The organism is Dermatophilus congolensis, assembly GCF_900187045.1.
GTDB lineage: Bacteria > Actinomycetota > Actinomycetes > Actinomycetales > Dermatophilaceae > Dermatophilus > Dermatophilus congolensis.
Genome location: NZ_LT906453.1, coordinates 979,038 through 1,036,708, shown reverse-complemented (window position 1 = coordinate 1,036,708; position 57,671 = coordinate 979,038). Strand labels below are relative to the sequence as shown.

Here is a 57,671-nt window from a genome sequence, read left to right as displayed (position 1 = left end):
GTACGTCGACTCCTCACACCACGACGCCACAACACTGGAGGAACGGATGGCTAACGAACCCACCAACGCCCCCGGTCAGGAAGGGCCCAGTACCGGGCCAAACCAGGCTCCGGGAACCACGTGGCACGGCTCCGACACCTCGTCAGCGCCGTGGAAAATGGACGCATCCAAAAACTGGGACGCCCCCGGCGCTGACCCAAACCAAAGCGACGACACAGCAGAGAAAAAAGACGACGCCGCGACCAACCGAGCTAAAAAGCGCCGCGCAACCCTCTTCATCGGTATCGGCGCCGTGGTGCTCGTCGCCGCCCTGGCAGGACTAGCTCCCGCTTACCTCAGCGGACGCAACACCGCCGACGGCACTAAAAACCCTCCTGCTCAAAGCGATCAATTCCACTCCCAACCCGGACCGATCCAGCAAGCTTCCGGCTCTGCACCCGACTGGACCGCAACCGCCGAAGCAGTCGCCCCCAGTGTCGTTTCCATCACCGTCAACGCATATCAAGGAAACGCTCAAGGCTCGGGAGTGATCCTGGACAAAGAGGGCCACGTGGTCACCAACCACCACGTCGTGGCTGACGCCGTCAACGGACGCGGACAGATTTTCATCACCCTCAACGACAAACGCACTCACAAAGCAACCGTCGTCGGCTCGGACCCCAGCACCGACCTAGCCACCCTCAAAATGGTCGACGTCCCCTCCGACATACGCCCCATCACGCTCGGAGATTCTGACCAACTCAAAGTCGGTGTACCAGTCATGGCCGTCGGTAACCCACTAGGTCTGTCCGGCACCGTCACCGAAGGCATCATCAGCGCCCTGGATCGCCCGCTCATCACCAGCGGCAAACCTAACTACGCTGAGGCCACTATCTCTGAAGACGTCATCACCAACGCCATTCAGACATCTGCAGCCATCAACCCCGGTAACTCCGGAGGCGCACTGGTCAACGCATCCGGCCAGCTCATCGGCATTAACTCCTCCATCGCCCAAACCCAACAAGGCGGTGGAAACATCGGCATCGGCTTCGCTATCCCGGTCAACGCTATGAAAAACATCGCTTCCCAGCTCATCAAGAACGGCCACGTCCAACACGCCTTCATTGGAGTCAGCAGCCAGACCGGAAACGTCCCCGAAGGGGAAGCTCAACGCGCCGCAGCCCTGGTTGCGGAAGTTACACCCAATAGCCCTGCAGCCGAAGCCGGTATCCGCCGCGGCGATGCCATCGTCGCGATCAATAACGAGTCAATCGACGGTAAAGAGGCTCTCGTCGCACAAGTGCGCGACCACCGAGCAGGCGAACAAGTAACCCTGACCATCGTGCGCGGAAAACAACGCCAAGACGTTCAGGTCACTCTCGGTAGCCGCCCGCAAGACACAGAGGACAACGGGTAAGACACCTCACATTTAAAGGCCGGAAGCCCTAAAACAGGAGCTTCCGGCCTTTTCTATGCCTTAGCAGCCACCCACCCGCAGGTAGGGTTCGATCCGTCGCAAAGACACAACCAGAAACACCAAGGACACTCACCACACCACTAGCTCTTTCCACACAGAAAGTCCCCTTCCCGATGACCTCCCCATCCGCTTCACCCGCGAGCGCCATCCCTAACCGGTGGATCATCCTCGCCGGTGGCATTCTCGTTCAGCTTGCTCTCGGAGCTATCTACGCCTGGAGCACATTCGGTAAAGCTCTTCAAGCTGCGCCATCTGCTATGCACCTGTCTGCAGTGCAGGCGGCGCTTCCTTTCGAGTTGGCGCTCGGAATGATCTTCATCGGCACCTTCGTTGGCGGGCGTATCCAAGACGCCCGCGGCCCCCGCATCGTCGCTGTGGTGGGCGTTGTTCTCTACGCCATTGGGATCATCATCAGCTCATTCGCGACCACCCCCGGGGACCTATGGCTCCTTCTGATCGGATACGGTCTCATTTCTGGGCTTGGCCTGGGCATGGCCTACATCGTCCCGATTGCTCTACTGCAGAAATGGTTCCCTGATAAGGCCGGTCTTATTACCGGTTTAGCTGTCGCTGGGTTCGGTTTTGGTGCTGTTATCACCTCACCGGTGGCGCAAATGCTCATCGAGAGTGATCCGGTTCATCCCACAGCGCCTTTCCTACCTCTGGGGATTGCTTATCTGATTTTTGGTGTCTTGGGATCGCTAACTTTCGTTAACCCTCCCAGCGGATGGCGTCCTGCTGGAATGCCTGTTCCAAGCAACGAAACCACGAACTCCACTGCACGTGATTTCACCGTTAAAGAGGCGCTCTCTACACCCCAGTGGTATCTACTGACACTTATCTTGACTTTGTCGACCACTGCAGGAATCACATTGGTTTCAGGTGCAGCCGCAGCAGCAGCAAACATTGCCGGTTACAGTGCCGCCGCAGCAGCAGCCCTGGTTGGAATCATGGGGCTTTTCAATGGGGCTGGCCGCATTCTTTGGGCTGCACTGTCAGACCGTGTAGGCAAGATGAACGCTTTTGTCGGCATTCTCGCGCTGCAGGGAATTTGTTTGATTCTGATGCCTCACCTGGGCACCTCAGCAGCTGCTTTCGCGGTGTTGGCTGCCATTATCTACACCTGCTACGGCGGTGGTTTCGGAGCTATGCCCTCTACTGCAGGTAAGTTCTTCGGACTTACACACAGCGGCAGTATTTACGGGCTCATGCTTGTCGCGTGGTCTTTAGGGGGAGTCGGTGGCCCGTTGCTTTCTTCGGCGCTCATCGGTGGTGACGCGGAGAAAAACTACATGCTCGGCTACACCGTCATCGGCGTGATCGCTCTTGTCGGTGCGGTGATTCCTTTCCTCACCAAGCCACCGAAGGTGCACGCGGACAGCACCATTTAATTGTTCGTGACATGGCTGAGGGCCCATACCTTGTCGGTATGGGCCCTCAGCCATGTCACTTAGGCCTAGCGCGAGGCTAAGACCTCACGACACGATTAGGCCGGTGGGATCAGAAGCCCATGCCGCCCATGCCGCCCATGCCATCCATGTCAGGCGCGCCAGCGGCCGGGGCTGCCTTCTCCGGCTTGTCGGCCACGACTGCCTCTGTGGTGAGGAAGAGCGCAGCGATAGATGCTGCGTTCGACAGTGCGGAACGGGTGACCTTGGCTGGGTCGATGATTCCCTCAGCAAGCAGGTCAACGTACTCACCAGAAGCGGCGTTCAAGCCCTGGCCTGCAGGAAGGTTGCGCACCTTCTCCACAACAACGCCGCCTTCAAGGCCAGCGTTGACAGCGATCTGCTTCAAGGGAGCCTCGGCAGCAACACGGACGATGTTCGCACCCGTGGCTTCGTCGCCTTCCAAAGAAAGCTTGCCGAACGCGGCATCGGTGGCCTGCAGAAGCGCCACGCCACCACCAGCGACGATGCCTTCTTCCACAGCGGCCTTGGCGTTACGCACAGCGTCTTCGATGCGGTGCTTGCGTTCCTTGAGCTCAACCTCGGTAGCAGCACCAGCCTTGATGACAGCCACACCACCGGCGAGCTTGGCAAGACGCTCCTGCAGCTTCTCGCGGTCGTAGTCAGAGTCGGAGTTCTCGATCTCAGCGCGGATCTGCTTCACGCGGCCAGCGATCTGGTCTGCGTCGCCGCCACCTTCAACGATGGTGGTCTCATCTTTGGTGATGACAACCTTGCGCGCACGACCAAGCTGGTCAAGCTCGGTGTTTTCGAGCTTGAGGCCAACCTCTTCGGAGATGACCTGGCCGCCGGTGAGAATTGCGATGTCGGAGAGCATCGCCTTACGGCGGTCACCGAAACCGGGAGCCTTAACTGCCACGACGTTGATGATGCCGCGGATCTTGTTCAGCACCAGAGTGGCGAGTGCTTCCCCCTCGACGTCTTCAGCGACGATGAGCAGCGGCTTGCCTGCGCCCTTGGCCTTCTCCAGAACCGGGATGAGGTCCTTGATGGAGCCGATCTTGCTGTTGACGATGAGCACGTAGGCGTCCTCGAGGACAGCCTCCATGCGCTCGGTGTCTGTGACGAAGTAGGCGGAGATGTAGCCCTTGTCGAAGCGCATACCCTCGGTGAGCTCGAGCTCCAGGCCGAAGGTGTTGGACTCCTCGACAGTGATGACGCCTTCTTTGCCGACCTTGTCCATGGCTTCGGCGATCATCTCACCGATCTGGGCGTCAGCTGCGGAGATGGACGCGGTAGCAGCGATCTGCTCCTTGGTCTCGATCTCCTTGGCCATCGCGAGCAGTTCCTCGGAGACAGCGGCCGTGGCCTTCTCGATACCGCGCTTGAGGGCCATCGGGTTGGCGCCAGCGGCGACGTTGCGCAGGCCTTCCTTCACGAGAGCCTGAGCGAGGACAGTAGCGGTCGTGGTGCCGTCACCGGCAACGTCGTCGGTCTTCTTGGCGACCTCTTTGACTAGCTCCGCACCGATCTTCTCGTACGGGTCTTCGAGTTCGATCTCCTTAGCGATGGAGACACCATCGTTGGTGATCGTGGGGGCGCCCCACTTCTTCTCGAGGACAACGTTGCGGCCCTTAGGTCCGAGAGTGACCTTGACTGCGTCAGCGAGCTGGTTCATGCCCCGCTCGAGTCCGCGGCGCGCTTCTTCGTCGTAGGAAATGATCTTGGCCATGTTCGGTGGTTCCTCCCACACGAGCGGTTCTGGGTGGACCGGGCGGTGCCCGCGACGGACGACTCTTGCCTTCTCTGACGCCGTTTCGTAAGAGAAGGGCCTGAGCCTCACCGAGCCGGTCCTTCGTTCATTCCCCTCTGCACCGTCGGGCGACTCCGGGAGCCACCGCTGCGCGGAGCTCTTATCACTCGGACGATGAGAGTGCTAACTCCATGATTAGCACTCGACCCCTGCGAGTGCAAACGGTGAACGCCGATAAAAAGAACGCGCCGCCAGCCTTAACTAGCATCTCCACCACCGCTCACCGCTCACCCCAACGCCAAGCGCACACCCAGCCCAATCATGAGCACACCGATAGCAACGTCGATCATCTGCCACAAGCGCCGATTATGGGCATAGCGCCCCAGCAACTGAGCCCCGTAACCCAACACCGCAAACCAAAAAACGCTCGCCACAATCGCACCTATACCGAACAACCACTTGCCCTCGGCCCCATGGGCGTTAGCAATAGAGCCCAACATGAGAATGTCCAAGTACGCGTGCGGGTTGAGCCAGCAGATAGCCATCGTGGTCCACACCATTGCCATCGCTCCCCGAGCGCCCTCATTAGCAGCAACCAGGCCACTAGAAGCACGCGCTGCCAACAGAGAACGCACACCGAACGCCACTAAATATGCGGCACCCAGCCAGGTAACCACTGTCACCAACCCCGGGGTGCTGCTCACCAAAGCACCAACCCCAGCCACTCCCGCAGCAATAAGCAGCGAGTCAGACACCATGCAAATAACCGTCACAAGCGTGACGTGACGACGCGTCAGTCCAGTACGCAGCAAGAAAGCGTTCTGGGCTCCAATAGGCAGGATGAGAGCAAGGCCAGTGAAGAAACCGGTAAGAGCAAGCGGCATGAACCCAAGGTATGCAGCCGGTGAGATAAAGAAAAACAAGTTTCTCTTCAGAAACTTTAGAGTTACTTCATGAGGCTCGACCTGGACCGACTCAACACACTCATCGCCATCCTCGAAGAAGGCGCATTTGACGCCGCCGCACACACACTCGGCATCACCCCCTCAGCTGTCAGCCAGCGCATCCGAGCCCTGGAATCCGACGTCGGCCACATCCTCATCATCCGATCCACCCCATGCACCGCCACCCCAGCCGGACACGTACTCGTCCGCCTCGCCCGCCAAATGCGCCTGCTCGAAGCCGAAGCACTTGCCACACTCCACGAAGACACCGGCAGACCCACCGAACTACCACTAGCCGTCAACGCCGACTCCCTCGCCACCTGGCTCATCCCAGCCATGCACGACATCGCTCACCTGGACATACTTCTGCACCTAACCATCGCCAACGAAGAAGTGACCTCCGAACTCCTACGCACCGGCGATGCCCTCGGCGCAGTCACCAGCGACCCCACGCCCGTCCAAGGCTGCTCCACCACCCCCCTAGGAGCCATGCGCTACATCCCCGTAGCCACTCCATCCATCGTTGAACGCCACACCACACGCAACGGCTTCGACTGGAACTCAGCACCATCCATCCGCTACGACGCCGACGACCGCCTCCAAATACGCGTCATCGAAAGCCAAGGAATCACCCCCAGCACCACCCGCCACCACGCTCATGTCATCCCTTCAGCCGAAGGATTCGCTGCCGCCATACGAGCCGGACTCGGCTGGGGAGTCCTGCCCGCAGCCCTGCTTGACGATGACATCGAACGCGGCCACCTCATCCAGCTACCCGCCCACAACCAAGACGTCCCGCTCTACTGGCAACGGCGCCGCATCACCTCCGGCATCCTCGACAGCATCGGCGCCATCCTCGAACACACAGCCGCACAACATCTGATTCCACTAACCACAACCACCCCTCCCCCAGGCAGCCAAGGACACCTACCGCCTCTATCTCCCTCCGGCTCATAACCGCCTCAGCACATTCAGCTCACCAAACGCCGCACCGCACGAGAACGCGCTCGCCCCTGCCTCATCCGCTGCAACCGCTTGACCAAAACAGGATCAAACTCCATCGCCGCCGGCAAATCCACGACAGCATTCAGCCACTGGTAATACCGCGTCGGCGTCACACCAAAAACCGCGCGCATCTCCTGCTCTTTTCCCCCCAAACCCACCGCCCCTGACCAACGCCGCTCAAAAACCAACAACTCCCGCTGCGCCGACGACAACCCCTCCCCCACCGGCACAACAGAGTCACCATCACCGTCAAAACACCCCTCATCACGCGTTCCATCGCAACGTTCATCCATGCCCAGCACGATGCCCAAAGATCCCCTCCTTCGCGAAACCGTGGGCCTACCCGACCCCCGGCACGAGCGCTCACTCTGACAGCCCCCACCGACAAAGTCCCCCCACCAACCACCCCCCAAACCAAAGCCACAAACACCCCCCACACACACGTCGGTAGGGTGAAACCGTGTCCGCACCAAAACCTCTCACCGAGCTCGTCCACCCCACCTGGGCCAATGCCCTCGCGCCCGTCGCAGACGAAGTCACCCGAATGGGCACCTTTTTGCGCGAAGAACTCGCCGCCGGACACACCTACTTACCCGCCGGAAAACACATCCTCCGCGCCTTCGAACGACCACTACACGACATCCGCGTCCTCATCGTGGGACAAGACCCCTACCCCACCCCCGGACACGCAATCGGCCTATCCTTCTCCGTCGCCCCCGACGTACACCCCATCCCCAGAAGCCTCACCAACATCTACAAAGAACTCAGCGAAGACCTCAACATCCCCACCCCACGTAACGGCGACCTCACCCCCTGGGCAGACCGAGGCGTCATGCTCCTCAACCGCGTCCTGACCGTGCGTCCCGGCGCCCCCGCCAGCCACCGCGGCAAAGGCTGGGAAATCATCACCGAAACCGCGATACGTGCCCTCGCCGCCTCTCACGCACACGGACAACCACTGGTCGCCGTGCTGTGGGGACGCGACGCACGCAACCTCGCACCCCTCCTAGGCAACATCCCCCGCGTCGAAAGCGCCCACCCCTCCCCCCTATCGGCACGACACGGGTTCTTCGGTTCACGTCCCTTCTCCCGCACCAACGAGCTCCTCGCCCAGCAAGGCGCGCACCCCATCGACTGGTCCCTCACCTAAACAACCACCCCAACCTATTCGCCAGCTGCCACCGCCGCTGTCAAATCCTCAAGAAACGCATCCACATGCCCCACAGACGTGTCCCAACTCGTCATCAACCGCACCACCCCAGCCTCCCTGTCCCAATCACTGAACCCCCACCGACGACGTAGCCGCACATTCACCAACCGCGGCAAAACCGCAAACACAGCATTCGCCTCCACCGGATGCACAAGACGAACCCCAGGAATGCCTCCAAGCCCCTGCGCCAAACGCGACGCAGCATCATTGGCAGCAACGGCATTACGCACCCATAGATCCCCGCCATACAAAGCCAACAACTGAGCCGACATAAACCGCATCTTCGCCCCAAGCTGCCCCGTGAACTTACGCGTGAACTTCACGCTCTGCGAAATCACCGGATCAAGCACCACCAGCGCCTCGACCCCCACAAGACCACTGTTCGTACCACCAAGTGAAACAGCATCAACCCCCAGCTCCACCGTCAAATCAGCCAACCCAACACCCAACGCGACCGCCGCATTCGCCATCCGAGAACCATCCACATGCACCCGCATCCCAGCCCCATGCGCGTACTCCACCAACGCCCGCAACTCATCCACCGAATACACAGTCCCCAGCTCGGTCGCCTGCGAAATAGTCACCAACGTAGGCACCGCCGTATGCTCACCCCGCGCCACCGGGACAACCCGATCAATCGCATCCGGCGTCAACTTGCCATCCACACAATCGACCGGAATGAGCTTGATACCCGACATCCGCTCCGCAGCCCCACAGTCATCCGTATTCACATGCGCCGTCCGCGCACACACAACCGACTCCCACCGGCGCGTCATCTGTTCCAAAGCCACCACATTCGCACCAGTGCCGTTAAATACCGGAACCGTCAACGCACTCGGACCAAAATGACGCTTCATCACATCCTGCAAGGCGCGCGTATACGGATCATCCCCATACGCGCGCACATGACCGCCATTAACCAGGGCAATCGCCTCCAACACCTCAGGATGAATCCCGGCGTAGGTGTCACTGCCAAACAAATGACTGTCCGAATCATGCAGCTTCCTCATCGAATACGGGCCACTGCCGGACTCGCTCGGCACAAAAGGAAAATGCGATGTCATACCCCCACTGTGACACCCCAACCCCTGACCCGAGCACAGCACCAACCTCCAGAGGCTTACCGCACCCCACACAAACCACCCCCACCCCAGCACTACAGTGACGACCCAAGAGACCACTAAGGAGCCAAACATGTTTCGAATCCACGTCATCGGCGTCGGAGTAGGCGACCCCGCATACGTAACCATGCAAGCGGTGACAGCGATCCGAGACACCGATGTGTTCTTCGAAATCGACAAAGGAGAAACAAAAGCCGACCTCAACGCCGCACGACAAGCAATCCTCGACGCCTACACAGACCCCAACTCATACCGCATCCACTCCATCCCCGAAGCCCCCCGCCACCGCGGCGAAATGCCTCCCGAGGTATACGCAGCCGAAGTGAAACGGTGGCGCGACGCCCGCATGGACCGCATCGCCGAAGCCTTCAAAGAAACACTCACCGAAGAGCGCATCGGCGCATTCCTCGTATGGGGAGACCCAAGCCTGTACGACGGCACCCTGCGCATCCTCGACGACCTCATCGCACGCGGCCTCGACATCGAATACGACGTCATCCCAGGTATCAGCAGCCTGCACGCACTCACCGCCCGACACGGCACCCTGCTCAACCGTGTCGCAGGCTCAGTCACCATCACCACAGGCCGACGACTAGCCCAAGAATGGCCCCCCAACTGCGACGACGTCTTCGTCATGCTCGACGCAGGATTCGCTGGCGAAAAATACACCGGCCAAAACATCTACGTGTACTGGGGCGCCTACCTCGGCAGCGAAGACGAACTCCTCATCCACGGCCCCCTAGACGACGTCGCAGAAAAAATCGTGACAACCCGCACACGAGCCCGCCAAGAAAAAGGGTGGATTATGGACTCCTACCTCCTGCGCCGCGGAACCCTGCTCTAAAAACGCGTGAAAAATCTCGCCAAACGGCGTGATCATGCTCACCCCCACGCCGCCACAAACGTGAGACTTCTCGCACTATCACGCGTAATGCCTGACTAAGGTCCCTTGACCTGCCAGAACATCCTGTCCGCCCCCCCTCCCGCGGTCTAGGGTGTGCCATAAGGAACGGTCAGCCCGTCGCGGTGCACACCCACCAAAGCTCCGTGACGTCGAGCCGACCGCACCCGTGCACCCAGGGTGCGGCATCCTCTCGTGCTTGCCCACCGCACACCGACGTGGCAACCGCCATGAAAGGGGAAAGCGTCGTGACGCAGACCGGATCGACACCTGAAGAGACACCGATCGAGGTGCCTCCCCTAGCCGGCGACTTTCCAACCGTGACATTCGACGAGTGGAAAGTCCTCGTAGCCAAAGTCCTCAACCGCGGACGCCCCGAAGACAAACAACTCAGCCCAGACACTTCACTAGATCGACTCCGCCGAACCACAACAGACGGTCTCCACCTAGAACCGCTGTACTCCATACCAGAAGGACAAGAAACCGTCCCCGCCACCGGGGTACCCGGCTTCATGCCCTTCACCCGGGGACGGCAACCACAACGAGACACCACCAGCTGGGACATGCGTGCCTTCCACGATGACCCCGACGCCGACACCTCACGCAGAGAAGTACTCGCCGACCTCGAACGAGGCGCCACCTCAATATGGCTCGGCGTAGGTCAAGACGGCATCGCCCCCGAAGACATCGCCACTGTGCTCACAGACGTTGACTTCGCACTCGCCGGAATCCACCTGCAGTCCAACGACGACCCTGACACAGCAGCGAAAGCGCTCGTCCAAGCCTGGTCAGCAGAAACCGCCAACGACCAAGTATCAGGCGGACTGGGCATCGACCCATTCGGTCTGGTGGCCCGCCGCGGCGGCAACATCGACACCTCACCACTAGTGACATGGACCCGCACAACGCTGGACTCCTACCCGAACGTCATCCCAGTAACAATCGATGTTCGCCCCTACCACGACGCTGGCGCAGGCACAGCCGAAGAACTGGCTTTCGCAGTAGCAACCGGTGTGGAGTACCTACGAATTCTCGACGAAGCAGGCATACCTCCAGCAGACGTATTCGACCGCATCGAATTCCGCCTAGTCGCAACAGACGTGCAGTTCACATCACTTGCCAAACTGCGCGCACTACGCCGCATGTGGGCACGCATCGGCGAAGTCCTCGACGTACCTGAAAACAAGCGCGGTGCCCGCACCCATGCGGTCACCTCCGAGCGGATGATGGCCCGCCACGACCCGTACGTGAACATGCTCCGCGGCACAATCGCCGCGTTCTCGGCCGCCGCCGGTAACGCCGACGCTGTAACAGTCCTTCCCTTCGACCATGTTCTCGGACTACCAACGTCGTTCTCGCGCCGCATCAGCCGCAACACCCAAGTCATCCTCAACGAGGAATCTCACCTGGGGCGGGTAGCTGACCCAGGCGGCGGCTCCTTCTACGTGGAATCACTCACAGAACAGATCGCCACAAAAGCGTGGACACTGTTCACCCAAATTGAGTCCTCCGGAGGAATGCGTACTGCACTCGAAGGCGGACGCATCCACGAAATAGTGGCAGACAACCTCGCCACCCGAGATGCCCGTTTGGCAGACCGCAGCCAACCTTTGACCGGTGTCAGCGAGTTCCCCAACTTGGAAGAACCCATCGTGGAACGCACCCCGCGAGCACCATTAACTCGAATCGAAGGCGACGTCGCACCATTCATGCCACGCCGTGACGCGGTTGTTTTCGAACGGCTTCGGGCTCGCGCATTCGCCACCCCCAACCGGCCCACCGCGCTCCTGCTAGGACTTGGCACCCGACGCGACTTCGGCGGCAGGGAAGGGTTTACCCTGCCATTCCTCGCCGCTGGCGGTATCAAAGGTGACCTTGTAGAAGTTCTCTCCGCAGAAGAAATACCTGTCAAAGTCGCCGACCATCACAGCAAAGTCGCCGTCATCTGCTCTTCCCCCAAAGTGAACGGAACATGGGGCGCCGAAGCAGCCAAAGCACTGCGCGAGGCAGGAGTCGAACACATCTACCTAGCTGGCAAGGCCAAAGAGCTCGGTGAGGGCGCCGCAGCCATCGATGGTTCCTTTGCCATGGGAAGCAACGTCGTCGAGATCACCTCAGCCATCCTCGACCAACTCGGTGTCCCCGCCCTATCGGACAGCGACATTTCACCGGCAACTCCCTCCAGCAATGCGACGCAAGGAGCAGGTGCATGACCGCCATTCCACGCTTCGACTCGGTCCCCCTCGGCGATGCCGTACCAGCAGACGACGCCAAAAAGAAGTGGGACGAGGCATACGCTGCCTCCCCACGCGAGCGTTGGGAGACCCCCGAACACATTGTTGTCCCACCCGTGTATACGGAAGCTGACCTAGAGGGGGTCGATTTCCTTCACACCTACCCCGGGGCGGCACCATTCCTACGTGGCCCCTACGCCACGATGTACGCCTACCGTCCCTGGACTATTCGGCAATATGCCGGGTTCTCCACCGCAGCGGAGTCCAACGCGTTCTACCGCCGCAACTTGGCTGCTGGCCAAAAAGGGCTATCAATCGCCTTCGACCTAGCCACACACCGTGGCTATGACTCCGACCACCCCAGGGTCTCTGGCGATGTCGGTATGGCTGGTGTGGCCGTCGACTCCATCCTTGACATGCGTCAGCTGTTCGATGGCATTCCGCTGGACCAGATGAGTGTCTCGATGACGATGAACGGCGCTGTGCTGCCAGTCTTGGCGTTGTATGTCGTCGCTGCCGAAGAGCAGGGAGTCAAGCCAGAGCAATTGGCTGGCACGATCCAGAACGACATTCTTAAAGAATTCATGGTGCGGAACACTTACATCTATCCGCCAACGCCTTCAATGCGAATCATCTCCGACATTTTCGCATTCACCAGCCAAAACATGCCCCGCTTTAACTCGATTTCGATCTCCGGCTACCACATGCAAGAGGCCGGAGCCACAGCGGATATCGAGATGGCATACACCCTCGCTGACGGGATGGAGTACATCCGTGCCGGGCAAAACGCGGGATTGGATGTGGATGCGTTCGCGCCTCGTCTGTCGTTCTTCTGGGCGATCGGCATGAACTTCTTTATGGAAGTGGCGAAGATGCGTGCGGCCCGGCTGTTGTGGGCTAAAGCGATCAAAGATTTCGGTGCGAAAAACCCCAAATCGATGAGTCTGCGTACACACAGCCAAACCTCTGGTTGGTCGTTAACAGCGCAAGACGTCTACAACAATGTTGTTCGTACTTGTATCGAAGCCATGGCTGCCACGCAGGGGCACACACAGTCCTTGCACACCAACGCCCTCGACGAAGCTATCGCTCTGCCGACCGACTTCTCGGCTCGTATTGCCCGGAATACTCAGTTGCTCATTCAGCAGGAGTCCGAGACGACGGCTGTAGTGGACCCGTGGGCAGGGTCGGCATACGTGGATGCTCTCACGCGTGACTTGGCTGGCCGGGCCTGGGCGCACATTCAAGAGGTAGAGGCTGCAGGTGGTATGACCAAAGCCATCGAAGCCGGCATCCCGAAGATGCGTATCGAGGAGGCTGCGGCACGGACACAGGCTCGTATTGACTCTGGTGTACAGCCGGTTATCGGTGTGAATAAGTACCGTGTCACCGGGCGCGAGGAGATTGAGGTCCTCAAGGTCGATAACGCGCATGTGCGGCGCGAGCAGATCGAGAAGCTGCGTCGTCTTCGTGAGGAGCGGGATCACCACGAGGTTGAGCGCAAGTTGGAGGCGCTGACGAATGCTGCTGCCTCCGATGCTCAAGACGCGAACCTTTTGGCTCTGTCAATTGATGCGGCAAGAGCCAAAGCAACGGTTGGTGAAATTTCTGAAGCATTGGAGAAGGTCTACGGCCGGTACACGGCTCAGATCCGTACGATCAGTGGCGTGTACCGCGAAGAAGCTGCCCAGACCGATTCTGCGAGCCGTGCGCACGAACTCGTCGAAGAGTTTGAACAGATCGAGGGTCGTCGTCCCCGTATTCTCGTAGCGAAGATGGGGCAGGACGGCCATGACCGTGGCCAGAAAGTGATTTCTACGGCGTTTGCTGACCTTGGCTTCGACGTGGATGTGGGCCCGTTGTTCCAGACCCCTGATGAGGTTGCCCGTCAGGCGGTTGAGGCGGATGTGCATGTTGTGGGAGTGAGCTCATTGGCAGCTGGTCACCTCACTCTCGTGCCGGCGTTGCGTGAGGAGCTGGACAAGCTGGATCGGCCGGACATGATGATCGTTGTTGGTGGAGTGATCCCGGAACAGGATTTCGCAGAACTGCGTGAGCGCGGTGCTGAGGCGATTTTCCCACCGGGCACTGTTATCCCAGATGCTGCGGTCGAGTTGCTCGAGAAGTTAAAGGAACAGGCCAGCGAGGAGGGCTGAAGATAGTGCGACGAACACCCTCTGTCGAGGAGCTCGTCGAGGGGATTTGTGCGGGCCAGCGTACGACGTTGGCCCGCGCGATCACCTTGGTGGAGTCGAGTAAGCCTGCGCATCAGGCTCAGGCGCGTGAATTGTTGCGGGCGGTGCGTCCGTACACAGGTTCAGCGATCCGTCTCGGCATTTCGGGTGTTCCTGGGGTGGGCAAGTCGACGTTTATTAATACGTTCGGGTTGTTTTTGATTGAGCAGGGCTATCGGGTGGGTGTGGTTGCGGTTGATCCCTCGAGTCAGCGTACGGGTGGGTCGATTTTGGGTGACCGGACGCGGATGGCTGATCTTGCGGTGCGTGAGGAGGCGTTTATTAGGCCTTCGCCTTCGGGCGGTCATTTGGGTGGAGTGGCCCGGGCTACGCGTGAGTCGATGTTGTTGTTGGAGGCTGCTGGGTATGACGTGATCATTGTTGAGACGGTGGGTGTTGGTCAGTCTGAGGTTGCGGTGGCTGACATGGTGGATACGTTTTTGATGTTGTGTTTGGCGCGCACGGGTGATCAGTTGCAAGGGATTAAGCGCGGCATTTTGGAGTTGGCTGACGTCATCACGATGAATAAGTCCGATGGTGATGAGATGAAGGCCAAGCAGGCTGCTCGGGAGCTGTCTGGTGCGTTGCGGTTAATGCGTACTGATCGGTCGATTCCACCGCCGTTGGTGATGACGAGTTCGGGTTTGACTGGTGTGGGGTTGGAGGATGTGTGGGCTGCGGTGTTGAAGCACCGGGAGCGTTTGGAGAAGTTGGGCCGCTTGGAGGAGCGGCGGGTGCAGCAGCAGCGCGATTGGATGTGGACGATGGCGCAGGAGGAGGTGCGTCAGTTATTGCGTCGTGGTGAGGGTGTGGCGCAGGTGCGTGATGAAGTTGAGGAGGCGGTTTCGGCAGGGTCGTTGAGTGCGGTTGAGGGGGCGGCGCGGTTGTTGCAGGCGTTTGCGCAGGATCCGCAGTTGTCTCGGTGGAGTGCTGAGGGTTTGGGGATGGATGGTTCTGCTGCTGGGTGATGTTGACTGAGTTGGTGTGTTCAGTTTCTGCGGGGTGGTTGTCGCAGGTGCAGTTCCCACAGGTCGAGTTCGACGAGGTAGTCGGGGCCGAGTTCTTCTGCGATGGCTAGGACGAGGTCTTCTGCTGTTTCGGCGTAGTGGGTGGCTAGGTGGGGTGCTTGCCATCCTGTTTGGGGGTTCATATGTTGGTGGAATTGTGCTGTCCAGGCTTCGATGCGGGCGTTGATTTCGGAGCTGAAGCTGCCTACGCCGTATTCGGTGACGAAGTCGGCATCGTCGGCGACCCAGATGGGCCAGTTGAGTCCGTAGTCGTTCATGAGTAGGACGCGTACGGGTTGGCGGGTTTCGGGGGGTTGGACGACGGTGATACCTGCGCGGCCGAGGTGGCTGAGTTGTACGGTGACGGTGACTGCGCCGCTGACGTCTTTGACGCGGCGTCCGAGCCATTGTCCGAGTGCTTCGTAGTCGGTGATGCGGGCGCGGGGTAGCCAGCCGCTGTCTGGGTGCCATTGGGTGTTCCATAGTTCGGCCCAGTCGCGGAGGCGGTCGCTGATGTCGTCGGGGACGCCGAGGTCTTCGGGTTCGGCGGGTTCGCCGTCGAGCCATACCGGTGAGGTGTGTCCGGTGACGGTGGTGAGCCAGATGCCGGTCATTTCTTCGGCGCTGACGGGGGTGGTGTCTATTTCTTCTGGTTCTTCGGGTTCGTTGTGGCGGTGTGGTTCGGGTTCGTTGGGGTCGGTTTCTGGGGTGCGGGGGGTGAGGTATATCTCGATGGCGGGGATGGTGGATGGTGGGGTGGGGGTTTCTTCTGTGGGGGTGGGGTGGGATGGCTGGATGATGGGGGTGGTTTCGCGTAAGAGGTTGAGGGCGCGGAGGAATTCGACTTCGCTGCCTGCTCCGGTGTTGGTGTCTTTTTCGGTGGCGAAGCCTTCGGCCATGACGTCGTAGACGTCGTGGGGGTGGGCGCGGCGGTGTTCGCGCTGTCGTGACCGGTGGAGTGGCGTCTTGTCAGAGTCCATGAGCCCTGCCCTCTTTCGAGTTGACCTGGGTTCATCTTCCCGTATTCAGGTCCGTGGGGGCAGGTACCGACATCCGGTGCGGTGCGTTGGTTGTTTAGTGGGAGGAGAGCTGGGCGATTTTTGCGGCGAGTTCTTCGGAGGTGAGCAGGCCTTTAGCGTGCAGGTCGGCCAGGACTGCCATGAGGACTACTTCGTCGGTGTTGGCGTTTTGGGCGATGATTTCGTCGGCGGTTTGGGGTGTGGGGGTGGTGTTTTCGGTGGGTTTAGCTGTGTCGGGGTGTGCTTTTTGGGCTTCGGTGCGTGGTTCGGGGTGGAAGACACTTTTGCCGCCGGGGCCGGCTGGGCGGCTGACGCCGAGGATGGCGTTAGGGCAGCGGATGAGGATGCCGTCGACGATGCGGTCGGCGTCGCGGCGGCTCATTTTGCGTACGGCGATGCGTCCGGCGTCGGTGAGGATTCCTAGGCCGTCGTGGATGCGGGGGGCGTAGTCGACGGCTTTGATGTCTGGGAGGTTGACTGCGCGCATGCGGAAGGCGGAGATGTCGTCGCGTAGCGCCATGACGCGTTGGTTGGTGAGGACGAGTACGGCGTTGCCGGAGGCGAATTGGCAGCCGACCATGTCGACTACTGTTTCGCCGTCTTCGAGGCTTTCGTGCAGGTCTCGGATGGCCGTACGGGTGCCGAAGGTGACTTCCATACGTGCCAACGCTTCGGCGATGTCACCGCGCAGCTCGTTCATGCTTTCTCATACGGACGAATGCTTGGCGATCTGAGTGTCTTTGGTGAATCAGGTGGAGTTGGTTGCTGATGGTTGGGGCTGGGGGTGGTTAGGAGCCGATGGGCCAGGTGAGTCGGGTGGTGATGCCGCCTTCGACGGCTGGTTGGGGGTGGGGGTCGTGGTCTTCCCAGGAGTCTTTGGGGCGGTAGCCGAGTTCCAGGAGGGTGTTGGTGATGTCCCAGCGGCGGTTGTTGTTATTGGAGATGGCGTAGTAGAGGCCGAAGGTGGTGGTGGTTTCGATGGCGCAGCGGAAGATTTGTTCGGTGTCGTCTGGGGAGAGCCACATGGCGTGGAGGAGGTCTTCGTCGGTGGTGGTGGGGTCTGGTACGGACCAGCCGATGCGTAGTGCGATGAAGTCCAGGCCGTATTCGTCGTGGTAGAAGCGTCCGAGGGTTTCGCCGAAGATTTTTGAGACGCCGTAGAGGGAGTCGGCGCGTGGGAGGGTGTGTGGGCCGGTGGGCCATTGGGAGTGGCGGTCGTACATGCCCAGGGCGTGGTTGGAGGAGGCGTAGACGATGCGGCGTACTGCGCTGTTTCGTGCGGCTTCGAGGATGTTGCGGGTACCGATGATGTTTGCGTTGAGGACTTCGTCCCAGGTGGATTCTGGGGATGATGCGCCGGCGAGGTGGATGACTGTGTCGATGCCGGTCATGAGGTTGAGGGTTTGGTTGTAGTCGGTGAGGTCGGCTTTGGCGAGGGTGTGTTGTTGTTCGTCGTTTTTGGGGGTGCGGCCGTGTTGGGTGATTTTGTAGTCGGTGCGCAGGCGTTGGGTGAGGAGTAGGCCGATTCCGCCGGTGGCGCCGGTGATGAGTAGGTGTCGGGGGCTGGTGGGGTTCATGGGTGTCAGTGTTTCGTGGATGGGTCGGGGTGGCCAGGGCATTTGGGGTGGTGTCGGGTCGCACAATGGGTGTGTGTCTGATGTGATGGGTTCTTTTTCTGGGGGTGTGGGTTCTGGTGTGCCTGCGGATTGGGTGGCTTTGGTTGTGGGGCCTTCGGCTGCGCAGGCGTGGGGGGCTCCGTCGGTGCCGCGGGTGGCGGTGGTGGGTGCGGGTGTGTGTGAGGTGGTGGATGTGGATCGTGTTGGGGCGGTGGTGGCTGGTGTGGAGCGGGGGCGTCCGCGGTGGGTGTGGTGGGAGGCTGCTGGGGTGGCTGAGGTGTTGGCTCGTTCGGGGGTGTGTCCGGGGCGGGTGTGGGATGTTGCGCAGGCGCATCGGTTGATTCATGGAGGGTGGGAGGCTGGGCCTGGGGTGGCGTGGGCGGTGGCGCATGGGTTGTCGTTGGAGGGGGTTGAGGCGCCTGCGGGGGATGATTTGTTGGGTTTGGTGGGTGGGGGTGCTGATGCGGTGGATGTGGTTTCTGGTGCGGGGTATTTGCTTCCGGCTGCGGCTGGGGGGACGTGGGCGGTTGATGATGCTCGGTTGGTGAAGTTGGCCGGCGCGGTATTGGAGTGTGCGCGGTCGCAGGCACAGTTGGCTGGAGGGTTGGGGCCTCGGTTGGTGAGCACTGTGTATTCGGAGTCTGCTGCGGCGGTGGTGTGTGTCGAGTTGGAGCGGGTTGGGTTGCCGGTGGATCGGGGTGCGTTGTTGTCGGTGATTGAGCCGTTGTCGGGTGATACGGCGGCTTTGGATGCGTCGGTGTTGGATCTTGTGCCTGATGCGGGGCGTGTGGATTTGCGTAATCCGTTGCAGGTGCGGGGTTTGTTGGCGGGGGTGGGGATTGATGTTCCGGATACGCGTAAGTGGACGTTGGAGGCGTTTCGGCAGGTGCATCCGGTGGTTCCTGCGTTGTTGAGGTGGCGGGCTGATGAGCGGATTCGTACGACGTATGGGATGCGTTGGTTGGCTGAGCATGTAGGTGAGGATGATCGGCTTCGGGGGCGGTGGCATCCGTGTGATGGGGGTGCGGGCAGGATGACTGCTGAGGCTGGGTTGCACAGTATTCCGGCGGTTTTGCGTCCGGGGGTGGCTGCGCGTGAGGGGTGGGTGTTGGTGCGGGCTGATTTGGGTCAGGTGGAGCCGCGGGTTTTGGCTGCGGTTTCTGGGGATAGGGCGATGGCGGCGGCGACTGCTGCTGATGATTTGTATGCGGGGGTGGCTCGGCAGTTGGGGGTGGATCGTTCGCATGCGAAGGTGGCGATGTTGGCGGCGATGTATGGGCAGCGTACGGGTACTGCGGCGCAAGCGTTGCGTGGGTTGGAGCGGGCGTTTCCGAGGGCTATGAGTGTGTTGGATTGGGCGCAGCGGGTGGGGGTGGCTGGTGGTGAGTTTCGTACGTTTGGTGGGCGTTTGATTCCGACGGGGCGGTTGTCGCCGGGGGGCGATCAGGCGCGGGTGTCAGGTCGGGGTCGGTTTGCTCGGAATGCGATTATTCAGGGGGCTGCGGCTGAGTTGTTTAAAGCGTGGGTGGCGACGGTGCGTGCTGTGTTGCCGTCGTTGGGTGGGGAGATTGTGATGTGTTTGCACGATGAGTTGTTGGTGCATGTGCCGCAGGAATGTGCTGGTGATGCGGTGGCTTTGGTGAATCAGGCGTTGGTGGATGCTGCGCGGCGGTGGACTGGTGGTGCGCCGGTGCGTTTTGTTGCTGATACCCAGGTGGTTCGGCGGTGGAGTGAGGCTAAGGGGTGAGGGTATGGGTGAGGGCGGGTGTGGTTTCACCCGCCCTCGTGCGTTGTGGTGTGTGGTTTTAGCTGATGAGTTCTTTTTTGGCTTTGCGGGCTTTTTTGGCGGCTTGTTTTTGTGCTTTCTTTGCGCTCTTTTTGACGCCGCGTCCTGCGGAGAAGAGTGAGTCTAGGAGCAGGGAGCCTGCGATTCCGGTGAGGAAGACGTCTTTGGCGATGGCGGTTCCTTCTTGGGTGGGGCGGATGCCATCGACGGTCAGGCCGGGGGTGTTGCGGTACATGTTGAGTAGTCCGCCGCTGAAGGCGCCGAGGGCTAGTCCTGCTGCCCAGTTGGGGACGACGGGAAGGATGAGGGCGGCGCCCAGGGCGGTTTCTCCGTAGGAGAGTGCTTTGCCGAAGGTGTCGGCGGGGACGTCTTTAAGCTGGGGGACGCCGTTGGCTCCCATGTCGCGGAGGTTTTCATAGGCGTCGGTGGGTAGGTTCCGTTTGCCGAGTCCGGAGTTGAGGATGAATAGGCCGGCAGCCAGCCTGGCTGGAGCGAGAACAAGGCTCATGGTTCCTCCTGGTGGTGTGCAGCGGCGCTGGTGGGGGGTTGTAGGTGCCGCGGATGTGCGCACTTTGTGTGCGTGGTGTTTCAGCCGCCCCGGTGGGGACAGTTGATCTATTCCCACCATGTCATGAGTCGGTCGTGCTGGCGCGGTAAGACACTGTTATCTGTGCACAGTGTTCGTTGTGGGAGGGTGTTTGCGCAGCGTGTCGCAGCTTTGGATGCATGTGTACATATGGGACAGGGGCAGCAGCGCTGTTCCATATCTGGAGCTTTTTGGCCTCTCGGCTACGTGCCTTATGACTTCGCTGCGGTTCGCCTTTAATGAGGGCTTTTCATGCCTGTGGTGAAAAGCGTGAACACGTCCTCACCGCGTGACTGGCCTCTGGTTCCTCATCTCGTGCTCTCAGAGTGGGAGCACGAGACGAACGATTTGCTCCCAGCAAATAACTGCAGGCCAGAGCTTAACGCTCTGGCCTGCAGTTATTTGGAGCTGGCGAGGGGACTTGAACCCCTAACCCCCTGTTTACAAGACAGGTGCGCTACCGATTGCGCCACGCCAGCAGTCTCCCTATCGGGATTACATGCGCCATCATAGCGGTCTTGTTCCTGAGCGACGAATCGAACGCTGCATGCCTGGTTCTCAGCCGCTACAACATGGAACCAGGCATGCGAGTTTCTCTCGACACGACAAGTAGCGGGTGCTGTGCACAGCACCCGCTACTTGTACTACACCAAACGGTTTGCCATTCCCCCGAGCGATCCCCCCTACACAGGTGAGGCCGTGTCGTCGGATCGGATAACCGAGTTAGCCTCGGTTAAAAGGACCCATTCACTCAGACGCGGGCCTGAATGTAGTGAGACAGGACGTTGATGGTGCCCTTCGTGAAGTACGAAAGGCCGGTGCGCTTGGCACCAATGAGGTTCTCGACGGCGCGAACCGTGTTCGGCCCGATGACACCGTCAGCAGCGACTCCTGCCTTACGCTGCAGCGCCTTGATACCGGACTTGGTGAGGAAGTGGTGACGATCCATACCGAGCCACGTGTAGAAGTCACGGGTGTCAGCACGGTTCAGCCATGCAGACTGCACGCCAGCCGTGGAACCGGTGGGCTTGACGCCCTTCTTGGAAGGAGCGTTCGTCACACCCTTGCCAGCACTGGCGCCACCGGAAGAAGCCAACCCGTTAGCGCGGGTCAGGCCTGCTTTACGGGAGCAGACCGGCCAAGCACCGGGGCCTTGCATGCGGAGCAGGTTCTGTGCGACAGCGATCTGCTGCGCTTTGGTGGCTTTGTGGGGCATGGAGGCGTACTTGGTGCCACCAGCGGCTTTCCAGCTGCTCTTGGAGAACTGCAGACCACCGTAGTAGCCGTTACCGGAAGCAATGCTCCAGTTACCGCCAGACTCACAGGCCGCAACGCGGTCCCACACGTCGCCAGCGGCGTGAGCCGAAGACGAGGACGTGGTGACACCGGCAGCAGTAGCCGCACCGGCAACCGCGACGACACCCGCGAGCCGAGCAGCCATCTTGGGCTTGCGCGGAGCAGCATGTTTAGGAACGTAAGACAAAGTTTTTTCCTCTCCTGACGAGCGCCTACGGGGTTAGCTGTCGGGTTCGGGCGCCAGGTGCCCGGGCGAAATGCTCGCCTTTACCCCCAGGCCACTGGAGCGTGACCGCCGCTCCGATCATGGTGATCGGAGCATATGGTTCCCCCGCCTTCGTCTGGTCCGGGTAGGTCCCGGATCACGTGCCCGCCGACGAAGTTCAGCGCTCAGGCACGTGCGCTCAATGGTCATGCGATTGGTGATGTTGCCGCCAACGACTTTGTTGGAGCAGCAACGGCTGCGACTCTAGGTCACGACTCGATAACGAGCAAGGAAATGGGTCGCCCACGGCGCGGCGCAGCCCAGCCGCCATACCGCAGTAACCACGGGCGCGTAAATAACACAGGAAGCCGAAAGCGAAGGTCGCAGGCTCAAGTCGAACGAAACCTGGGATTACGTTCGACTTCACCACCACCGGAAAAATGTGTCCGAAATCACATTATCTAACGGTGACCAGTTCACTCGGATACCGCTGGCCTGTAACCGCAGGGTGAGGTAAAGCACCACGATGACCAGCACTGACGTGAAAATCGTTACACCCTTACGCCCCGGTGTCGCCGCACGCACAATCAGACGCGTGCCACGGCGCAGACCCGCACCACCTGCACCCCACCACGCAACCATGACACCAATTGCCGCGCCGGCAGCCAAAGCAACCTCTCCGAAAGGATCCACAGAGGACTTACCAAACAGATACATCAACCCAGACGTACCAAACATTCCCGCCACAGCAATGACCGTCACCGGCACAACTGCAAGCAACGTCACAACAGTCGCAGGCACAATCCGCAATGGCGCAAGCATCACAGCACCGAAAACATCCATGCTGCTAGGCCCCTTCTCCAGCCGCCGATCCCGCACCCCCCGCACCGACTCATACGTCGTCCGCGCAACAACGCCCCACAGCGTGCACAACACCAGAGTCCAGACCGGGAAAGACGCAGCCAACGCCATCACAAGCAATCCCAGCCCAGCCAGCGCCGGAGTCAAAGACTTACGCACCTGCGGTTGCGAAGCCCGCTGCACGGCGGTACCGCCACGCACCTGAGCAAACTTTCCCTGCGGCCTGATCGCATCACTCCAGCCAGCGAACTTCTCCTTAGCCCGCTCAACATAACCGCCGACACCAGAATCCTGGCTGCCCTTGGCTGGAGCAGACGAAGCAACCTGCCCAATGCCTCTGGTCTCAGACATCGAATGCGGCTGATCGGGCACCATCAAACGAGAAAACGGGCGCCCATCGGTTCCAGCAGAAGACAACGCACGCTTGCCCCAAGAGTTCTGGAACATGCCGATCTCTTCATCAGTCTCAGCCTTACCCGCAGGAGGAGCACCAAATCCTGTGTATCCACCGTTAGTGCTCAAACGCGCTGTACTGCCTTGCTCCTGAGAAGGAGTCACCGCCGGCATCGTTCGAGTCTCGATCCGCGGGTGAGCAGCCGTAGCCGCCATCCCCGGATCAGTCGACAACTGCTCCGTGCACCCATCACCCACAGGCGCTGAAGCCGCTGGGAATCGCGCCGTAGCCGCCCCCATCGACAACTGCTCCGTAGCACCCGAAACAGCTGACAAATGCCCTGTGGACCCAGCATTCATCTGCTGCGTTGCACCAGGATCAACGGCTAACTGCTGCGTCACCGCCAAGGCGTCGCCAGCCACCGGGCCCGTTCCATCTGAACGCGCCTCTTCCAGCAACCACAACAACGTATGCGGTTCAGGACGCCGCTCCCGGTCCGGAACCAACGCAGAACGCAACATATCCGCCACCGAACTAGGCACGCCCTCCAAATCAGGACGGCCCGTATGCACCCGCGACAACACCGCATCCAACGGACCACGACCAAACGGCGGCCGACCAGTCAACGCATACGTCAACGTCGCAGCCCACGCCCACCAGTCCGAATCCGCCGCAACGACCTCACCACTAAGCACCTCCGGAGGCAAATACCCCGGCGTGCCCATCACCACACCCGCCTGCGTCAACCGACAATCATCAGCAGCCTGCGCAATACCAAAGTCGATAACAACAGGGTTATCCCCCTCCATCAGCACATTCGTCGGCTTCAAATCACGATGCACCACCCCCGCAGCGTGAATCGCATCCAACGCCTCACCCAAACCACGACCAAGAACACGCACCTCAGCCAACGACAACGGCCCAGACTCACGCACCCGCTGATCCAACGACAACCCCGGCACATACCGCGTCACCAAATACGGAGTCTCACCATCCAAATCCGCATCCACCAGCGGAGCCACCCGCGGATCATCAATTCGCTGCAACGAAGAAAACTCACGCCGCAACCTCGCCCGCGCCGAACCATCAGCAGCGATATGCGGCTGCAAAACCTTCACCGCAACCCCACGGCCCCCCGCATCCGTGCCGAGATACACGATGCCCATCCCACCGGAACCCAACTCGTGATGCAGCGTGTACGAGCCCAGCAGACGCGGGAAATCCGCTTCACCCATCTTCGCCATACCGGCCCGATCGCTCATCCGTACTCCTCATATCTCATGAACAGAAAAAAGCCACTGCTCCACCACCCACTAACCCCGATCACAACGTGACCCACCCTGGGAACGCACAAGCCACACGAATCGTTCTTCGTCTTCCCCTCGCCGATCGGCCTCCATCGATCCTAGGATGGTCCAGATCGCTACGTGCACCAGAAGACCCCACACACCCACACAGTCCCGCACGAAGCGACAACGCGATTGACACAGGAGTCACGATGCCCGAAACCACACCCACCTTCGACTTCGTCATCGCGGCCAACAGGCTCCCCGTAGACAGCCACACCGAACCAGACGGAACCCACTCCTGGAAACGCAGCCCCGGTGGCCTAGTTACCGCCATGGACTCCGTCATGCGTAACCGCTCCGGAGCCTGGGTCGGCTGGGCCGGAGACCCAGGAGAAGCACCCGCACCCTTCGATGACGAAGGAATGCACCTACACCCCATCGCCCTATCCGCAGAAGAAGTCAAGGCCTACTACGAAGGCTTCTCCAACGACACGCTCTGGCCTATCTATCACGACGTCATCGTCCCCGCCCAATTCCACCGATCCTGGTGGCACGCCTACCAACGCGTCAACCGCAGATTCGCCGACGAAATCGCCATCGTCGCTGCCCCCAAAGCCACCATCTGGGTCCACGACTACCAACTCCAACTCGTCCCAGCCCTCCTGCGCGCACAACGCCCCGACCTACGCATCGGCTGGTTCAACCACATCCCTTTCCCTCCACTCGAACTCTTCAGCCAACTGCCCTGGCGACGCAACATCCTCGAAGGACTCGCCTCCGCTGACTTCCTCGGCTTCCAACGCCCCGCCGACGCCAGCAACTTCCTCCACGCCGCCAAATGGGCCGGGAACATGACCGTCAAAGGCGACACCGTCACCATCGGCAGCGACTCCCCCCACGCAGGACACACAGCCCGCGCCGCCGCCCTACCCATCTCCATCGACTTCGAAAACTACGACGACCTCGCCCGCCGCCCCTCCGTAGTCAAACGCGCAAAAGAAATCCGCGAAGAACTCGGCAACCCCGACACAATCCTCCTAGGCGTGGACCGCCTCGACTACACCAAAGGCATCCGCCACCGTCTCAAGGCCTACCAAGAACTCCTCACCGACGGACGACTCGAAGTCCCCGGAACCACCCTCATCCAAGTCGCCGTCCCCTCCCGCGAGCGCGTCCAGGCCTACCAACACCTCCGCGACCAAGTCGAACTCAACGTCGGCCAAGTCAACGGCGAATTCTCCGACGTCACCCACACCGCCCTGCAATACCTCCACCAATCCATGGACCGCGAAGAACTCGCCGCCATGTACCGCGCCGCCGACATCATGCTCGTCACCCCCCTACGCGATGGCATGAACCTCGTCGCCAAGGAATACGTCGCCTGCCGCCCCGACCACGGTGGCGCCCTCGTACTCTCCGAATTCACCGGCGCAGCCATAGAGCTCAACGCCGCCTACATTCACAACCCCCACGACATCCAAGGCCTCAAAGACACCATCATCCGAGCCATCCACGCCCCCCGCGAAGACAACCGCAAACGCATGCGCACCCTACGCCGAAAAGTCCGCGACAACTCCGTCCAAAAATGGGCCGAAGCCTTCCTCACCGCCCTAGACATTGCCCCTGCCAAACCCAGCCCCCGCCGCAACCGCAAAACCACCACGCCATGACCACCCTCACCCCCCACACCACCGCACTCCTCGCCCGCGCAGCCGGAGCCGCTCACCTCATCGTCGCCAGCGACTTCGACGGCACACTAGCTCCCTTCCACGACGACCCCATGGCCGTGCGCCCCCTAGCGGGAACTATCGAAGCCCTGCAGCACCTCGCTCGCCTACCCCACACAACCAGCGCACTGGTATCCGGACGCGACCTTGCCACCCTGGCCCACCTCACCGACAACCCCCACAACATCACCCTCATCGCCAGCCACGGCGCCCAAAGCAACAACCCCCGCATCGCAGATGCGGCCCCCCTAACCGACACCCAACAAGCCACCCTGGCCCACCTCAACCACCTCGCTCACACACTCAAACAGCGCTACCCCGGCATCACCATCGAAAACAAATCTGCCGCCGTAGTCATCCACGTACGACAACTGCCCCCACAACAACGACAAGAAGCCATCGACGCCGCCATCACCACCATCCGCACCCACACCAACCTCGAACCCCTCCTAGGCAAAAACGTCGTCGAAACCGCCGTCCTACACGCCACCAAAGGCAGCGCCCTAACCACCCTGGCCACCCTGACCCACCCCCAACCCACTCTCGTCTATTTCGGGGACGATCTCACCGACGAAACCGTCTTCGAAACCTTTCACGACCCTCAAACGTCATTCATGTTCAAAGTCGGTGACGGCCCCACAGCCGCCACCACACGCCTACCTGACCCCCACTACGTCCATGCAGCACTTACCTGCCTAACCCACCTACGCACCCAACACACCCAACACACCTAACCTCACAAGAAACACCAGCAACACAGCACTCCCCCAAGCCCGCAGCGCACAAACCACCAAAACGCCACAACATCAGGCAACAATGGAAGCAGACGGCCCCACGATCAAGACCGTCACAAAGAACGCAATGTCGCGTTCAAGAAAGGTGATCACGAGCTGATGGCAAGCGTGACGTTCGATGCCGCGACCCGCGTGTACCCGGGCAGCGAACATCCCTCCGTAGACGCCGTGACCTTCAACATCGCCGACGGAGAATTCCTCTCCCTCCTCGGCCCTCACGGCGCCGGAAAATCCACCGCACTGCGCATGCTCGCCGGACTCGAAGAAGTCACCGCCGGCCGCATCCTCCTAGACGGCCACGACATCGACACCATCCCGCCCCACGACCGCGACGTCGCCATGGCATTCCAGAACTACGCCCTCTACCCCCACATGAGCGTCGCCGACAACATGGGATTCGCCCTACGCGTGGCCGGCATACCCGCCAAAGAAATCGACCGCAGAGTCCGCCACGCAGCCGAAATCCTCAACCTCACCGACCAGCTCAACGCACTGCCCGACCAACTCAGCGGCCACGGCGCACGCCAACTCGTCGCCCTAGGCCGCGCCGTCGTCCGCGAACCACGCGTCTTCATGATGGACGACCCCCTCGCCAACCTCGACGCCGACCTACGCCTAGACACCGGCCACCACATCGCCGAACTCCAACAACGCCTCGGCATCACCACACTCTTTGCCACCTCATCCCCCACCGAAGCCGAAGCCTTCGGTAACCGCATCGCCGTCCTCAACCACGGACGCCTCGAACAAATCGGCCCACCCGAAGACATCATCAACACACCTGCCTCCATCTTCGTAGCACTCTACGCAGCCCCCGAACCCATGAATCTGTTCCTAGCTCCCATCAACGGCAACCACGCCACCCTGGGCAGCTCCACCATCCCCATCCCCGACCACATCCGCCACCATCTCACCGACACCATCGTGCTCGGCGCCCGCCCCGGCCACACCACCATCAGCCCCGACAACACCGGCTGCCCTACTCACATCGACACCATCACCCCCACCCCACCTCACGGCGCCGTCACCCCCCACACAGCCACCGCCACCATGCGCGAACACCTCGACACCACCATCCCCGCCCTCAACCGCATCGACCACGACCTCGCCGACACCGACACAAGCCTGCCCATGCCCCCACTACGCGCGCTCATACCCACCGAGCACAACCTCTCCCAAGGCGACCTAGTCCACCTCACACCCGACCCCAACCACATCCACTTCTTCAACCCGCACACAGGCCAACGCCTCGGGCCGTGACTCCACGCCCCGAAAATGCCAGCATGGCCCTGTGGCCCTGAGCATCACAACAACTGAACCCACCCCAGAGCTTCTCGACCTCCCCTGGGACACCGCCCTAGAGGACTGGCCAATCAGCCGCTTCGCCGCCCTCCCCCGCGGAATATCCCGCCACGTCGTACGATTCGTCAACGTTGGCCCACGCATAATCGCCCTCAAAGAAATCAAAGCCGTACTCGCCCGCGGCGAGTACGCCATGCTCCGCAACCTCCAACGCCTTGACCAACCCTGCGTGACTCCCCTGGGCGTCGTCGATGGACGCACAACCGCTACCGGTCAACCTCTCGACGCTGTCCTCATCACCGAACACCTCCAGTTCTCCCTGCCGTACCGCGCTCTCTTTAGCCGAAAACTGCAACCCGACACAGCAGAACGCCTCATCGGCGCCCTGACCGTCCTACTCGTGCGACTCCACCTCGCCGGATTCTGGTGGGGAGACGTCTCCCTGTCTAACACCCTGTTCCGCCGCGACGCCGACGACTTCAGCGCCTACCTCGTCGACGCAGAAACCGGACAACTCTTTCCCCAGCTCACTGAAGGCCAACGCCGCCATGACCTGGACATCGCCCACGTCAACATCGCCGGCGAACTCATGGATCTCATCGCGGGGGGCCTGCTCAGCCCAGAACTAGACCCCATCGCCACATCAGAACAAGTTGTCTCCAGATACCACAGCCTCTGGAACGAACTAACCGCATCCGAAGCCCTCACCACCGGTGAAACATGGCGAATGGAAGAGCGCATCCGCCGCCTCAACCTTCTGGGCTACAACGTCGACGAGCTCTCAGTCACCAGGGAAGGCAACGGAGAAACAATTCAAATCACCCCGAAAGTAGTCGACGCCGGATACAGCCACCGGCGCCTCATGAGACTGACCGGGCTCGACGTCCAAGAAAACCAAGCACGACGACTCCTGTCCGATATGGACACATACCGTGCTTCTCTATCCCCCAATATTCTCGAATCAGTCGCAGCCCATGAATGGCTCGTTAACGTCTACGAACCGGTCACAGCCAACATCCCCTCAAACATGGCTGCCAAGCTCGAACCTGCGCAGGTATTCCACGAAGTGCTCGAACACCGCTGGTACCTTTCCGAACGCGCTGGGTACGACGTATCCGTGCAGTGGGCATTCGCTGACTACTTGAGCCAGGTTCTGCCCACCAAACCCGATGAGAAGGCAATCGTTGGGGTCAACACCACCGCGATCCCCATCATCGTGACTAACAATGCAGCAGACGGCGCCACCGGCACACACACCGAATGACGCCGTCAGACTAAAGCCTCAACGCCGCGCCGCGTCCCGCGCTGCTGCTACCTGGTAAAGAGTAATTCCCGCAGCAACAGAGGCGTTCAGTGACTCCATCTCGCCGCTCATCGGAATATCAACAACTTGATCGCACGTCTCACGCACCAAGCGCGACATACCCTTACCCTCTGAACCAACAACCACCACCAAAGGCGTATCAGCTAGCTGCAGGTCAGGAAGGCTCACATCGCCATCCATATCCAACCCGATAACAAAATACCCCGCTTTGCGGAACTGTTCGAGAGTGCGCGTCAGGTTCGTCACCGAAGCAACTGGCACGCGCGCAGCAGCACCCGCAGAGGTCTTCCACGCTGCCGCAGTCATCGTTACAGAACGCCGTTCAGGTAACACGATGCCGTGTGCACCGAACGCTGCTGCGGATCGGATGATGGCACCCAAATTACGGGTATCGGTAATTCCATCGAGCGCCACTACCAGCGGCACTCCCGCAGGACGATCAAAAGGATCTTCCGGATGAATCAACGACTCGATGTCGGCGTACTTATAGGCCTTCATCTTGGCCGCGATACCCTGATGAACTGTGGAATCAGTGATGCGTTCCATCTCGCCGCGAGGCGCGTCAAGAACGGGGATGCCTTTTTCTGTGGCTAGAGCGACAGCTTCGCGTAGCCGTGGCTCATCTACCTTGCCAGAGATATACAAGGTAGTGATAGGCATGTCCTCGCGAAGCGCCTCAAGAACAGCGTTGCGGCCCATGATGACGTCATCACTGTCACGGTGAGGACGTTTGCCTGGCGCAGCAGTGCGAGTTTTAGCACGAGTCAGTGCAGCTTGTTTGGCTTTGTAGGCCTTGTGATATGGACGGTCCTCGGCTTTGGGTGTTGGGCCTTTGCCTTCAAGCCCTTTACGCCGTTGTCCACCGGAACCGACCACCATGCCTTTTTTACTGCCGGGTTTGCGGACTGCTCCTCGTTTGCGGGAGTTACCAGTTCCTGCCATTACGCACCTGCCTTTGCCAGGGTCCAACGAGCACCGGACGGGGTGTCCTCGACGACCACACCAAGGCTGGTGAGGGTGTCGCGGATGGCGTCGGCGGTGGCGAAGTCCTTGTTTTTCCGCGCGGTCGCGCGGGCTTGAAGTTGAGCACGGATGAGCCCGTCGAGGACATCTATCGCGTGTTGCTCAGTGGAGCCGCTCTTATCCCATTGTGAGTCCAGCGGGTTGATGCCGAGGATTGTGGTCATCGTGCCGACAGCGATGGCTGCTTGGTGAGCAGCGGCGGTGTCGCCTTTATCCAGAGCGGCGTTGCCTGCGCGGAGGGTGTCGTGGACGACTGCGAGTGCGCCGGGCACGTTGAGGTCATCGTTCATAGCTGCGGCGAACGCGTCAGGTACAGCAAGGTGATCTGGTGTGTGGATGTGGACGCCGGTGCGAAGAACTAGTGCGGTTGTTTCGAGCTCAGGAATAGTTTCGATGCAGCGGTTCAGGAATCCGGTGATGCGCTCGGCTGCGGAGGCAGCTTCCTCCAAAGATGTGGGGTAGTACTCAATAGTGGATCGGTATTGGGAAGCGCCGAGGTAGTAGCGGACGGCCAGTGGCGCGGCTTTGGTGGTGATCTGGGCGATGGTCATGCCATTCCCTAGTGATTTGCTCATTTTTTCACCGCCGGCAGTGAGCCAGCCGTTGTGCATCCAGTACTGAGCGAATCCGTAACCTGCTGCGCGGGATTGAGCTTGTTCGTTTTCGTGATGGGGGAAGCGCAGGTCCACCCCTCCACCATGGATGTCAAAGGCGTCACCGAGGTATTTGCGTGCCATAGCGGAGCATTCGAGGTGCCATCCGGGGCGTCCGCGCCCATAAGGGGTGGGCCAGGATGCGGTTTCGGGCTCGCCCTGTTTGAAACCTTTCCAGAGCGCAAAGTCTCGGGGGTCGCGTTTTCCTCGTGGATCGGCGTCTTCAGCCGCAGACATGTCTTCGACCTTTTGGCGGGTGAGCGCACCGTACTCGGGGTAGCTACGAACATCGAAGTAAACATCGCCGGAGCCATCTTCGGCCGGGTAGGCATGGCCGAGTTCGATGAGGCGTTCCATCAGTTCGACCATCTCAGGGATGTGGCCGGTGGCACGTGGTTCGTACGTGGCGTCGATGACTCCCAGAGTGCGCAGCGCGTCAGAGGTTTCGCGTTCGTGTGCGTAGCTCCACGCCCACCAGGGGCGTTCGTTCTCGGCGGATTTGCGAAGGATTTTGTCGTCGATGTCGGTGACGTTGCGCACGAGAGTGACGTCGTAGCCATGCCCCCAGGCAAGCCAACGGCGCAGGATATCGAACGCTACAGCGAAGCGTAGGTGTCCGATGTGGGGGGTTCCCTGGGTGGTGAGGCCACAAATGTAGATGCCGACTTTGCCTGGTGTGAGCGGGACGAAGTCTCGCTGGGTGCGGGTGGCGGTGTCGTAGAGGCGCAATGTCACGTACCCAGCGTAACGAATGGTGTCCGTGCGGTTTCCCGCGACGGACACCATTCGTGGACTGGTCAGTGACCGCGGGCGCGCCACTCCGGCAGATGAGGTGCTTCGTCTCCGATAGTGGTGGTTTCTCCGTGCCCGGTGAGAACGAGAGTTTCACTAGGCAAAGTCAGCAGTGACCCCGTGATGGATTCAAGGATGGTGTCAAAGTCGCTGAAGGATCGGCCCGTGGCACCAGGGCCACCGTTAAAGAGGGTGTCGCCAGAGAAGACTGCTGCCAGCTGCGGAATATGCAAGCAAACGCTTCCGGGTGAGTGGCCCGGAGTGTGCAGGACACGCAATTCGAGGACTCCCCCAGCGGCTAGGGGAAGGTCGATGGTCTGCCCTGCGGTGAGTGATTTGTCTGCGGGGCGAGGTTGGATTTCTTCGTAGAGAAAGTTGTCCTCGGGGTGCAGATAGATGGGTGCGAGGGTCGCATCGGCGAGCGCGGTAACAGCGCTGTGATGGTCATCGTGGCCATGGGTCAACAGGATTGCTTCGACCCTGCGGCCGTCGATGGCTTCGAGGATGGGGTCTGCGTCGTGGGCGGCGTCGATGACGATGACAGTTTTCTCATCGCCGATGATGTAGACGTTGTTGTCGACTTCCCAGGTGCCCCCATCGAGATTGAAGGTGCCATGGGTGACGACGGAGCTGATGGTGACGCCGGGGATTGTTCCTGGGGTGTCAATAGTGTTCACAGGATCACCACCGATCGGAGAACATCGCCTGCGGCCATTTTGTCGAAGGCTTCATTAATGGAGTCAAGAGAGATTTTTTCGCTGACGAAGGTGTCAAGGTCGATGCGTTTCTGTAGATGAAGGTCAATGAGCATAGGGAAGTCTCGGCTGGGTAGGCAGTCTCCGTACCAGGCGGGTGAAATGGATCCGCCTGCACCGTAGAGCTGGTCAAGAGGGATGGTGGTTTTCTGGCCGGGTTGAGGTACGCCGACCATGATGAGTCGGCCAGCGAGGTCACGAGAGGCGAGTGCTTGTTCCCACGTGTCAGCGCGGCCGGTGGCTTCGATGACGACGTCGGCACCGAAACCGTCAGTGGCATCTTTGATGGCTTGGATGGGGTCGATTTTTTTGCTGTTGATGGTGTGCGTGGCGCCAAATTCCTTGGCTTTATCGAGTTTACGGTCGTCGATGTCGACAGCGATGACCGTGGTAGCGCCAGCGATGAGGGCTCCCATGATGGCGGCATCGCCTACGCCACCGCATCCGTACACAGCGACGCTTTCACCGCGTTTAATTTTGGCGGTGTTCATAGCGGCTCCGGCGCCGGCCATGATGCCGCATCCAACCAGTCCTGCGGCTGCGGGGGTCACTGCGGGGTTCACTTTGGTGCACTGTCCAGCAGCGACGAGTGTTTTTTCCGCGAATGCGCCGATTCCTAGGGCTGGCTCAAGTTCAGTGCCGTCTTCGAGCGTCATTTTTTGGGTGGCATTGGCAGTGTTGAAGCAGTACCAAGGTTCGCCGCGTTTGCAGGCCCGGCACTGGTCACCGCAGATAGCTCGCCAGTTAAGGATCACGAAATCACCGACCTGGAGGTCGTTGACGTCTTCACCGATTGCTTCAACAATGCCTGCTGCTTCATGCCCCAGGAGGTAGGGGAAGTTATCTCCTACTCCTCCGGCAACGTAGTTGTGGTCGGTGTGGCAGACGCCGCATGCCTGAATTTTCACGACGGCTTCACCGGGGCCTGGGTCAGGGACCACGATGGTGGTGAGTTCAACGGGTGCGTCTTTGGAGCGGGCGATAACGCCGTTGACGATGCTGGGCACGAATCCTCCTAGATCGCTTCCGCGCGCCGCGATTGGCGTGTGGGTGTTCGCGTTTGGTCTGTACATCCAGCCTAGCTATGTCTACCTGGGAGTCAGTTGTACTGGCCCTCGCCACAAGCACTGAGAGCCAGATCGGTATCCATGACAGGCTTTTTGTGAGTCAGATCACGCTCATTTGCAGCAGTGAGCGACTGCACTTTTCCAGTGTGCGGAATTGTTAGTTCTTCGGTACAACAACCGCTGTAGCTATGGCGGCTACTCCTTCACCGCGTCCGGTCAACCCCAATCCGTCTGTGGTGGTTCCTGCAACCGAGACGGGGGCACCGCAGGCGGCGGAAAGAACCTGTTCGGCTTCAGCACGTCGCTTACCCACCTTGGGGCGGTTACCAACAACTTGCACAGAAACATTCCCAATCACATATCCGGCTTCGCGAACAAGTCGGGCTGCTTCTGTAAGAAGAACTACCCCAGAGGCACCTGACCACTGTGGCCGACCAGTTCCAAAGTGGGCCCCAAGATCACCGATTCCCGCAGCGGAAAACAACGCATCGCAACACGCATGTGCAGCAACATCGGCATCAGAGTGGCCGTCGAGGGCTAGTTCTCCTGGCCATGCCAATCCGGCAACCCATAAAGTGCGCCCCGAGTCTTCAGATGCATTGGCGTGCACATCCACTCCGTGACCAATGCGAGGCATCACTAGCGCAGGTGCTTGCTGGGGCTGCACAGTGGGCTTCGTTTCGCTCGATAGAGCAGCAGCTAAAGCAGCAATACGTTCAAGGTCGTCAGGGGTGGTGATCTTGTCTGCTTGCGGGTGGCCCGGAATGACCCGAACAGACTCGCCAAGATGTTCCACCAAGGATGCATCATCGGTGGCCTCTTGATCTGTCACTTCACGGTGAGCCCGAACAAGCACATCCGTTCGGAATCCTTGCGGAGTTTGCACTGCTCGCAAACTGGCACGCGCCGGAGTCGAATCAACAATGTCATCACCATCGACGTATTTAATCGTGTCAGTGACCGCAAGGCCTGGGATCACAGCCGCGTCACCGCCATCAACAGCCGCAATAACATTTTCAAATAAAGTAACCGGCGCCAAAGCACGAGCTGCATCATGCACAAGAACAACATCGGCGCCGAGCTTTTCCACCTCAGCAAGTCCACGCGCCACAGAGTCACTGCGCTGGGCTCCGCCTGGAACCACCACAACATCTGGCGCCTGTGCAGTAGACACACCTGAGGCGGTTACCCCCTCATGGGCAACCGCCTCAGCAACATCCATATGTGTGGCCGGTGCAACCACAACAATCGTGCTCACTGCACTCACCTGGGCTACACGCTCCATTGCCCATGAGAGCAACGGGCGGCCAGCCATTTCGACCAGTGCTTTCGGGCGGTCAGCACCCAGCCGGGAACCAGCACCAGCAGCAACCACGATCACAGCAACACGCATGCCCATGATCTTGCCAAACATCATGGGCACACGGCCGCGCGGGGCGAGCGAAACCGACTTCAGCCGGTCATGAGTTTCAGGAGGTAAGAACCTCGTCAAGCATGCTTTCGGCGTGCTCTTCGTCCGTCTTCTCAGCCAAAGCCAGCTCAGAGACAAGAATCTGGCGAGCCTTAGCAAGCATGCGCTTCTCCCCAGCAGACAATCCCTTGCCGTGCTCACGGCGCCACAGGTCACGAACAACCTCGGCGACACGATTCACATCGCCGGAAGCAAGTTTCTCTAGGTTGGCCTTGTACCGCCGAGACCAGTTCGCAGGCTCTTCACCCTGCGTTGAACGCAGCACCTCAAAAACGTGCTCTAGACCTTCTTGGCCCACAACGTCACGCACTCCCACCAAATCACAATTCTCGGCAGGAACCTCAATGGTCAAGTCACCCTGGGCAACTTTAAGTACCAGATAAAGCCGTTCCTCACCTTTGATGGTGCGGGTTTTGATCTCTTCGATGAGCGCCGCACCGTGGTGCGGGTAAACAACTGTCTCGCCAACCTTGAAAGTCATATGCCCGTATTCCCCTTTCGCGACCTTAAGTCTATCACGCCACCACACACCTACAGTCGCTCATAAGAGCATTCATGCAGCTCAGAGCACATGAAGCAACTTTGAATAAGCCTATAAACAAGGAATTGACTCAGGTTTTACACCACAACGATCACAAAATTTCTCGCCTGTCCGATGCCAGCCAGTTACCCTGTGAAACGTGATGCGAACAACTCGAATCCCTGGTACGCCCGGCCAGAACGACACCCCCAACTCCGATGCCACCGTCTCCCGGCGTCACCCGGGTCGAGTGCGCTCCCTCGCGGCAGCAGGACTCACCGGAATCGCCGCCCTAGCCCTGGCTGGCTGCCAATGGACCTCACCCATCCAGACAGACAAGGCATACGCACCTGCCGACGGCGCCATGTTCGAAATGGGCGGCCTGCACCTACAAAACGTCGTCGTTATCTCCGAAGGAAACGGCAAACCCGGCACAGTCTCTGCCCTCGCCGTCAACAACACACAGCAGCCAGTCAAAGTCGGCTTCGCGAACCCGCAAGGGCAGCCCGGCCAGCAGTTCGATGTACCCGCGGGAGGCTCCCTGCAATTCGGAGGCCAAAAAGAGGGCGCAGCTAGCGTCACCCTCCCCCAAGTTCCCACCACAGCTGGCGGCATGATGCCCCTGTCCGTCATCACCAGCGCTGGCCAAGACGTCGTCAACGCCCCCGTTCTTCCCCCCACCGGCTACTACGCCTCCCTAAAACCCACCGCGCCAGCAACCTCCACCAGCACCCCATCAGGGACAGCAACCCCCAGCGAATCATCCACTGACTCCGCACGCCCACGCGGAACCAGCACCCCCACCGCAGAGTCAACCTCCACCCCCACAGCCACCACCGAGGATGACGAACACACCGACCACGAACACAACTAATAACCCCACGCACCTCAAGCGGGTGGTGGTGAACGCCTAACAGCGCCTCACCACCACCCGCTTACGCATGGCCCGCACACCTCACACCACCTCAAACTTGTATCCCAACCCCCGCACCGTCACGATATGCACCGGATTGCCCGGATCCTGCTCAACCTTGGTCCGCAGACGCTTAATGTGCACATCGAGCGTCTTGGTATCCCCCACATAGTCACTGCCCCACACCCGGTCAATGAGCTGCATGCGAGTCAACACACGCCCCGCATTCCGCAACAACATCTCCAGCAGCTCAAACTCCTTCAGCGGCAAAGAAATCTGCTCCCCCCGCACCTTCACCACATGCCGCTCCACATCCATCTGCACCGGACCAGCCCCCAACGCCACAGGCACCACCTCCTCCGGCTCAGCACGACGACGCAACACCGCCTTCACCCGAGCCAACAACTCACGACTCGAATACGGCTTCGTCACATAATCATCCGCACCAATCTCCAACCCCACCACCTTGTCAATCTCACTATCCTTCGCCGTCAACATAATGATCGGCACCGAAGAATCTGCCCGGATCCGCTTACACACTTCCACCCCCTCCAACCCCGGAAGCATCAAATCCAACAACACCAAATCCGGCCGAACAACAGCGAAATCCCGCACCGCAGACACACCATCAGCCGACACCGACACCTCATACCCCTCCTTACGCAAGAGATATGACAACGGGTCAGAAAACGACTCCTCGTCCTCAACCACCAAAATGTGCGTCATACGCCAACCCTCCAATCACAACAACCGCACAACGCAGCACCTCGCCACGCCTACACCGCAACACAACAACACATCACACCCCCACACCCCCTGAAACCGCATCAACACCAGGCATCTGCGGCAACCGAACCGTAAAAGTAGACCCCTCCCCCAACTTGCTCCACACCTTCACCTCACCCCCATGATTCGTACATATGTGCTTCACAATCGCCAACCCCAACCCCGTCCCACCCGTAGCACGCGAACGTGCCTCATCCACCCGATAGAAACGCTCAAAAACCCGCTCTAACGCCTCCGGCGCAATCCCCGTCCCCTGATCAGCCACAGCAACCTCAACCACCCCACCAACAGAACGCACAGTCACCGCCACCCGCGTACGCTCAGCCGAATAATTAATCGCATTCGACAACAAATTACTCACCGCAATCACCAACATCCGGTGATCACCCACTACCTGCGCCCGCTCATCACCCTCAAACACCATCTCCACATCACGAGACTCCGCAAGAGTCTGAACACTCTCCAACGCATCACGCACCACAGCCGTCACCGTCACCGGCACCGGATCCGAAATCGCCTCATCCACCTGCAACCGCGACAAATCAACAATGTCCTGCACCAACCGCGTCAACCGTGAAGACTCCATCTGAATCCGACGCGCAAACCTCGCCACCGTCTGCGGATCCTCACACGCATCTAACACCGCCTCAGCCAACAACGCGATCCCACCCACCGGCGTCTTCAACTCATGCGACACATTCGCCACAAAATCCCGACGCACATCCTCCACCCGCTGCGCACGCGTCCTATCCTCCACAAACAACGCCACAAAACCCGACCCCAAATCCACAGCACGCACCGCCACCGACACCCGCGCATCAACAAAACGATCCCGCGTCAACGTGAACTCATGCTCACTGCTCTGCCCCATCCGACGCGCATGACGCACCACCGCCCGCAACTCGTCATGCACCAAATCCTGACCACGCAACAACCCCATCACCGACGTCGACGGACTCGAACGCACCACCCGATCCCGCGAATCGATGACCATCACGCACTCCTTGAACGCAGCGATCAACCGATCAAACATTTCAGAGGTATCTACCGACCCCGAAGAACGCACATCACGAACACTCACACCCCCACCATTCACCCCACCAACACCGCGCTCAGCACCAACCCCCACGACACGCCCAACCCACCGCCTCACCTCCGCAACAATTGAACCCACCCCGCCACCCTACGCACCCTCACTCCACCAAACCCCCGCAACCCATCACCAACCACACCATCGACACCAAGGATTCGCCACCACGCCACCACCCGTTCACACAAACCACACCCACCACCCCAACAGACACCAACTCGCCCACGACCAGACACCCCCAACCAACCTGAACCTGATTGACTGACCCCCTACCCACGCGCCCAAACCCGCTGGCACACCCCGGTCACTCCACGCCACGGCGGCGCACACACACAGCAGGAGGAACTATGCGCGACGCCTTCCACGAAGTACTCGACCAACTCACCGACGACCTCGTAGAAATGACCCGCTTGGCCGCCTCATCCATGTCACGGGCCACCAACGCGCTCCTGGACGCTGACCTCGAACTGACCCAAACCGTCATCTCCGCAGACGAGCAACTCGACGCACTCGAGAAAAAAATTAACCTCGTCGCCGTCGACACCCTCGCCCGCCAACAACCCGTCGCCACAGACCTACGCATCATCGTCACCGCTCTACGCATGGCAGCCAGCATCGAACGCATGGGCGACCTAGCCGTCCACGTCGCCAAAGTAGCCCGACTTCGCTACCCCGAAGCCGCAGTACCCCCCGAAGCCCGCGCAAGCATCCTCGAAATGGCTCAAGTAGCTAACAAACTCATCACCCAAGTCGGCGGAATTATCACCACCAAAGATATGGACGCCGTCAACACCCTCGACCTAACAGACGACCGACTAGACGCCCTCCATCGCGAAATCTACAACCTCATCACCAGCGAAAACGCCCCGCACGACCGTAAAACATCCATCGACCTGGCCCTGCTAGCCCGCTACTACGAACGCTTCGGTGACCACGCCGTCTCAGTCGGCGAACAAATGCAATACCTCGTCACCGGCATCATCGAACAACGTGCCTAACAGCGCTTACACAGCAACAAGGGGTGCCCCGCCAATAACAGCGAGGCACCCCTTGCATTCACACAGCAACAACAACGCCAAATGAATTACTTGCCCTGATTAGCAACCGCTTCAGCAGCAGCCTTCGCAGCCTCCGGGTCAAGATACGTGCCACCCTTAACAACCGGAGCGAAATTCTCATCAAGTTCATAAAGCAGCGGAATACCCGTCGGGATGTTCAACGCCGCAATATCCTCATCGCTAATACCATCAAGATGCTTCACCAATGCACGCAAACTGTTTCCATGCGCGGCAATCGCAACTGTTTTACCCGCCACCAAATCGGGCTTAATGTCGCTCTCCCAATAAGGCAACATACGCGCCACGACATCCTTCAAACATTCAGTCAATGGTGCACCACCATCAATATCCGCATAACGCAGATCATTTAACTGGCTGAACTCGTTACCTGGGTCAATCTCCGGCGGCGGAACATCATACGAACGACGCCACTGCATAAACTGCTCATCGCCAAACTGGTCACGAATCTCTTTTTTGTTCAGACCCTGCAGCTTGCCGTAATGACGCTCATTAAGCCGCCAACTACGCTTCACCGGAACCCAGTGACGATCAGCCACATCCAAAGCCAAGTTGGCCGTCTTAATAGCCCGACGCAGCAACGACGTGTGCAACACATCCGGAAGCACACCGTTGGACTTCAACAGCTCACCAGCACGAGCTGCCTCGGCGCGACCCTTCTCGGACAAGTCAACATCGACCCAACCGGTGAACAGGTTTTTCGCATTCCATTCGCTCTCACCATGGCGGAGCAGGACGAGCTTGTAAGTCATACCCCCACTCTATGACTTCACCCCCAAACCTCAGCACAACAACCCAGCAATCGCATCACCAAACCACAAGCTCACTCCCCCCGCCGATGCGCCACCGCATCGGCATACACCTCCAACACCCGCTCCGCCGTCGCCGCCCAGCCAAAAGACTGCGCATGCTCATACCCAACCCGCCCCAACTGCGCACGTCGATCCGCATCATCGAGAAGACGTTCGAACACCAACGACCACTCCCCCACATCATGAGTCGGCACCAAAACACCCCCCTTCACAGCCGTCGGCAACCCACCCACAGCCGCAGCCACCACCGGCACACCACACGCCTGCGCCTCAATCGCCACCAACCCAAACGACTCGTTGTGAGAAGGAACACCCACAATGTCCGCACTGCGATACCACTGCGCCAACACCTCCCGCTCCACCGGCGGCGAGGTCAGCAACATATGCTCCACACCCAACTCAGCCGCCCGATCCAACACAAGCCTCGGACGCTCCAACCCCGTACCCGACGGTCCCCCAATCACCACCAATCTCAACCGCTGCCCCAAATCCGGGCGCCGAGAGGCCACATCAGCCACCACATCCACCAGCAAATCAGGTGCCTTCAACGGCTGAATCCTCCCCACAAAACACACCACAAGCGCATCCTCAGGCAGCCCGGTCACCGCACGCGCAACCCGAGGATCACCTGGCGTAAAAGTCTCTAAATCAACCCCCGGAGGCACCACCTCCACCACATCAGCCGACGCCCCATAAAACGAGACCAGCTCATCTCGCTCTCGCACTGTATTAGCCACCAACCGATCAGCAATCGAGACCACCTGCTCTTCACCAATCTCACGAACCAACGGCTCGGCCGCATCCCCAGGCGCCAACAACGCATTCTTTACCTTCGCCATCGTGTGCATCGTGTGCACCAACGGCACGTTCCACCGCTGCGCCGCCAGCCACCCCACCTGACCCGACAACCAGTAATGCGAATGCACCACGTCGTAATGCCCCTCAGGGCGCCCAGCAACCTCACGCATCACCCCCGCAGCGAACGCACACAACTGCGACGGCAGCAAATTCTTATCCAACCCCTCATACGGCCCCGCAAGCACGTGCCGCACCACCACCCCCGGACACAACTGCACCTCATCAGGCAACGACGCCGACGTCTTGCGCGTAAAAATAACAACCTCCACCCCCATCGCAGCCAAATGCCGCGCAACCTCCACCACATACACATTCATCCCACCGGCGTCCCCTGTACCGGGCTGATCCAACGGCGACGTATGAAACGACAACATCGCCACCCGACGGACAGGTGCCTGCACATCGACCGAACCGGCCACGACGGCCTCCCCTTCTCACATGTGACGTTTCGCTGGTCATACTGCCGCCACCACCCCCAATAACCCCAACCGCGCACTACACAAGCACCTAGCCCAGCGCGCACCGACCCAACACCTCCAGATATGGTTCGGCAGTGGGCGCGACAAAACCGATGGGTGAAATCACTCGTGGAACCACCAACCCCAACCGCCTGCGCCGCTGCGACAGGTGGCTCGCTTCCATGCACACACATCTGCTCACCCGCCGTAACAACCCCACCTGGATCGTCGACCTCGGCTACGGCGCCTCCCCCATCACCACCCTCGACATGGCCAACCACTTAGCCGCCCACCCCGACATCGCCCGCCACACCCACACCGCAAACCTACGCATCCGCGGACTCGAAATCGATCCACAACGCGTACACCACGCCCACACAGTCATGCAGCAGCGCAGAAAAACTGGACACCCTGAACCCATCGCCGTCGACTTTGCGCTCGGCGGATTCGAAACGCCGCTACCCGACAATGCCCAAGCTACCGTCATCCGCGCATTCAACGTTCTACGTCAATACGACGAAAAAGACGTACCCCAGGCATGGGAAACACTGTGCTCACGACTAACCCCCGAGGGCATCGTCATCGACGGAACCTGCAACGAGCTAGGCCGCCGCACCACCTGGATCACCCTGAATCGCTCCGGCCCCATTCACCTGACCATCTCCATCAAACACGGCGCCTGGCAACGCCCCTCTGACATCGCCGAACGCCTACCCAAAGCACTCATCCACCACAACATCCCCGGAACACGCATCAACGCATTCCTCACCGACTGGGATGACGTATGGGCCCGCAACAGCCACCACGCGACCTTCGGTCAACGACAATGGTTCATTGCAGCCTGCGCAAACCTACGCGACCGCGGTTGGCCACTACTGGATGGGCCACGACGCTGGCGCCTAGGAGAAGTAACTATCCACTGGGACGCTGTAGCACCCTAAAGGACCAGAGCGTTAAAAAAACTCACCAGCTTCCGTGCGGACCAAAACCACCGGAAGAGTCTTTACGACGTTTAATCATGGGCGTGTATTGACGCAAAGCAGGGCGGGCATCAGCGAAATACACCCCAACCGCAACAATCGCGATCAAAGAAAAAGCCCCCAGCCCAGCCACATTCGTCACACCAACAAAAGTGATAAGCGCAGCCACGGCATTAATCCCGACCCACGCAGGCTTCGTAAGCTTTTCAGCCGCCTGATACGAACCAGCCGGATGCAAAACAGAATCCACCAACGCCCACAATGACGCACCAAAAGCAATCACCCCCAACGCCAAAAGCGCGAAGCTCTGCAACGTCATCAAGGTCGCCAACATGCACACCAGCGTACGTGCCCCAGGTTGCCAACCGCAGCGTGTGGATCCGTGTTCACGTACGCATCCACCCAGAACACACCAACCAACACCTACACGTCACACATCAACAATCACCGTAAACGGCCCATCATTAACCAACTCCACCTCCATATCAGCGCCAAAGCGCCCCGTTGCAACCTCCACACCCTGCGCCCGCAAAGCCTCAACCAACGCATCAAACAACGGCTCAGCCACATCACCGCGCGCCGACTCACTCCACGATGGACGCCGCCCCTTACGCGTACTCCCATACAAAGTGAACTGACTGACCAACAAAACCGGCGCGCCATCATCACTAACCGACGTCTCATCACGAGACAACCGCAACTGAGCAATCTTGCGCGCCATCACATCGACCTCAGCCGCAGTGTCATTCACATGCGCAGCAACAAGGACAACCAACCCCGGCCTCGTGATCTGCCCAACCACCTCACCAGCAACCCGCACCGCACCACGCGTAGCCCGCTGCACAACTGCTCTCACAACAACCCCTCACCGCAAACCAAAAACATCACGGCTGCACAATCACGGTCTGCGCAACCGTCACATCACCAGCCAACAACACTGCATCAACAGGAGTGTTCCTACGCACCACCCCAAGACCTACCGGGCCATCCACGTGATGCATCGCCACAGACGACAACCGCCCCACCACACGCCCATCCAACGTCAGCTCAGCACCAAGATCAGGCAACGTATGCCCCGAACCATCCAGATGAGCAAAAAACAACCGGCGCGGCGGACGACCCAAATTATGAACCCGCGCCACCGTCTCCTGACCGCGATAACACCCCTTACGCAGATGCACCGCCACCCGAAGCCAATCCAACTCATGAGGGATAGTCCGACTGTCAGTTTCATAACCACACCGAGGACGCCACGCCTGAATCCGCTGCGCCTCAACCGCAGCCATACCCGCTAACGGCCGATCACCAACAAATCCTTCAATCCCCTCCCGAGGCACAATCACCTCACGCCACGCACGCTCCCGCCCCGGATGCTCAAACCCTGGAACAACCTGCCCCACCTGCTCAGACACAACCTGTCCAGCAGCATCCCCAGAGGCCAACCGCCGCTGCAACGCCGCACGCCCACGAACCGGCCGCGACACCGGCGCATCCGGCCCATAACACGCAGTATCACCAACCGGCCCCGGCCACGCATCCACCCAGGCAAGCAACTCGCCCTCAACCGACTCACGCGCAACCGGCTCACCCACCACCGCGAACCGATCAGAGACATCAGCAACCTCAACACGCAGCATGAACCTCATCGAATCCAGCCACGCCACAACCGCACCAGAGGTACCCGGCTCAACCGTCATCCACAACGTCTGACCGTCATCGACAACATGCAAGTCATGCTCAATCCGCCCCTGCGGATCCAACACAAGCGTGCTCATCGACTGCCGCGGCGCCAACCCCAGCAACAACTGCGTAGTGAGCGAGTTCAACCAACTCAACCGATCCGGCCCCGAAACCGTCACCACACCACGATTCGACAAATCCGCCACCGCCACGCCCTGCTCCAACAAACGCGACTCACGCAACGGATCCCCGTAATGCACAGCAATCCCGGCATCCACCCCCACCCCAGCCACTGCCTTCGGGCGCCCCAACAGTGGCGAGGCGGGAGGAACCTCGCCCCTCACGCAACCCGCTCAAGCTGCGCAGACATGTGCGACGTCATCGGATGACCATCAGCAGCCATCTCCAACACCCACATCAACTTCGAATCCACCAACCCATACATGCGCTTAGCCGAGTTGTACTCCCGCGCAGCAGGAGAACGCATCACACCATCGGTAGCCATCTCGATGACAGGACGCTCCTTCTCCTTCTTCCCGACAAACATCTCCACAATGCCCGTCGGATGCGCCAACAACAGCTCAATCTCACCATCACCCACCACACGCCAATACCCCGTCTCCGTGGCCAGAGGACGAACTTGCTTGCCCTCCTCGTCCAACTCCCACGAACGAGAATTCATCGTCAGGAACGGACGCCCATCATGAGTAATCTCCACCTCCTGCACCATGTTGCACGACTCCATACCGGGATAACCCACCACTCCCAAACCACGCCAAGAGCCAACCAACCACGCCAACGGGGCAACCTCAGGGTTCAAAGTCACATCTAGCTCAAAAACCATGCCGCCATCCTCCCCGATACACGGCACCTTGCGCACCTCCAACCACCCAACAGCCCACTCCTCACCCACTCAACAACGGCACCAACGACCCCAACACCACCCACGCCTGCCCATACGCAACCACACCCGTCACCAACAAACTCGCCGCACCCGCAGCCCACCGCGCCCGAAAACCCGCAATCGTCGGAAGACCACACAACGCCAACCGCAACGTAAAAGACCCCAAACCAGCCAAACCACCAGCCAAACCCGCCACCCACACATCACTACCAACCCCCTGCGGCCCCACCCACAGCCACACCAAAGCACCAACAACCGCACCCAACAACGACGCAACCACCGCCGGCACCCACGCACGACCACGACTCACCAAAACACCAGGCAATCCATCAGCCGCCACACCCACCAACGTCGCCGCAACCACGCCCAAGGACGCCGCATGCCCCACCGGCCCCTCCAAAATCAAAAAACACGACCCCGAAGCAACCACCGTGATGCCAAAAACCGCCGACGACACTGACTCCACCAACCGCGGCCGCCGATCCCGCCGCCCCAACTGATGCACAAACTCCAACACCAGCACCACAGCAATCGCTGCCACCAACATGCTCACATGCGTCCGGTGCGTCACCCACCCACCAGCCACCAAAATCACCGCAGCAGCAACCAAAATCCCCGTCGTCCCACGCGGACTCGGCAACTGCAACAACCGAACCCACCCATTAGCCATCATCAACATCGGCACCCCCACACCCAACGTCATCAACGCCGGCACACCAGTGGCAATCCCCACACCTGCCGCCACCGTCACCGCAAGACACGCCATAGATGCAGGCCACACAGCCCATGTCACGAGATCGGGACTCTCACTCACACAACCACCCTAGCCAGTCCACCCCACACCTGTTCCCCTGAATCACCCTCCCGCGAACGGAGGAAGCACCTCAACCACCGAACCATCCCCCACAACCCGGCCACGATCAGCCCTCACACCATCCACCAAACACGTACATACACCCACCACCTTCTCCAACTCCGGATGCACCACCACCACCGCATCCAACACCTCACCCACCGTGCCCGCCGAAACAACCTCACTGTCACACCCCGCCGCAGCCGCAGCCGCAGCCCAATACCGCACCGTCACAACACCAGCCACAATCAGTCCCTCCTCACACAGCCACAAGCAACCTGCTCACAGCCACACACAACAACCTCAAACAACCCAAAAGTAGACCGCCGACCAACAGCAACCCTCCCACCAATCGTATTCTCAGACGCATGGCCCGGCTCCTCCTGATGACGTCAATGCCCTCACGGCACCTCGACGTCCTACCCGCCCTCGGCCTCCTCCCCCACGACGTCGCCCACATGCCCATCGACACCCACACCCCCACTCCCAGCACCGGATTCGACATCCTGCTCATCGACGCACGCCACGACCTTGCCCGTGCCAAAGCCCACTGCCGACACATCTCCATAGCCCTACCCGACATCCCCATCCTCGCCATCGTCACCGAAGGCGGACTCATCACCATCAACGCCGACTGGGGCATCGACGACATCCTCCTCACCAACGCCGGACCAGCCGAAATAGATGCCCGCATCCGCCTAGCCACCAGCCGCCGCCCACCCGCCCCCACCGCAGACAACGACCGCATCACCTCCGGCCAACTCACCATCGACGAATCCGCCTACACCGCCCGACTGGCCGGAGACCTACTCGACCTCACCTACAAAGAATTCGAACTCCTCAAACACCTCGCCAACCACCCCGGACGCGCCTTCACCCGAGCCCAACTCCTCCAAGAAGTCTGGGGATACGACTACTTCGGCGGCACCCGCACCGTCGACGTACACATCCGACGCCTACGCGCAAAACTCGGCCACGAACACGAAGAACTCATCGCCACCGTCCGCAACGTCGGCTACCGATTCAACCCACCCGGAGACCCCCACCCCTAACCCACCGAACAATCACATACACGCCCACCCCCAACTCGACGCAGCAATGCGCCAAGATGGAAGCATGAATGCACAACGCGTCCTGACCGAGCCCGAACTCACCGAGTTCCGCGCGCTAGCTCAGGCCGTCGCAGACGCCGACGGCGTCGAAGCCTTCTCCGAAGCCACCATGCTCCACGCAGCCTCCACCACCGAAGGCAACCACGCCTTCATCCTCCTACGTCACAACCCAGAAGACACCACCAGCCCCCTGGTCGCCGCCGCCCACATCGACAACCTCACCGACGCACCCAGCGCCGAAATCGCCGTAGCCCCCACCGCCCGTACCCACGGACACGGCACCCACCTCATCACCACCATCCTCACCACCCACCCCACCACACACTTCTGGGCACACGGACACCTACCCGCAGCCCAACACCTCGCCCACAAAACACACCTCACCACCGTTCGCGAACTGTGGAAAATGAGCCGCCCAGCCGAAGGCATCACCCCCACCAACCCCCACGACATCGCCCTGCCTGACGGCTACACCTGGCGCACCTTCAACCTCAACAACGACCACGACACCACCGACTGGCTCAACGTCAACGCCGCAGCATTCGCCACCCACCCAGAACAAGGCCGCATCACCCGCGAAGACCTCCACGCCCGCTTCGCTGAACCCTGGTTCGACCCCAACGGCTTCTTCCTCATCCACGCCCCCAGCAACACACCCAACACCGAAGGCCCCCTCGCCGCCTTCCACTGGACCAAACACCCCCACACCAACGAACCCGGCGAAATCTACGTCGTCGGCGTCCACCCAGACCACCAAGGACACGGACTAGGCACCGCCGCCACCGCCCTAGGACTGGCCCACCTAAGCACCACCGGCGCCACCACCATCGACCTCTACGTCGAAGGCGACAACACCCCAGCCATCGCCACCTACCAACACGCCGGATTCCACCGCACCGCACACGACGTCCAATACGCGCACACCCCCACCGGCCAGAAAGCACACACCATGAGCAATGACACCAGCTCCCCGGCCCCCACCAACGAAACCACAACCGTCCCCACCTCCGTGGCCCCCCGACGCGCCCCCGAACCCCGATTCATCCCCCTACCCCAGCACAACACCACCGAAGAAGAATTCCCCACCGACCGCTTCCTCGACCGCGAAATCAGCTGGCTCGCCTTTAACGAACGCGTCATGCAAATGGCCGAAGACACCACCGTGCCTCTACTAGAACGCGTCAACTTCCTATCCATCTTCGCCAGCAACCTCGACGAGTTCTTCATGGTCCGCGTCGCCGGACTCAAACGCCGCATCGCCACCGGACTAGCAGTGCGCTCCGCCTCTGGACTCGAACCCCGCGAACTCCTGGACCGCATCCACACCGTCAGCTCCGAACTACAACAACGCCACGCCCACCTCTACATCGACGAAATCCAACCCGCCCTGGCCGCCGAAGGCATCACCATGGCTCACTGGGCCGACCTCGCCAACGACGAACGCGCACACCTAACCCAATGGTTCGACGCCACGGTCTTCCCCGTCCTAACCCCCCTGGCCGTCGACCCCTCCCACCCCTTTCCCTACATCTCCGGCCTCTCCCTCAACATGGCCGTCGTACTCGTCAATACCGAAACAGGAAACGAACACTTCGCCCGCCTCAAAATCCCCTCCCTCCTACCCCGACTCGTCCCCCTCGACGACGAAGACAACACCCCCCACAGCGCCCGCTTCGTCCCCATCGAAGAAATCATCGCCGTCCACCTTGACCGCCTCTTCCCCGGCATGGACGTCCGCGAACACTTCACCTTCCGTGTCACCCGCAACGAAGACCTCGAAGTCGAAGAAGACGACGCCGAAAACCTCCTCACCGCACTCGAAAAAGAACTCACCCGCCGACGCTTCGGACCACCCGTACGACTCGAAGTCGAAGACGGCATTAGCGAACACGTCATGGCGCTACTCACCCGCGAAATGCACATCCACCCCAAAGAAGTCCTACGCCTTCCCGCCCCCCTAGACCTACGCGGCCTACGCGCCATCGCCGACCTGGAACGCACCGAACTCAAATACCCCGGATTCGTCCCCCGCAGTCACCCCGACCTCGCCCGCGTTGAATCCAGCAAAGCCGCAAACATGTTCACGGCCATCCGCGCCAAAGACGTCCTCGTCCAACACCCCTACGACTCCTTCTCCACCTCAGTACAAGCCTTCATCGAACAAGCCGCAGCCGACCCCAACGTCCTAGCCATACGCCAAACCCTCTACCGAACCAGCGGCGACTCACCCATCATCGACGCCCTCATCGATGCCGCCGACGACGGCAAACAAGTCCTAGCAGTAGTCGAGATCAAAGCCCGCTTCGATGAACAAAACAACATCGACTGGGCCCGCAAACTCGAACACGCAGGAGTCCACGTCGTCTACGGCGTCGTCGGTCTCAAAACACACTGCAAACTCTCCCAAGTAGTCCGCCGCGAACAATCAGGCCTCGTCCGGTACTGCCACATCGGCACCGGCAACTACCACCCCAAAACCGCCCGCCTCTACGAGGACTACGGCCTCTTCACCAAAGACCCGGTCATCGCCGACGACATGACCAAACTCTTCAACCAACTCTCCGGATGGGCCCCAGCAACCACCTACGAACGACTCCTCGTCGCCCCCCGCACCGTACGCACCGGCCTGCTGGACCACATCGGCGCCCAAATCGAACGAGCCGAAAACGGCCTCCCCGCCTACGTCGGCATCAAAGTGAACTCCATCGTCGACGAAGCCGTCATCGACGAGCTCTACCGCGCAAGCCAAGCAGGAGTCAACGTTGACGTTCTCGTACGCGGCATTTGCTCCCTAAGACCCGGTGTCGAAGGCATGAGCGAAAACATCCGCGTCCGCTCCATCATCGGTAGATTCCTCGAACACTCCCGCGTATTCCTCTTCGGCCCCCGCGACGAACGCATCGCTTTCATCGGCAGCTCCGACATGATGCACCGCAACCTCGACCGACGAGTCGAAGCACTAGTACGCCTATCTGACCCCCGACACATCGAACAAACATCAGCACTCGTCGAACTCGGTATGAGCGACGAAACAGCCAGCTATCACCTCGGCGGCGACGGACGCTGGACACGCCACTACAACTCCCCCGAAGGTACCCCCCTGGTCGACATGCAAGCACGCCTCATCGAAGAACACAGCGCCCGCCGCAAACGAGCACGCACACGATGAGCAAAAACACCACCATCCGCGCCGCAGGCACCATCCCCTGGCGCAAAAGCCCAGACGGTATCGAAGTCGCCTTGGTCCACCGACCCCACCACAACGACTGGAGCTGGCCCAAAGGACACCTCGACCCAGGCGAACGCAGCCCCATCGCGGCCATCCGCGAAACCCACGAAGAAACCGGACTCAACATCCGGCTCGGCGTGCCTCTCCCCACAACCCAATACACCGTCAACACCAGACCCAAAACCGTCGACTACTGGAGCGCAACCATCACCGGAGGCACAGGCAAACTCCTCCACGAAGTTGACGAAGTCGCATGGCTATCCATCCCCGAAGCACTTACCACCCTCACCTACGAACGCGACCAGATCCCTCTCCTAGAGCTCCAACGCCATCACCACGAAAACACCCTGGCCACTGCACCACTGATCTTCGTACGCCACGCGCTAGCCGTACCACGAAAACAATGGCGCAAACACGACCAACGGCGCCCTCTAAGCAAAGACGGACTCGCCCAAGCCAAAACACTGCCCCCACTCCTGCAGGCCTACAACGTGCATCGACTAGTCAGCTCATCCAGCGAACGCTGTGCCACCACATTCCACTGGGCCTCAAAGAAACTCACAATTCCGATACGGCAAACAGATCGGCTCACTGAAGAAGGGTTCGCTGCCCACCCCAAAGCAGCCCGCCGCTGTGTGGACAAACTCACCGACTGGATACGTAAAAAAGGCCTAGGAGCAGCGCTATGCACTCACGGGCCCCTCATTGAGACTCTCCTGACCTGCCTGGCCCACGATGCACCCGATAAAGACACTGCCCATGTGCTCCTTGAAGCAGCACACAACGGAATGGACAAAGGCGAAGCAATCGCGATTCACCTGGCAGTGAATGCATCAGATCGCCACATTGTTGCCGTCCGGCGACACCGCGTCTGAACTGCGGTAACGCATCTACTCGCGTCCAACAAGGCAGAAGCCGAGGCGACATGCGCACTCGCATTCTGTACCGTTGTCCATGTGCCGGGCCGCGGCAGCCCCGGGTCCCAACTTCAGCCGCCAAGAGCGGCCACGCGCCGTGAGGCGCTCCCGGTCCGGCACGCACCATCTGCGGCTTGGTAACAGGTTCTGCCTATCACGAAACAGCCTTCAGGAATAGGGATTCAAGAGTTCAGCCCCTATCCAGATAGCGGCTTATCCGAAGCGCCCCGATACGTAATCTTCAGTCTCTTTATGCGCTGGATTATTGAAGACTTTCTGCGTGTCATCGAACTCCACTAAATGACCACCCTGCCCAACACCAACTAGGTTAAAAAACCCCGTCTTATCACTCACACGCGCAGCTTGCTGCATGTTATGCGTGACGATAACGATCGTGTAGTTTTCCTTCAACTCATGCATTAAATCTTCAACAGCAAGAGTGGAAATAGGATCCAAAGCAGAACAAGGCTCATCCATCAGAACAATATCCGGCTTAACTGCAATAGTTCGCGCAATACAAAGACGCTGTTGTTGACCACCTGAAAGTCCTGCACCAGAACGCCCCAGACGGTCCTTCACCTCGGTCCACAAGTTCGCGCCACGCAAAGATTCCTCAACCAAATCATCTGCATCCGCTTTAGATAGGCGTCGATTATTCAGTCGATACCCAGCAAGCACATTGTCATAAATAGACATTGTGGGAAACGGCGTAGGCTTCTGGAAAACCATGCCGACTTTGCGGCGCACAGAAACCGGATCAACTCCCTTGCCGTAGAGATTCTCCCCATCGACAAGAACCTGACCTTCACAGTAAGCCCCCGGAATAGCCTCATGCATGCGGTTAAGCGATCGCAAAAAGGTCGACTTACCGCATCCCGAAGGGCCAATGAGAGCAGTCACTGCACGAGCATCAATATTGACATTGACATCATGAACAGCGAGGAACTTTGAGTAGTAGATATTTAGGTTAGAAACCTCGATGGCATATGACACGTCGATCAGTCCTTTTACTCGTCCGCGTCAGCGGGCCTTAGGGGAGAATACGTGAGAGACCCAACGAGCAACTAAATTAAGGGCCATCACAATAATCATAAGAAGAAGAGCCGCAGTCCACGCTCGATCAATATAATGCTGCGGAGGGACACCCGGATTCATATACTGGTAGTAAGAGAAGACTGGCAATACCGCCATACGGCCAGAAAATGGATTCCAGTTAACCGAAGTCGTAATTCCAATAGTGACAAGCAGAGGCGCCGTTTCGCCAATAATACGAGCAATAGCGATAGTGACACCTGTAGCTATACCTGCAATCGCAGTTCGGAGAACCACTTTTACGATAGTCAACCACTTAGGAACACCCAGCGCATATGCGGCTTCACGAAGCTCATTGGGAACAATTCTGAGCATCTCCTCAGTATTGCGCACCACGATAGGGATCATGAGGATACACAAGGCAGCTGCACCAATGATGCCAGCCCGAACCCCTGGCCCCATCAAGAGGGCGAAAAGAGCGTAGGCGAAAAGTCCCGCAACAATCGAGGGGATTCCGGTCATGACATCAACAAAGAACGTTAATGCACGTGACAGACGGTTGTTATTTCCGTATTCGACAAGATAGATAGCAGCAAGGATCCCCACAGGTACGGAAATAATCGTGGAGATAGCAGTAACGATGAAGGTTCCGACCACTGCATGGAGTGCACCGCCGCCACCACCGAAAACACCGCGCATCGACTCAGTGAAAAAGGCTAGATCCAGTCGAGTCAGACCTTGCTGAGTCACGGTCCACAGCAGGGAAACCAAGGGGATAAGCGCCAGCAGGAAGAATGTAATGACACACGCTGTGGCAATGCGGTCGACAGCTTGCCGGCGTCCCTCGATACAGGTAGAGACGATCGCTATTGCAGTGATGTAGCACAGACCGGTGAGAGTAACCAGCCCAAACATCTCCATGACATTGAGGCCACCCTGGTCAAACCACCCGAGCAACACGGCTGCGAGTATTCCCACCATGGTGGCGGCAGCGAGAATGCCGTAACGCCCAAGTGGCCTGAGCTGACCTGCACTGAGGCTATTTCTGCTGCTGGAGCGCGCGTCGACGTTATCTGCAGTGATGGACATCAATTGGCTCCTGAGAACTTGCTCTTACGAGATACAACCCAACGAGCAAACGTATTGACAGTCAAAGTGAGAGCGAAAAGCGCAAGCCCAGCTGCAACGAGAGTGTTGGAATCCAACCCACTGACTTCAGGGAAGTTAAGTGCGATGTCAGCTGCGATGGTGCCGGGATTCGAAGAAGTGAGGATACGAGCGGTGTAGTCGACGCTGGGAGAAAGAATCATGGCAACCGCCATGGTTTCGCCCAATGCGCGTCCCAGGCCGAGCATCGTGGCCGAAACCATGCCAGAACGCCCGAAGGGGAACACAGCCATCCGGATCATTTCCCAGCGGGTAGCCCCCAGAGCTAGCGCTGCCTCCTCATGCAGTCGGGGGGTTTGGAGAAAGATTTCCCGCATGGTGGCGGTCATGATCGGCAAGATCATGACTGCCAAAACAACCCCAACGGTGAACATGGTGCGGCCCGTAGCGCTGGGAGTTCCTGCAAAGAAAGGTATCCAGCCGAAATTTTTGCCCAGCCACATGCCTAGCGGGACGGTAGCTGGGGCCAGAACTGATAGGCCCCATAGGCCGTACACAAGGCTAGGGACAGCTGCGAGTAGATCGATGAGATATCCCAGGAAAACGGCGAGGCGTCTCGGGGCATAGTGAGAGATAAAGAGAGAAATTCCCACTGACAAGGGAACTGCGATGAGGATGGCAATGGTCGCTGAAACGATGGTGCCGAACAGGAGAGGCGCGATGTAGGCGATGAGGCCATGGCCTCCGCGCACATCTTTAGGAGAGGCAGTGACGGCAGGCAAAGCTTGCCAGATCAAGAATGTTGCCACCCCAGCGAGGATGGCCAGGATCGCCCAACCGGAGCCCAGAGATAGGCCTGCGAAGATCCTGTCGCCGGGTCGCGTGACAGCTTTGGCAGGTCCCGCTGTATGCGTGGTCACAGTGCTCTCTTTCCTGGCGTGATGTGACGTTGTTCTGGTGGTGCAGCAACGCGTTGGGTTCAATTCGCGGTGGTAATCGCGTTGATACCTTTCATGGCTGCTTCGCGGGTTTTGTTAGAGATGGGGGCTGACCCGGCGGACTGTTGAGCAGCTTTTTGTCCGTCTTCGGAGAAGATGTAGGTGAGCCAGCTTTTGACGAGCTCGGCTGTTTGTTTGTCTTTGTATTTGGTGCAGGCCAGGGCGTACGAGGTGAGCACGATGGGATAGTTCCCGGCCTCGGTGGTGTCTCGTTTGATGTCGAGTGCGTGGGAGTACTGGGGACGTCCGGCTGCCACGGGTGAGCTGTCGATGATTTTGGTTGCGGCTTCGGCCGAGATGGTGACGTATTCGCTGCCGACTTTCACTTTGGCTTTCCCTAGGTCCGCGACTTGTGATTCGTCGGCATAGCCGATGGTTCCGTCACCAGCTTTGATGGCTTGTACGACGCCAGCGGTTCCTTTGGCTGCTTCGCCGCCTTTGAGGGGCCAGCTGCCGTGGGGTTTGTGTGGCCATTGTTGGGGGGCGGCTTTGTTGAGGTAGTCGGTGAAGTTTTGGGTGGTGCCTGACTCATCGGAGCGGTGCACAGGGGTGATGGTTAAGTCGGGCATGGTTTTGCCGGGGTTGTCGGCGATGATCTTGGGGTCGTTCCATTTGGTGATGTTGCCAGAGAAGATGTCAGCAATGACGGGGGCGGACAGTTGCAGGTCAGTAATGCCTGAGATCCGGTAGGCAACAGCGATGGGTGAGATGTAGACCGGCGCTTCGATGAGTTCGCCTCGCGCGCATGCGTTGGTGACTTTGGCGAGCTCTTCTTTTTTTAGGTAGGCGTCTGAGCCAGCGAATTGAACTCCACCGTTAAGAAACTGGGTTCGCCCACCACCGGATCCAACTGGATCGTAGTTGATGGTGGAGTTGGGGTTGTCGCTTTCGAATCCAACTTTCCATGCGGCAACAGCTGCTTGTTGGGAGCTGGCTCCGGCACCAGCGATGCTGCCGCTGACACCTGCGCCGTTCCCGCTTGTCGCTTTCGACCCGTTTACGCTGCATGCGGCCACAGTGGCAGCTAAGGCAATGAGCGTTGTCACGGCGAGGGTGCGGCGAAGGTGGGCGAATTTCACTTCGAGGGTGCCTCTCTGATGGCTGTGGGTCGGTGTATGCACAGCCGAGTGGTGCGGATGGAGGCAAGGGGTATTCCTTGGGCAGTCGCCTCCTGGGTATCTCAGTGGGCGCCATCCGGCATCGCAATACGTCTTGAAGATACGTGGGTATGGGTGACGTGAGAGAGGTACCTAGGTGAACACATGGTGAACGGGAGCTAGATTTCGTGAGCTCGTGGATTGGTTTTTGGGTGGTTCTGTTGTGTTCTAGACGAGGTCGCCTCGGCGCCACATACCGGCGCAGGTGTCCAGATCTTCGCCGGTATTAAGCATGGCTGCAGCTTGGTCGGCGTGTTTGCGGGAGTCGTTGGGGTCTTCGTGGGTTAGGTGGGCGGCGCGGCCGGCAGCGATGACGCGGCAGAAGGCACCAGCACGGTGTAGTGCCATGGCTAGGTCGCCGTCGAAGACTCCACGCAGGATGCTGTCGATCATGGTGCGTAGTTCTTCAGGGCCTGGTGGGCAGGCCACTCCTGCTACTACTGCAGCTACGTCGGCGAAGCGCAGTCCTTCGCTGTATTCGGTGGATGCGCCGATGGGGTCGCGGCGGATCCATTCTTTGAGTGCGTAGAGGCGCCATAGTGCTCCGGGCAGTGATCGGGCTGCTTGTCCTGCCCAGAGCTCGGCGACGATTTCGATGCCGATCTCGTCGATGAGGCCGACGAGGCGTGTTGTGGTGGCGGGGTCGGCCGCTTCTCTGCCAGCGCGCACGAGGGCAGCGGCCGTGTCGTGCGCGATGGCAGAGACGATAGCGGGGTCGAGCTCGTCTTGGGCGAAGGAGTCGAAAGCCTCGCTCGATAGTTTTGCGGGTTTGTGGAATCGGTGGTTGTTGTCTTGGCTCATGTCAGACTGCCGGGCCGACCACCACTACGCCGTCAGGTTTGAGGGTGACGGTGTCCTCGGTGAGGCAGATGGTTGGATCCGAAGCCAACAGGATGGTGGCTGCGTTGATGTTATCGAGTTTGAGTGGGAGGGTAATGGTCTGGGCGCCAAGGTTGACGGCGATGCGGTGGCTACCTCGGTGTACGACGAAGGCGCCTGGGCCGCTGTGGCGGGCGTGTTCTAGGGCAGTGGTGGTGTCAGCGTCTTGGGGTGTGGGGGCATTGGTTGTGGCTGGTCCGTGGCCGCGGCCGATGGGGGTGCCGTCGGGGCCAGTGATGGTGACGTCGGCGAGGTTTCCGGCGCGTAGTTCTTGGCGGCTGCTCCTAAGGGCCAGTAGTGCTTTGTACCAGCGGAGCAGGGATTCGTGTTCGCCGTTGCTGCGTTCGTCCCAGTTCAGGGTGGAGTTTTCCAGGGTGGAGTATGCGCCAGGGTCGGGGACTTGTGCTTCGTCCCATCCGTGGGCGGCGAATTCTTGGCGGCGTCCTTGGCGGACTGCTTCTTGGAGTTCTTCGTCGACGTGGTCGGTGAAGTATTGCCACGGGGTGGAGGCGCCCCATTCTTCGCCCATGAACAGCATGGGTGTGTAGGGGCTGGTCAGTAGTAGGGCTGCGCCCAGGCGGAGGCGGTCGTGACCGATGGTGGCGCAGAGCCGATCTCCGGTGGCGCGGTTGCCAACCTGGTCGTGGGTTTGGAGGGAGACGATGAACGCTTCGCCAGAAACGGTTGTGGTGTCGATAGGGCGTCCGTGGGTGCGTCCGCGGAAGGAGGACCAGCAGCCGTCGTGGCGGAAGGGTCGGCGCATGGCGCGGGGTAGCCAGTGGGGCCCAGCGAAGTCGCCGTAGTATCCCTGTGTTTCTCCAGTGAGGGCGACGTGGAGGGCGTGGTGGACATCGTCAGCCCATTGCCCGGCTATCCCGAGTCCTCCGTGGGTTCGGGGGGTGACGGTGGCAGGGTCGTTGCGGTCGCTTTCGGCGATGAGTAGTAGGGGGCGGCCTAGTTCTTGGGAGAGCTGGTCCACGGCTGTGGAGAGCTCTTCCAGGAGGGGCATGGCTCGTTCGTCGTGGATTTCGTGGACTGCGTCGAGGCGTAGAGCGTCGACGTGGAAGTCGCGTAGC

At 59.9% G+C, this 57,671-nt stretch carries 52 protein-coding genes, 1 tRNA gene, 1 pseudogene and 1 riboswitch (2 of these 55 cut by a window edge); of the genes and pseudogenes, 21 read left to right on the top strand and 33 right to left on the bottom strand.

Annotation, left to right across the window (positions count from 1 at the left end; genetic code table 11):
- The 3 genes from CKV89_RS04450 to CKV89_RS04440 form a co-directional block, all read left to right on the top strand.
- On the top strand, nt 1-54 hold the end of the coding sequence (locus tag CKV89_RS04450; RefSeq protein ID WP_231935451.1) for a sensor histidine kinase. 1,494 nt of this gene lie to the left of the window's left edge; only the last 54 of its 1,548 coding nucleotides appear in the window; the start codon falls outside the window, past its left edge; it ends in the stop codon at nt 52-54.
- Complete coding sequence (locus tag CKV89_RS04445; RefSeq protein WP_231935450.1) at nt 47-1,396, top strand: S1C family serine protease; 1,350 nt, start codon at nt 47-49, stop codon at nt 1,394-1,396. The genes CKV89_RS04450 and CKV89_RS04445 overlap by 8 nt, the downstream gene beginning before the upstream one ends.
- 173 nt (nt 1,397-1,569) lie before the next feature.
- Nucleotides 1,570-2,847: an L-lactate MFS transporter gene (locus CKV89_RS04440; protein ID WP_028327121.1), complete on the top strand. Its 1,278-nt coding sequence runs from the start codon at nt 1,570-1,572 to the stop codon at nt 2,845-2,847.
- A gap of 109 nt (nt 2,848-2,956) precedes the next feature.
- On the opposite strand, the gene groL is transcribed toward CKV89_RS04440, so the two are convergent.
- Entirely contained in the window at nt 2,957-4,597 is a 1,641-nt protein-coding gene (gene groL / locus CKV89_RS04435) for a chaperonin GroEL (protein ID WP_028327122.1), read from the bottom strand.
- A gap of 308 nt (nt 4,598-4,905) precedes the next feature.
- Nucleotides 4,906-5,502, bottom strand: a complete 597-nt coding sequence (locus CKV89_RS04430; RefSeq protein WP_028327123.1) for a LysE/ArgO family amino acid transporter — start codon at nt 5,500-5,502, stop codon at nt 4,906-4,908.
- A 69-nt stretch (nt 5,503-5,571) separates the two neighbouring features.
- Here CKV89_RS04430 and CKV89_RS04425 point away from each other — a divergent pair, with 69 nt between their 5' ends.
- Nucleotides 5,572-6,519 carry a LysR family transcriptional regulator ArgP gene (locus CKV89_RS04425; protein WP_051277491.1) on the top strand — a complete coding sequence of 316 codons (948 nt, stop codon included), beginning with the start codon at nt 5,572-5,574 and terminating at the stop codon, nt 6,517-6,519.
- A 14-nt stretch (nt 6,520-6,533) separates the two neighbouring features.
- Here CKV89_RS04425 and CKV89_RS04420 read toward each other — a convergent pair whose 3' ends face one another.
- Nucleotides 6,534-6,860 carry a DUF3263 domain-containing protein gene (locus tag CKV89_RS04420; protein WP_034401103.1) on the bottom strand — a complete coding sequence of 109 codons (327 nt, stop codon included), beginning with the start codon at nt 6,858-6,860 and terminating at the stop codon, nt 6,534-6,536.
- A gap of 167 nt (nt 6,861-7,027) precedes the next feature.
- On the opposite strand from CKV89_RS04420, the gene CKV89_RS04415 reads away from it, so the two are divergent.
- A complete protein-coding gene (locus CKV89_RS04415; protein WP_028327124.1) occupies nt 7,028-7,717 on the top strand; it encodes a uracil-DNA glycosylase in 690 nt (229 codons plus the stop codon).
- A 14-nt stretch (nt 7,718-7,731) separates the two neighbouring features.
- Here the strand turns inward: CKV89_RS04415 and CKV89_RS04410 are convergent, their stop codons facing one another.
- Complete coding sequence (locus CKV89_RS04410; RefSeq protein WP_231935449.1) at nt 7,732-8,841, bottom strand: threonine aldolase family protein; 1,110 nt, start codon at nt 8,839-8,841, stop codon at nt 7,732-7,734.
- Between the two features lie 130 nt (nt 8,842-8,971).
- Between CKV89_RS04410 and cobF the strand changes: the two genes are divergently transcribed.
- From cobF to meaB, 4 genes are all read left to right on the top strand, one after another.
- Nucleotides 8,972-9,742 carry a precorrin-6A synthase (deacetylating) gene (gene cobF / locus CKV89_RS04405; protein ID WP_028327127.1) on the top strand — a complete coding sequence of 257 codons (771 nt, stop codon included), beginning with the start codon at nt 8,972-8,974 and terminating at the stop codon, nt 9,740-9,742.
- Between the two features lie 377 nt (nt 9,743-10,119).
- The gene (locus tag CKV89_RS04400; protein WP_051277492.1) at nt 10,120-12,012 is read left to right on the top strand and encodes a methylmalonyl-CoA mutase family protein; all 1,893 of its coding nucleotides are present in this window, start codon (nt 10,120-10,122) and stop codon (nt 12,010-12,012) included.
- Nucleotides 12,009-14,189, top strand: coding sequence for a methylmalonyl-CoA mutase (gene scpA, locus CKV89_RS04395; protein ID WP_028327128.1), 2,181 nt, complete (start codon nt 12,009-12,011; stop codon nt 14,187-14,189). Before CKV89_RS04400 ends, scpA begins: the two co-directional genes overlap by 4 nt.
- Before the next feature lie 5 nt (nt 14,190-14,194).
- Nucleotides 14,195-15,235, top strand: coding sequence for a methylmalonyl Co-A mutase-associated GTPase MeaB (gene meaB, locus CKV89_RS04390; protein ID WP_051277493.1), 1,041 nt, complete (start codon nt 14,195-14,197; stop codon nt 15,233-15,235).
- 20 nt (nt 15,236-15,255) lie between these two features.
- Here the strand turns inward: meaB and CKV89_RS04385 are convergent, their stop codons facing one another.
- The 3 genes from CKV89_RS04385 to CKV89_RS04375 form a co-directional block, all read right to left on the bottom strand.
- Nucleotides 15,256-16,254 (bottom strand): hypothetical protein, encoded by a 999-nt coding sequence (locus CKV89_RS04385; RefSeq protein ID WP_028327129.1) that lies wholly within the window; start codon nt 16,252-16,254, stop codon nt 15,256-15,258.
- A 94-nt stretch (nt 16,255-16,348) separates the two neighbouring features.
- The gene (locus tag CKV89_RS04380; protein WP_028327130.1) at nt 16,349-16,993 is read right to left on the bottom strand and encodes a PH domain-containing protein; all 645 of its coding nucleotides are present in this window, start codon (nt 16,991-16,993) and stop codon (nt 16,349-16,351) included.
- An 88-nt stretch (nt 16,994-17,081) separates the two neighbouring features.
- The gene (locus CKV89_RS04375) at nt 17,082-17,870 is read right to left on the bottom strand and encodes an NAD-dependent epimerase/dehydratase family protein (RefSeq protein WP_034401108.1); all 789 of its coding nucleotides are present in this window, start codon (nt 17,868-17,870) and stop codon (nt 17,082-17,084) included.
- A gap of 73 nt (nt 17,871-17,943) precedes the next feature.
- Here CKV89_RS04375 and CKV89_RS04370 point away from each other — a divergent pair, with 73 nt between their 5' ends.
- A complete protein-coding gene (locus tag CKV89_RS04370; RefSeq protein ID WP_231935448.1) occupies nt 17,944-19,656 on the top strand; it encodes a DNA polymerase in 1,713 nt (570 codons plus the stop codon).
- Nucleotides 19,657-19,714: 58 nt separating this feature from the next.
- On the opposite strand, the gene CKV89_RS04365 is transcribed toward CKV89_RS04370, so the two are convergent.
- The 4 genes from CKV89_RS04365 to CKV89_RS04350 all read right to left on the bottom strand — a co-directional run bounded on the left by CKV89_RS04365 (nt 19,715) and on the right by CKV89_RS04350 (nt 24,299).
- Nucleotides 19,715-20,203 carry a hypothetical protein gene (locus CKV89_RS04365; protein ID WP_084440993.1) on the bottom strand — a complete coding sequence of 163 codons (489 nt, stop codon included), beginning with the start codon at nt 20,201-20,203 and terminating at the stop codon, nt 19,715-19,717.
- 481 nt (nt 20,204-20,684) lie between these two features.
- A tRNA-Thr gene (locus tag CKV89_RS04360) sits at nt 20,685-20,760 on the bottom strand.
- A gap of 272 nt (nt 20,761-21,032) precedes the next feature.
- Nucleotides 21,033-21,764 carry a transglycosylase family protein gene (locus tag CKV89_RS12510; RefSeq protein WP_028327133.1) on the bottom strand — a complete coding sequence of 244 codons (732 nt, stop codon included), beginning with the start codon at nt 21,762-21,764 and terminating at the stop codon, nt 21,033-21,035.
- Nucleotides 21,765-21,771: 7 nt separating this feature from the next.
- Nucleotides 21,772-21,944, bottom strand: a riboswitch (cyclic di-AMP (ydaO/yuaA leader).
- A gap of 261 nt (nt 21,945-22,205) precedes the next feature.
- Entirely contained in the window at nt 22,206-24,299 is a 2,094-nt protein-coding gene (locus tag CKV89_RS04350) for a serine/threonine-protein kinase (RefSeq protein ID WP_084440994.1), read from the bottom strand.
- Between the two features lie 236 nt (nt 24,300-24,535).
- Here CKV89_RS04350 and CKV89_RS04345 point away from each other — a divergent pair, with 236 nt between their 5' ends.
- The 4 genes from CKV89_RS04345 (at nt 24,536) to CKV89_RS04330 (ending at nt 29,413) form a co-directional block, all read left to right on the top strand.
- Complete coding sequence (locus tag CKV89_RS04345) at nt 24,536-25,996, top strand: alpha,alpha-trehalose-phosphate synthase (UDP-forming) (protein ID WP_028327137.1); 1,461 nt, start codon at nt 24,536-24,538, stop codon at nt 25,994-25,996.
- Complete coding sequence (gene otsB, locus CKV89_RS04340; RefSeq protein ID WP_051277494.1) at nt 25,993-26,787, top strand: trehalose-phosphatase; 795 nt, start codon at nt 25,993-25,995, stop codon at nt 26,785-26,787. The genes CKV89_RS04345 and otsB overlap by 4 nt, the downstream gene beginning before the upstream one ends.
- 159 nt (nt 26,788-26,946) lie before the next feature.
- The gene (locus tag CKV89_RS04335) at nt 26,947-28,107 is read left to right on the top strand and encodes an ABC transporter ATP-binding protein (RefSeq protein WP_028327138.1); all 1,161 of its coding nucleotides are present in this window, start codon (nt 26,947-26,949) and stop codon (nt 28,105-28,107) included.
- 31 nt (nt 28,108-28,138) lie between these two features.
- Nucleotides 28,139-29,413, top strand: coding sequence for a DUF4032 domain-containing protein (locus CKV89_RS04330; RefSeq protein ID WP_051277495.1), 1,275 nt, complete (start codon nt 28,139-28,141; stop codon nt 29,411-29,413).
- 18 nt (nt 29,414-29,431) lie between these two features.
- On the opposite strand, the gene rlmB is transcribed toward CKV89_RS04330, so the two are convergent.
- The 6 genes from rlmB to CKV89_RS04300 form a co-directional block, all read right to left on the bottom strand.
- The gene (rlmB, locus tag CKV89_RS04325; protein WP_028327139.1) at nt 29,432-30,415 is read right to left on the bottom strand and encodes a 23S rRNA (guanosine(2251)-2'-O)-methyltransferase RlmB; all 984 of its coding nucleotides are present in this window, start codon (nt 30,413-30,415) and stop codon (nt 29,432-29,434) included.
- Nucleotides 30,415-31,884: a cysteine--tRNA ligase gene (cysS, locus tag CKV89_RS04320; RefSeq protein WP_028327140.1), complete on the bottom strand. Its 1,470-nt coding sequence runs from the start codon at nt 31,882-31,884 to the stop codon at nt 30,415-30,417. Before cysS ends, rlmB begins: the two co-directional genes overlap by 1 nt.
- A 62-nt stretch (nt 31,885-31,946) precedes the next feature.
- The gene (locus CKV89_RS04315; RefSeq protein WP_231935447.1) at nt 31,947-32,618 is read right to left on the bottom strand and encodes an MBL fold metallo-hydrolase; all 672 of its coding nucleotides are present in this window, start codon (nt 32,616-32,618) and stop codon (nt 31,947-31,949) included.
- Nucleotides 32,615-33,703 carry an S-(hydroxymethyl)mycothiol dehydrogenase gene (locus CKV89_RS04310; protein ID WP_028327142.1) on the bottom strand — a complete coding sequence of 363 codons (1,089 nt, stop codon included), beginning with the start codon at nt 33,701-33,703 and terminating at the stop codon, nt 32,615-32,617. Before CKV89_RS04310 ends, CKV89_RS04315 begins: the two co-directional genes overlap by 4 nt.
- A gap of 217 nt (nt 33,704-33,920) precedes the next feature.
- Entirely contained in the window at nt 33,921-35,156 is a 1,236-nt protein-coding gene (ispD, locus tag CKV89_RS04305) for a 2-C-methyl-D-erythritol 4-phosphate cytidylyltransferase (protein WP_084441024.1), read from the bottom strand.
- A gap of 76 nt (nt 35,157-35,232) precedes the next feature.
- Nucleotides 35,233-35,715: a CarD family transcriptional regulator gene (locus CKV89_RS04300; RefSeq protein WP_028327145.1), complete on the bottom strand. Its 483-nt coding sequence runs from the start codon at nt 35,713-35,715 to the stop codon at nt 35,233-35,235.
- A gap of 199 nt (nt 35,716-35,914) precedes the next feature.
- Between CKV89_RS04300 and CKV89_RS04295 the strand changes: the two genes are divergently transcribed.
- Nucleotides 35,915-36,628: a hypothetical protein gene (locus CKV89_RS04295; RefSeq protein ID WP_154657631.1), complete on the top strand. Its 714-nt coding sequence runs from the start codon at nt 35,915-35,917 to the stop codon at nt 36,626-36,628.
- A gap of 81 nt (nt 36,629-36,709) precedes the next feature.
- Here CKV89_RS04295 and CKV89_RS04290 read toward each other — a convergent pair whose 3' ends face one another.
- Together CKV89_RS04290 and CKV89_RS04285 are read right to left on the bottom strand one after the other, a co-directional pair.
- Nucleotides 36,710-37,393, bottom strand: a complete 684-nt coding sequence (locus tag CKV89_RS04290; protein WP_034400961.1) for a response regulator transcription factor — start codon at nt 37,391-37,393, stop codon at nt 36,710-36,712.
- A gap of 73 nt (nt 37,394-37,466) precedes the next feature.
- Nucleotides 37,467-38,627, bottom strand: coding sequence for a sensor histidine kinase (locus tag CKV89_RS04285; RefSeq protein WP_084440995.1), 1,161 nt, complete (start codon nt 38,625-38,627; stop codon nt 37,467-37,469).
- 263 nt (nt 38,628-38,890) lie between these two features.
- Here CKV89_RS04285 and phoU point away from each other — a divergent pair, with 263 nt between their 5' ends.
- A complete protein-coding gene (gene phoU / locus CKV89_RS04275) occupies nt 38,891-39,541 on the top strand; it encodes a phosphate signaling complex protein PhoU (protein WP_028327149.1) in 651 nt (216 codons plus the stop codon).
- 86 nt (nt 39,542-39,627) lie between these two features.
- Here the strand turns inward: phoU and CKV89_RS04270 are convergent, their stop codons facing one another.
- Both CKV89_RS04270 and mshA read right to left on the bottom strand, forming a co-directional pair.
- Nucleotides 39,628-40,371, bottom strand: a complete 744-nt coding sequence (locus CKV89_RS04270; protein ID WP_028327150.1) for a phosphoglyceromutase — start codon at nt 40,369-40,371, stop codon at nt 39,628-39,630.
- A 71-nt stretch (nt 40,372-40,442) separates the two neighbouring features.
- Nucleotides 40,443-41,708 carry a D-inositol-3-phosphate glycosyltransferase gene (gene mshA, locus CKV89_RS04265; RefSeq protein ID WP_324603347.1) on the bottom strand — a complete coding sequence of 422 codons (1,266 nt, stop codon included), beginning with the start codon at nt 41,706-41,708 and terminating at the stop codon, nt 40,443-40,445.
- Nucleotides 41,709-41,842: 134 nt separating this feature from the next.
- Here mshA and CKV89_RS04260 point away from each other — a divergent pair, with 134 nt between their 5' ends.
- Entirely contained in the window at nt 41,843-42,688 is an 846-nt protein-coding gene (locus CKV89_RS04260) for a class I SAM-dependent methyltransferase (RefSeq protein ID WP_231935446.1), read from the top strand.
- 22 nt (nt 42,689-42,710) lie between these two features.
- Here CKV89_RS04260 and CKV89_RS04255 read toward each other — a convergent pair whose 3' ends face one another.
- From CKV89_RS04255 to CKV89_RS04225, 6 genes are all read right to left on the bottom strand, one after another.
- Nucleotides 42,711-43,061: a DUF2516 family protein gene (locus CKV89_RS04255; protein WP_028327153.1), complete on the bottom strand. Its 351-nt coding sequence runs from the start codon at nt 43,059-43,061 to the stop codon at nt 42,711-42,713.
- 96 nt (nt 43,062-43,157) lie between these two features.
- Nucleotides 43,158-43,583, bottom strand: a complete 426-nt coding sequence (gene dtd / locus CKV89_RS04250; RefSeq protein WP_028327154.1) for a D-aminoacyl-tRNA deacylase — start codon at nt 43,581-43,583, stop codon at nt 43,158-43,160.
- 28 nt (nt 43,584-43,611) lie between these two features.
- Nucleotides 43,612-44,751 (bottom strand): CAF17-like 4Fe-4S cluster assembly/insertion protein YgfZ, encoded by a 1,140-nt coding sequence (gene ygfZ, locus CKV89_RS04245; protein WP_028327155.1) that lies wholly within the window; start codon nt 44,749-44,751, stop codon nt 43,612-43,614.
- Nucleotides 44,748-45,251: an FABP family protein gene (locus CKV89_RS04240; RefSeq protein WP_028327156.1), complete on the bottom strand. Its 504-nt coding sequence runs from the start codon at nt 45,249-45,251 to the stop codon at nt 44,748-44,750. Before CKV89_RS04240 ends, ygfZ begins: the two co-directional genes overlap by 4 nt.
- Before the next feature lie 61 nt (nt 45,252-45,312).
- Nucleotides 45,313-46,125, bottom strand: a complete 813-nt coding sequence (locus CKV89_RS11735) for a hypothetical protein (protein WP_154657632.1) — start codon at nt 46,123-46,125, stop codon at nt 45,313-45,315.
- Nucleotides 46,126-46,167: 42 nt separating this feature from the next.
- On the bottom strand, nt 46,168-46,410 hold the full coding sequence (locus tag CKV89_RS04225; RefSeq protein ID WP_231935445.1) for a MoaD/ThiS family protein: 243 nt from the start codon (nt 46,408-46,410) through the stop codon (nt 46,168-46,170).
- A 122-nt stretch (nt 46,411-46,532) separates the two neighbouring features.
- On the opposite strand from CKV89_RS04225, the gene CKV89_RS04220 reads away from it, so the two are divergent.
- The 4 genes and pseudogenes from CKV89_RS04220 to CKV89_RS04210 all read left to right on the top strand — a co-directional run bounded on the left by CKV89_RS04220 (nt 46,533) and on the right by CKV89_RS04210 (nt 51,380).
- Nucleotides 46,533-47,216, top strand: coding sequence for a winged helix-turn-helix domain-containing protein (locus CKV89_RS04220; protein WP_028327160.1), 684 nt, complete (start codon nt 46,533-46,535; stop codon nt 47,214-47,216).
- Between the two features lie 46 nt (nt 47,217-47,262).
- Nucleotides 47,263-48,132 (top strand): annotated as a pseudogene (mshD, locus tag CKV89_RS12235) (mycothiol synthase); the annotation flags it as partial.
- A 93-nt stretch (nt 48,133-48,225) separates the two neighbouring features.
- Nucleotides 48,226-50,445, top strand: coding sequence for an RNA degradosome polyphosphate kinase (locus CKV89_RS04215; RefSeq protein ID WP_051277521.1), 2,220 nt, complete (start codon nt 48,226-48,228; stop codon nt 50,443-50,445).
- On the top strand, nt 50,442-51,380 hold the full coding sequence (locus CKV89_RS04210; RefSeq protein ID WP_028327162.1) for an NUDIX hydrolase: 939 nt from the start codon (nt 50,442-50,444) through the stop codon (nt 51,378-51,380). Before CKV89_RS04215 ends, CKV89_RS04210 begins: the two co-directional genes overlap by 4 nt.
- 255 nt (nt 51,381-51,635) lie before the next feature.
- Here CKV89_RS04210 and pstB read toward each other — a convergent pair whose 3' ends face one another.
- The 6 genes from pstB to treZ all read right to left on the bottom strand — a co-directional run.
- Nucleotides 51,636-52,415, bottom strand: coding sequence for a phosphate ABC transporter ATP-binding protein PstB (gene pstB, locus CKV89_RS04205; protein WP_028327163.1), 780 nt, complete (start codon nt 52,413-52,415; stop codon nt 51,636-51,638).
- A gap of 27 nt (nt 52,416-52,442) precedes the next feature.
- Nucleotides 52,443-53,543 carry a phosphate ABC transporter permease PstA gene (gene pstA / locus CKV89_RS04200; protein WP_051277498.1) on the bottom strand — a complete coding sequence of 367 codons (1,101 nt, stop codon included), beginning with the start codon at nt 53,541-53,543 and terminating at the stop codon, nt 52,443-52,445.
- Nucleotides 53,543-54,481: a phosphate ABC transporter permease subunit PstC gene (pstC, locus tag CKV89_RS04195; RefSeq protein ID WP_028327164.1), complete on the bottom strand. Its 939-nt coding sequence runs from the start codon at nt 54,479-54,481 to the stop codon at nt 53,543-53,545. The genes pstA and pstC overlap by 1 nt, the downstream gene beginning before the upstream one ends.
- A gap of 59 nt (nt 54,482-54,540) precedes the next feature.
- The gene (gene pstS, locus CKV89_RS04190) at nt 54,541-55,680 is read right to left on the bottom strand and encodes a phosphate ABC transporter substrate-binding protein PstS (protein WP_231935444.1); all 1,140 of its coding nucleotides are present in this window, start codon (nt 55,678-55,680) and stop codon (nt 54,541-54,543) included.
- A 204-nt stretch (nt 55,681-55,884) separates the two neighbouring features.
- Nucleotides 55,885-56,517, bottom strand: a complete 633-nt coding sequence (locus tag CKV89_RS04185) for a hypothetical protein (RefSeq protein ID WP_028327166.1) — start codon at nt 56,515-56,517, stop codon at nt 55,885-55,887.
- Between the two features lies 1 nt (nt 56,518).
- Nucleotides 56,519-57,671 carry the 3' portion of a malto-oligosyltrehalose trehalohydrolase gene (gene treZ, locus CKV89_RS04180; protein WP_231935443.1) on the bottom strand. The gene runs 827 nt beyond the window's last position, so 1,153 of the gene's 1,980 nt are visible here — the last part of the coding sequence; its start codon lies off the right edge, out of view — the gene reads right to left on this strand; the stop codon is at nt 56,519-56,521.

What these genes read in the sequence shown, in the direction of transcription:
- CKV89_RS04350 (WP_084440994.1), bottom strand. Translation starts at nt 24,299, where the DNA reads ATGAGCGATCGGGCCGGTATGGCGAAGATGGGTGAAGCGGATTTCCCG.
- otsB (WP_051277494.1), top strand. Translation starts at nt 25,993, where the DNA reads ATGACCACCCTCACCCCCCACACCACCGCACTCCTCGCCCGCGCAGCC.
- CKV89_RS04270 (WP_028327150.1), bottom strand. Translation starts at nt 40,371, where the DNA reads ATGACTTACAAGCTCGTCCTGCTCCGCCATGGTGAGAGCGAATGGAAT.
- CKV89_RS04420 (WP_034401103.1), bottom strand. Translation starts at nt 6,860, where the DNA reads ATGGATGAACGTTGCGATGGAACGCGTGATGAGGGGTGTTTTGACGGT.
- CKV89_RS04445 (WP_231935450.1), top strand. Translation starts at nt 47, where the DNA reads ATGGCTAACGAACCCACCAACGCCCCCGGTCAGGAAGGGCCCAGTACC.
- phoU (WP_028327149.1), top strand. Translation starts at nt 38,891, where the DNA reads ATGCGCGACGCCTTCCACGAAGTACTCGACCAACTCACCGACGACCTC.
- CKV89_RS04440 (WP_028327121.1), top strand. Translation starts at nt 1,570, where the DNA reads ATGACCTCCCCATCCGCTTCACCCGCGAGCGCCATCCCTAACCGGTGG.
- CKV89_RS04220 (WP_028327160.1), top strand. Translation starts at nt 46,533, where the DNA reads ATGGCCCGGCTCCTCCTGATGACGTCAATGCCCTCACGGCACCTCGAC.
- CKV89_RS04335 (WP_028327138.1), top strand. Translation starts at nt 26,947, where the DNA reads ATGGCAAGCGTGACGTTCGATGCCGCGACCCGCGTGTACCCGGGCAGC.
- CKV89_RS04345 (WP_028327137.1), top strand. Translation starts at nt 24,536, where the DNA reads ATGCCCGAAACCACACCCACCTTCGACTTCGTCATCGCGGCCAACAGG.
- CKV89_RS04375 (WP_034401108.1), bottom strand. Translation starts at nt 17,870, where the DNA reads ATGAACCCCACCAGCCCCCGACACCTACTCATCACCGGCGCCACCGGC.
- CKV89_RS04215 (WP_051277521.1), top strand. Translation starts at nt 48,226, where the DNA reads ATGAGCAATGACACCAGCTCCCCGGCCCCCACCAACGAAACCACAACC.
- scpA (WP_028327128.1), top strand. Translation starts at nt 12,009, where the DNA reads ATGACCGCCATTCCACGCTTCGACTCGGTCCCCCTCGGCGATGCCGTA.
- CKV89_RS04430 (WP_028327123.1), bottom strand. Translation starts at nt 5,502, where the DNA reads ATGCCGCTTGCTCTTACCGGTTTCTTCACTGGCCTTGCTCTCATCCTG.
- CKV89_RS04410 (WP_231935449.1), bottom strand. Translation starts at nt 8,841, where the DNA reads ATGACATCGCATTTTCCTTTTGTGCCGAGCGAGTCCGGCAGTGGCCCG.
- CKV89_RS04425 (WP_051277491.1), top strand. Translation starts at nt 5,572, where the DNA reads ATGAGGCTCGACCTGGACCGACTCAACACACTCATCGCCATCCTCGAA.
- CKV89_RS04185 (WP_028327166.1), bottom strand. Translation starts at nt 56,517, where the DNA reads ATGAGCCAAGACAACAACCACCGATTCCACAAACCCGCAAAACTATCG.
- pstA (WP_051277498.1), bottom strand. Translation starts at nt 53,543, where the DNA reads ATGTCCATCACTGCAGATAACGTCGACGCGCGCTCCAGCAGCAGAAAT.
- CKV89_RS04300 (WP_028327145.1), bottom strand. Translation starts at nt 35,715, where the DNA reads ATGACTTTCAAGGTTGGCGAGACAGTTGTTTACCCGCACCACGGTGCG.
- CKV89_RS04290 (WP_034400961.1), bottom strand. Translation starts at nt 37,393, where the DNA reads ATGACGCACATTTTGGTGGTTGAGGACGAGGAGTCGTTTTCTGACCCG.
- CKV89_RS04240 (WP_028327156.1), bottom strand. Translation starts at nt 45,251, where the DNA reads ATGGTTTTTGAGCTAGATGTGACTTTGAACCCTGAGGTTGCCCCGTTG.
- CKV89_RS04365 (WP_084440993.1), bottom strand. Translation starts at nt 20,203, where the DNA reads ATGAGCCTTGTTCTCGCTCCAGCCAGGCTGGCTGCCGGCCTATTCATC.
- CKV89_RS04255 (WP_028327153.1), bottom strand. Translation starts at nt 43,061, where the DNA reads ATGTTGGCGACCTTGATGACGTTGCAGAGCTTCGCGCTTTTGGCGTTG.
- CKV89_RS04380 (WP_028327130.1), bottom strand. Translation starts at nt 16,993, where the DNA reads ATGAACGAGCTGCGCGGTGACATCGCCGAAGCGTTGGCACGTATGGAA.
- CKV89_RS04210 (WP_028327162.1), top strand. Translation starts at nt 50,442, where the DNA reads ATGAGCAAAAACACCACCATCCGCGCCGCAGGCACCATCCCCTGGCGC.
- cobF (WP_028327127.1), top strand. Translation starts at nt 8,972, where the DNA reads ATGTTTCGAATCCACGTCATCGGCGTCGGAGTAGGCGACCCCGCATAC.
- CKV89_RS04385 (WP_028327129.1), bottom strand. Translation starts at nt 16,254, where the DNA reads ATGGACTCTGACAAGACGCCACTCCACCGGTCACGACAGCGCGAACAC.
- groL (WP_028327122.1), bottom strand. Translation starts at nt 4,597, where the DNA reads ATGGCCAAGATCATTTCCTACGACGAAGAAGCGCGCCGCGGACTCGAG.
- rlmB (WP_028327139.1), bottom strand. Translation starts at nt 30,415, where the DNA reads ATGGCAGGAACTGGTAACTCCCGCAAACGAGGAGCAGTCCGCAAACCC.
- ispD (WP_084441024.1), bottom strand. Translation starts at nt 35,156, where the DNA reads ATGCGTGTTGCTGTGATCGTGGTTGCTGCTGGTGCTGGTTCCCGGCTG.